Raw genomic sequence first — 55,361 nt, forward strand, 5'->3', positions numbered from 1 at the left:
GGTGACCTCCGTCTCCGTCGGGCCGGACGATCCGCTCGCGGACGTCCGGATCGACGCGCTGCCGGTCCTGGTCGTGGCGCTCAAGCGCGCGGCCGACGCCGAAGACCACCTGCCGCTCCCGGCGGGCGACGTTCGACTCGCGGCCGGCGACGTCGCCTACGTCCTCGGGCGGCCGGCGGCGCTGCGGCGAGTCACCGAGCGGACGCTGGATCGGCGGGCGGACCCGAGTCGAGCGGGAGACCGAGCGCCGGCCGAGGGCGGACCCGAGGGTCCCGAGGGACCGGAGTCGGACCGCGACCCCGAGCCCGAACGGCCACGGGAGCGGTAGCTACTTGCCGCCGGCACCGATAGCGCCACGTATGGCCACGGAGTGGAAACTGTTCGCGGACCTCGCCGAACGCGCTGGCGACAAACACGTGACCGTCGACGCCGCCGCCGGCGACACCGTCGGCGACGCTCTCGAGGAACTCGTCGCGGACCGTCCCGACCTCGAGGGTCGCGTGCTCGAGGGCGACGGCGACCTTCGATCGCAGATCAACGTGTTGCGCAACGGAACGAACGTGCTGGTCGAAGAGGAGGGGCTGGAGACGGAACTCGAGGAAGGCGACGAGTTGGCGCTGTTCCCGCCGGTTAGCGGCGGATAGCGACGGAAATGTGAACGCGCCGCGCGATGGCTGAAGTCGGTCGGCCGGCGCTATCCTATCGGAATTGTTAACTCTTTTCGGCCGAACCGTGACCTCGTGCGGCTCCGATCTACTATCGGGCTCGCGGGACGCGCAGTCGGTGCCGGTGTAATCGGTCTCGGGACGCTCGTCGGGCTCGGACTGGCGCTCGCGGCGATCGGCGGCGTCTGTTTCGCCGCGTTCGGGGTCATCGTGGCCGACCAGGTGATCGATCCCGGTTTCGGGACGCTCGCCGTCGGATTCGCTGCGGGGACGATCCTCTCGTTCGGCGTGTGGATGGCCGGCGTTCGAAAAGCGATCCGCAGCAGCCGACGGGAACTCCTTCGGAACACCGAGCCGATCGACCTGGACGAAAACGGCCGCATCGGGGCCGCGACCCGCAGAACCGCGGCCACGTTCGGTCTGCCGATGCCGAAACTGCGACACCACCCCGCGAGCACGCCGATCGCGTGCACCACGTCGTACGACGGCGAGCCGATCGTCGTCGTCTCCGACGGACTCCTCGAGACGCTCTCCGACGCGGAACTCGAGGCCGTCGTCGCCCACGAGCTCGCTCACCTCTCGAACGGCGACCACCGGTTGATGACGTGGATGCTCGTCCCACTGGTCGCGTCGGAGGAGTTCTACGAGATGATGCACGAGGAAGACGAGTTCGATCCGCGCGTCCTCCCCTGGCTGGCGATCGGCCGGCTGCTGATCGGCAGTTCGGCACTCGGCGTCGGGCTGTTTTCCCGGGGCCGAGAGTTTGCAGCCGACCGCGCTGCCGTCGCCGCCACCGGCGACCCCGCCGCGCTCGCGGCGGCCCTCGAGCGACTCGATTCCTCGGCGGGCGGCCGACCGCCCGAAGACCTCCGGAAACACGCCCGTTCCCTCGACGCGATGTCCGTGCTCCCGACGCTGGACCCGGAGTGTGACGGCGGCGGCGGCCTCTTCGCGACCCATCCCGCCACGGAGCGGCGACTCGAGCGGTTGCGACGGCTGGCGGCGGCGTAGGATCGGTCAGTGTCCCGTCAGATCGATCCCCAGCACGAAGTCCGGCTCCTCGGAAATGTCGACGCCGGCGTAGGGGGCGTCGGTGACGTGTCGGGGTGTTTCGGGAATCAGGACGCGCGTCTCGTCGGCACCGCAGTCGGCGGCGTCTCGAGCGATCGCGGCGAACAGCGACCGCGCGGCGTCGACGTCCGCCCACGCGCCGATGCCGTACTCGGCCCACGTCTCGGTCGTCGCGTCGTCGGCCGCGGCGTCGGCACCGTCGGGATCGTCGACTGCCCTGTCGTACGTTCGCGATCGATAGGCCGTCCCCGCGAGTCCGTCGTCGCGCTCGACGGCGAACACGGCCGTTTCGTCGGCCAGCCGCTCGAAATCGCTTCTCGTGAGTTCCCTGGCTGCCCACGACTCCTCGGGTGCGAGCCCAAGTCCGCTCAGCCGGTCGCGAGCGTCGCTGTGGGTCCAGTACCGCCACGCGGTCGCCGGATCGCTCGAGACCCGAGACGGTCCCTCGGCGTCCGGATCGGGCTCCGGATGGGCGAACCGAAACTCGGTGATCGGTTCGTAGCCGCTGGCTCGTGCGGCGCCGAACGAGGCCGCGTTCCACGAGAAGATCATCACGCGACCGATCGTCGCCCCCTGTTCGCGGGCCCACTCGAACGTGGCCTCGTTCAGCCGATGGCTCACGCCCCGCCGCCGGTAGTCGGCCGCGACGCGCATCCCCTGGAACCAGGCCTCGTCCGGCGAGAGCATGACGCCCTGCACGATCCCCGCGGCCTCGCCGTCGACGTCCGCGAGGAAGGTTTTCTTCCCCTGACCGGGCTCGTCCTCGAGCCAGTCGTGGTAGATCCGGGGGATGTAGTCGCCGCCTCGGTCGGGCCAGATGCCGCCCGTGAACTCGGTGACGGCGTCGTAATCGTCGTGGGTTGCGCGGCGGATCTCGAGGTCGGAATCGGATGACATCGTCTTCGGACGACCTCACATACTCGGCCCGGTGGAAAAGGACTACCCCTTCACGAGCGGACCGAACCGCCGCTCGCGGAGCGACCGCCGTTCACGGCTGGAAGACCGACGGCGGTACCAACGCGGCGATGTGGCGACGCACCGACGGTTACTCGAGGAGTCGGCTCTCGCCCGCCGTGGACCGATCCTCCTCGTCGCTCTCGAGCAGTCGATCGAGGCGGTGGTGGAACTCCTCGTCACCGATCTCGCCCTCCGCGTACCGCCGTTGGAGCGTCTCGACCGGGTCTTCGACGGACACGTCGTCGGTCCGCTCTCCGGTCGGACTGGCCCGGGAGGCGGCGGTTGCCTGTCGAACGACTCCGCGTGTGAGCTGTCCGGCCACGGTGAGCGTCGCGATACCGATCGCGGAGAGGAGGATCCCCGCGGCAGCGTTCCCGGATAGCCCGACGAGTCCAAGCACCAGCGTCGGAACGCCGATCAGCGAGGCGACGATCGCAACGGCGGTCCGCCCGGCGGGATGCTCCGGCGCGTATCGGTGAACCAATTCGTCCATCGGTCGTGTAGTCTCACTGTCAATCAAAAAAAGTCCGGGACGCCGTTCGTCCGTCGCGGGATCTCCCGAGGGCGTGTCCTCTCGACCCGTCGTTCCGACAGCCGAACCGGTCGTCGCTCACTCCCAGGGAACCGACCGCTCCTGAATCTCGCCGGCCAGCGAGGTCTCCATCGCCTCCTCGACGTCGTCCGCGTTCTCGAGCGCCCACATCAACTTGACCGTCGCCGTCCCCGGCAGCGTGTCGCCGCCCTCGATAACGCCGGCCTCGAGCAGGTCGCGACCGGTGTCGTAGACCCGGTCGCAGACCCGTCCCTCGAGACACTGGCTCGTCATGACGACCGTCGTGCCGCCGTCGATCAACTCCTCGAGCCGCGGGATGAGGTCGGTGTGGACGTGGCCGAGACCGGTGCCCTCGATGACGAGCCCTGCAGCGCCTTCGACGACGTCGAGGAACGCGGGGTCCATTCCGGGCGTGAACTTGAGGAGTTCGACGCCGCTCTCGAGGGCGGGTTCGATGGCGAGGTCGACGGCACCGCGCTCCCGATACTCGCGGCGGAACTCGACGGCTTCGGTCTCGTAGTCGACTTCGCCGAGCGGCTTCGCGCCGACGGTCTCGAACGCGTCCCGGCGCGAAGTGTGGTTCTTCCGCACGCGCGTGCCGCGGTGGAGCGCGCAGACGTCGTCCGACTCGGAGGCGTGCATACAGACCAGAACCTCAGCGCAGTCGCTCTTCGCGGCCTCGACGGCAGAGACGGCGTTCATCACGTTGTCCGACGACGGCCGGTCGGCCGAGCGCTGCGAGCCGGTGAAGACGACCGGGACCGGCGTCTCGAGCATGAACGAGAGCGCCGAGGCGGAGTACTGCATCGTGTCGGTGCCGTGCATGACGACGACGCCGTCGGCACCGGCTTCGATCTCCTCCCGGACTGCCTCGGCGAGGTCCTGCCAGATCGGCGGCTCCATGTTCTCCGACAGGATGTTCGCGACGACGCGACCGCGGTAGTTTGCGCGGCCCGCGAGGTCGGGAACGGCGCGCAGGACGTCCTCGGCGTCGAACTGCGCCGTCACCGCGCCGGTGCGGTAGTCGACCGTCGAGGCGATGGTCCCGCCGGTCGAGATCAGCGAAACCGTCGGCAGGTCGTCGTCGAACTCGATCTCCGAGCCCGCGTCGTCGGCCCCCGTCGAATCGGTGCCGTCGATCTCGTAGACGTCCTCGGCGAGGACCGACACGGCGGCTTCCTCGCGGTCGACGCCGACGTTGTAGCCGCCCTCGAGTTTTACCACGAGCTGGTCGTCGGTGCTCGAGGGGAGCAACACGCCTTCGTACGTGCGGTCCGCGCGCTCGACGCGGACGCGGTCGCCTGGGTTCATGCGTGGGCGTTGCGCGGCGGCGGACTTGAAGGCACGCTTTCCGCGATGGGGTCGCGGGGTCCGGCGTCGGAACGCCGCCGAGACGGCTGTCGGTCGATCGGTGCCGGCGAGCGGTCCGATACCGACCTGCTCGAGGGTCGACCCGCCGTCGGGACCAGGCTGCTCGACCCGAGGCCGGAACTCGTCTCGGGAGGGCCGTGGTCGAGCAGGACGACCGTGACCCGCCAGCTCGTCCGGCCTGTGTCGCCTCTATCGGCCGTTTCGCGGCCGCTCGAGGCTGCTCACGGATCGAGGGGTGGGACCGGAAGCGTCAATAAACACAACTCATAAATCGACGACGCGTTACATACGTGATATGCAATCGGAGCCGCAAGCGTTCGATCGGGTTCTCTCGTCGATGTGTACGGACCCTCACCCGGCGGCGCGCGACGCGGCGGAGCGGTTTCTCGCGACGAACCCCGGTGACCCCGGCACGTATCCGACCGTCGCGACGCTCGAGGACGACGCCATCGAGCAGTTGGGCGAGATCGCGGGCCTCGACGATCCGGCGGGGTACATCACCAGCGGCGGCACGGAGGCGAACATCCAGGCCGTCCGGATCGCCCGCGAGCGGGCGGGGACCCGAACGCCGAACGTCGTCATGCCCGAGTCCGGCCACTTCAGTTTCCGGAAGGCCGCCGACCTGCTCGGCGTCGAACTCCGGGTCGTTCCGACCGACGACGACCACCGCACGGCGCTCGAGGCCGTCCGCGCGTCCGTCGACGACGACACCGCCGCGGTGATCGGCGTCGCGGGAACGACCGAATACGGCCGCGTCGACCCGATCCCCGAACTCGGCGAGATCGCTCGATCCGTCGATGCGCTGCTCCACGTCGACGCCGCGTGGGGCGGCTTCGTCCTCCCGTTTACCGACTACGACTGGCAGTTCGCCCACGCGCCCGTCGACACGATGACGATCGACCCCCACAAGATGGGGCAGGCCGCGGTTCCATCCGGCGGGCTCCTCGTCCGGTCGCCCGACCTGCTCGACGCGCTCGCCGTCGATACGCCCTACCTCGAGTCGACCGCCCAGGCGACCCTGACCGGAACCCGATCGGGTGCGGGCGTCGCCAGCGCCGTCGCCGCGATGGACGAACTGTGGCCGGACGGGTACCGCCGGCAGTACGTCCGCTCGCAGAACAACGCCGACTGGCTGGCCGACGCCCTCGAGAAACGCGGGTACGAGGTCGCCGACCCCACGCTGCCGCTGGTCGCGGCCGACGTCCCGCGGTCGACGTTCGACGCGCTGCGGGCGAAGGGGTGGCGGATCTCGCGGACCGGGACCGGCGAGTTGCGGATCGTCTGTATGCCCCACGTCACCCGCGAGATGCTGGCCTCCTTCGTCGGCGATTTAGATCGGCTCGAGGTGCGCGCGAGCGTGCCGGTCGCGAGCGACGATTGAGCGCGTCACTCGAGCGGTTCGAGCGAGGTGTCCGTCACCGCGGACGGAAACGACGGCCGAACGTTCGTCGAAACGTACCGCCGTATCGAAACCGATGCCGAGGACGAGCGCCGCCTCGAACTGACGAAAGCCGACGAGCGTGTCGAGCGCTTCGATCCGGCGCTCCGAGAGCGGTTCGATCAAGCGGTCGAACTCGCCCTGCGAAACGACGGATACGCGGTCTGATCGCCGTTTCGTTCCCCTCGAGAGCGTCGTGGCCGTCGGCGGTGGGTTTCGCGTCGAGAATCGGCGCGAGCGACGACCAACCCGTGGCCGGTCGATCGAACCGCACCGTTTCCGCCGGCGGGTCCGGCGATCGAAACCGGCGGGTTTTACGCCCGTGAGCGCAACGTGACGAGCATGAGCCACGACGACTTCCCGACGGAGAATCCCGCCGTCGTGACCTGCGGGTTGCCGTACGCGAACGGGGACCTGCACATCGGTCACCTGCGGGGATACATCGGTGCAGACGCGTTCAACCGCGCGCTCCAGACGCTGGGCCAGGAGTCGGTCTACGTCTGCGGTTCGGACATGCACGGCACGCCGGTCGCCGTCAACGCCGAGCAGGAGGGTGTCGATCCCGAAGACTTCGCCCTCGAGTGGCACGAACAGTACGAGGAGACGTTCCCGCAGTTCAACGTCGACTTCGACAACTACGGCCACACCCACGACGAGACCAACACCGAACTGACCCAGGAGATCGTCCGGACGCTGGACGACGAGGGGTACATCTACGAGAAGGAGATCCAGGTCGCCTACGATCCCGAGGCCGACCAGTACCTCCCTGACCGCTACGTCGAGGGGACCTGCCCGTACTGCGGCGCGAAGGCCCGCGGCGACGAGTGCGACGAGGGCTGCCAGCGCCACCTCGAGCCGGGCGAGGTCGAGGACCCGACGAGCACGATCACGGGCAACCCCGCCGAGTACCGCGAGCGGACCCACAAGTTCTTCGAGGTCTCCGAGTTCGCCGACTTCCTCACCGACTTTTTGGACGGGCTCGAGGGGACTTCGAACGCGCGCAACCAGCCCCGGCAGTGGATCGAGGACGGCCTGCAGGACTGGTGTATCACGCGGGACATGGACTGGGGGATCGACTACCCCGACGGCGGAGACGCCGACGGTGACGACCTCGTCCTCTACGTCTGGGTCGACGCGCCGATCGAGTACATCGCGAGCTCGAAGCAGTACTCCGAGCGCGTCGGTACCGACGAGTTCGACTGGGAGCAGGTCTGGAAGGGCGACGGCGAAATTATGCACGTCATCGGCCGGGACATCATCCAGCACCACACGATCTTCTGGCCGGCGATGCTCGAGGGCGCGGGCTACAACAAACCGCGCGGGATCGCCGCGACCGGCTTCATCACGATCAACGGCAAGGGGCTCTCGACCAGCCGGAACCGCGCGATCTGGGCGAAGGAGTACCTCGAAGAAGGGTTCCACCCCGACCTGCTGCGATACTACCTGACGACGACCGGCGGCCTGCAACAGGACGTCGACTTCTCCTGGGACGCCTTCCAGGAGAAGGTCAACGGCGAACTCGTCGGCACCGTCGGCAACTTCTGGTACCGCTCGCTGCTGTTCGCCTACCGCAACTACGAGGGGACGCCGGACGCCGACGTCTCCGAAGCGGTCCGCGAGCGCATCGAGGGTGCCATCGGCGACGTCCGCGAGAGCGTCAACGACTACTCCATGCGCGGGGTCGGCCAGGCCGCCACGCAACTGGCCCAGTTCGGCAACGAGTACATCCAGCGCAACGAACCCTGGAAGCTCACCGACGACGACCCCGAGGCGGCCGCACAGGTCATCCGGGACTGCGTCCAGATCGCCAAGGCCGTCGGCGTCCTGCTCGAGCCGATCGCCCCCGACAAGGCCCAGGCGCTGTGGGAGCAACTCGGCGAGGACGGCGCGGTCGCGGACGCACACCTCGAGGACGCGCTCGAGGCTCCGCCCCGGGACTTCGAGGAACCGGGCGAACTCTTCGAGAAGATCGAAGACGAGCGGGTCGACGAACTCACGGCGAAGCTCGAAGACCGCGTCGCGTCGGCCGCGGACGACGGCGATGGAGACACAGCGGAGGCGAACGAAACCGAAACCCACGACACCGACGCGGGCGAATCCGAGGGTATGGTAGACACGGACGACCTCGAGCCGCTGACCGAGGACCGGATCGGCTTCGACGACTTCCAGGACCTGGACATTCGCGTCGGCCGGATCGAGACGGCCGACGGGATCGAGGGCGCGGACGACCTCGCGCGCCTCGAGGTCGACATCGGCTTCGAGACGCGCCAGATCGTCGCGGGGATCAAACAGCTGCACGACCTCGACGAACTGCCGGGGACGAAGTGCGTCCTGCTCGCGAACATGGAGCCTGCGGAGTTGTTCGGCGTCGAATCCAACGGGATGATCCTCGCCGCGGGCGAGGAGGCCGACCTGCTGACGACCCACGGCGACGCGGCCCTCGGCGAGAAGATCAAGTAGGCGTCCCGTAACGAGCCGGGAGCGGGACCAACTTCTTTAACACGAACGTTTGTTTCTATTGGCTGTAAGTGGGCTATCGGGGACTGGAACTGCGTATACCAGTCCAAATATGCATTAAAAATCCTCTCAAATAGATATTTGTAACTCCTCTACGAACCGCCTCGTGTGTTCCCCGATACCACCCCACACCTCGATGATCGGCCTGTTCTGCGCCGGACGCTGGCACCGATCGGCGTCTTCGTCGCGATCGTCGTCGCGGGAATTGCGGGCTTTGCGGCGCTCGGGAACGTCGGCCTCGTGGAGGCGGCGTTCTGGCTGGTCGATCTCACGAGCGTCGATCTCCACTTTCAGGAGCACGCCGGTCCCGAGCGGGCGACCAAGGCCTACGCTATTCTGGTGACGGCCGGGCTCGTTCTGTCGGGACTGTGGATCGGTGAGACGGTCGTCACCGAGGTGTTCGGGGGGCGGATTCCGACGGCGGTCTCACGAGCAACAATGCAACGACAAATCGACACCACTGACGGGCACGTCATCGTTTGCGGCTACGGAATGTTCGGACGAACGGTCGCCAACCGGCTCGCGGAGGCGGGTCGGACGGTCGTCGTCGTCGAAATAAACGGCGATAACGCAACGCGCGCTCGAGAGGACGGGCACCTGCTCGTCGAGGGCGACGCCAGACGGGAGCAGGTGTTGCGGACCGCCGGGGTCGACCGGGCGACGAAACTCGTCGCCGCGATCGACGACTCGAACGTCAACATCCAGATCGCGATCGTCAGCGGGACGGCCGCGTCGACGACCGAAATTCTCGTTCGGGTCGGCGACGAGATGTACGAATCGGTCGCGAAGGAGGCCGGCGCCGACGAGGTCGTCATTCCCGAAGTCGTCAGCGGCGAACGCGTCACCCGGCTGCTCGAGCGGCCGGCGGACTGACTCGACCCGACGACCGCGTGCCGTTCAGATTTCGTCGACGACGTTCGAGAAGTCGTTCGTGTCGACGATCTCCATGGTCTTGCCCTCGAGACCGTGTCGGTGGAGGGTCAGCGCCGACTTGAACGCCGCCTCGTTGTCCGCGGTCTCGAAGATGACGAGGAAGTCGTGCTCGCCGAGGGCGGCGTAGGAGTCGTGGAGATCCGCGCCGTGTTCCTCGAACTCCGTTCGGATGTCGCCCCAGATCGACGCGAGTTCCTGTGCGTTCTGGATGTCCTGATCGGCGAAGTCGACGAGCGTGGCGTAAGTGGGCATGTCGGAGCGGAGGGCCGATCCGCGGAAAACGGTTGGCGTGGCAAGCGACGGGACCGCGGCCGACGAGCCGAAACGCGGGGGAAACACGCCGATCCGTCCCCTCTAGGTATATGTGACTCACCTATTGAGTAGCAATTAATGTCCGAGACACTCGGTCTCAAACTGATCGCGTTCGGCTTTCAGCTCACCGTTATCGGCGGCATCCTCGAGATTCCGATACCGTTCATCGTGGTCGGCGTACTGCTTTCGCTGCTCGGATTCCTCCGTGATCGACTCCGTCAACTGGAGACCACGACGGCATAACTCGATCGGAAACGACCCGGGCGGATTCGACGGATCGTCTCCGGAGCGAGACGCTGCGTCGGTCGATTCGTCCGCAGAAACGGCCCTCGTAGCGCGTGTGGCGCTGGTGTGTTCCGGGTAGCAAGAAGTACTCGGACGCGAGTAAGTGACCATCTTTTAGGCAGTGCTACTGTTAGTTCGTGCCATGAGAAACGCGAAAATCGTCTGTACGCTGGGGCCGGCCTCGAGCGATCGGGAGACGATCCGGGAGCTCGCAGACGCCGGAATGTCCGTCGCGCGGTTGAACGCGAGCCACGGCACCCGCGAGGACCGCGCGGCGCTGATCGACCGGGTCCGAGCGATCGACGAGGAGCGAACGGCACCCGTCGCCGTCATGCTCGACACGAAGGGGCCGGAGATCCGGACCGCGCCGCTGCCCGACGGCGAGACGGTATCCCTCGAGACCGGCTCCGAGGTCCGGTTCGTCGAGGGTGAGGAGGCGACGCCGGAGACGGTCGGGCTCTCGGTATCGATCGACGCCGCCGAGCCGGGCGACCGCATCCTGCTCGACGACGGGCTGATCGAAACGACCGTCCTCGGCCACGAGGACGACGCGGTTCGGGCGCGAGTCGACACCGGCGGCGAACTGAGCGGTCGCAAGGGGGTCAACGTCCCCGGCGTCGAACTCGGGCTCGACGTCGTCACCGAGAAGGACCGCCTCGACCTCGAACTGGCCGCGGAGAAGGGGGTCGATTTCGTCGCGGCGAGTTTCGTCCGGGACGCCGCGGACGTCTACGAAGTGAGCGAGGTGCTCGAGGAAGCGGGCGCGGACATCCCGATCGTCGCGAAGATCGAACGCGCCGGCGCGGTGGAGAACATGGACGAGATCATCGACGCCGCCTACGGCGTGATGGTCGCGCGCGGCGACCTCGGCGTGGAGTGTCCGATGGAGGACGTCCCGATGATTCAAAAGCGGATCATCCGCAACTGTCGCGATGCGGGTCGCCCGGTCATCACGGCGACGGAGATGCTCGACTCGATGGTCCACGCCCGTCGACCGACGCGCGCGGAGGCCTCGGACGTCGCCAACGCGGTCCTCGACGGCACCGACGCGGTCATGCTATCGGCCGAGACCGCCGTCGGCGATCACCCCATCGAGGTCGTCGACGCGATGGACAGCATCGTCCGCGAGGTCGAAGGCTCGGCGGAGCACGCCGAGGTGCTCGAGCAGCGCGTCCCCGCCTCTGGTGAGGCGCGGACGGACGCGCTGGCCCGGTCGGCGCGGTTTCTGGCGCGGGACATCGGTGCGGATGCGGTCGTCGCGGCGACCGAATCCGGGTACACGGCGCTGAAGACGGCGAAGTACCGCCCCGGCGTGCCCGTCGTCGCCTCGACCCCGAGCCGGGCGGTTCGCCGCCAGCTTGCGCTGACGTGGGGTGTGACGCCGCTGTACGCCTCCGTGTCGGACCAGGGCGCGGACGCCGTCGTCGAGAAGGCGGTTCAGGCGGCCCTGAACGCCGGCGTCGCCGAGAGCGGGGACACCGTCGTCGTCCTCTGTGGCATGATGACCGATCTCGAGGGGGCGAACACGACGAATATGCTGAAGGTCCACGTCGCGGCCGACGCGCTGACGACGGGTCAGGTCGTCGTCGAGGGCCGGGCGACCGGTCCCGTCGTCCACGTTCCGGACGGCAACCTCTCGGACGTGCCCGACGGAGCCGTCGTCGCCTTGCCCGCCGACTTCGACGAGGAGTTCGCCGGCGACACGACTCGGATCGGCGGCATCGTCAACGCCGAACGCGGGATGACCGGCTATCCGGCGATGGTCGCGCGCGAACTGGGCGTTCCGATGATCAGCGATGCGGACATCTCGGGCCTCGTCGAGGGGGACATCGTTACCATCGACGCCGAACGCGGCGTCGTCTACGGCGGCGATATCGGGGACCGGACCGACCGGCTCTGACCGGCCGCGAACGCGACGGCGATCGGACCGCGGGTTTTTGACGACGGACGCATTACATGAGCGTATGGCAGACGATCCGTCCGGGAACGACGACGCCACCGACGATCGATGGGGCGACCCGTCGGCGGAACCGGACGTCGGAACGGCGGCCGACTCGAACGAGGGGCCGGACATCGCCGATCGGACCGACCGACCGAGCGGCGACGGGCGTTCGGACGGCGACGAGCACGCTCGCATTCCGCTCGATCTCTCCGGCTCGAGCGACGAATCCGACGAGGACGCGGCCGCGGACGAGTACGGCCCCGAGGCCAGCTCGACGCCGATCGAGCCCGGCGATCCGGACCTCGAGAACGCGCTGTTCGTGATCCTGGGTGCGCTCGCGATGGTGTTCGTGATCGCCAGACTCGTGATGATTCCGCTGGGATGAGCCACCCCGACGACCGACGGTATCGCGAGGAATCGATCGGCTCGATAAAACCACTCCACCACCGCGGTAAACATTTAATCGGGCTGAGACCCAACCATCACATATGGTCGAATCCCTCGTGGGGAACGTGCCGCTTTTGCTGTTAGTCGTGGGACTCGTGTTGATGGTTCTCGAAGCGATCTCACCCGGGGCCCACCTCATCGTCATCGGGATCGCACTGGTCGGTGCGGGTCTCGTCGGCGTCCTGTTTCCGCCCGCGGCGGGCCCCTTCGTGCTGGCTGCGCTGACGTTACTCATCGGACTCGCCGCCGCGTACGTCTACCACGAGTTCGACTTCTACGGCGGGAAAGGGACGGCTCAGACGACAGATTCCGACTCGCTGTCCGGTGCGACGGGCTACGTCACCGAGACCGTCACGACCCGTAGCGGCGAGGTCAAACTCGACGAGGGCGGGTTCGCTCCCTACTACAGCGCGCGGACGACCGACGGAACGATTGAAGAGGGTGAAGAGATCATCGTCATCGACCCCGGCGGCGGGAACGTGCTCACGGTCGAATCCCTCGGTGCGATCGGCGAGGACGAAATCGATCGCGCGCTCGCACGCGACGACGCGGCGTCCGATCGGACCGAGCGGGAAGCCGCCGACGGCACCGGTGACGGGTCGATCACCGGGACCGATCCCGAGACGGAAACCGAGACGTCGGGCTAGACAGTGTCTCCCATAAAAGTGTTGGCGAAATAAGGGAACGCTTTTCTCCCCGCCGCCGTAAGGCCGAAATATGGTGCTCGAACTGTTCCCAATGCAAACCGTCGGTAGTGCCTTGCTGATCGTCGGTGCGCTCGCCCTCGTCGTCGTCATCGCCGCGCTGCTCAGCGCGATCGAGATCGTCGACGCCTACGAGAAACGCGCCCTGACCGTCTTCGGGGAGTACCGCAAACTCCTCGAGCCGGGGATCAACTTCGTCCCGCCGTTCGTTTCGAACACGTACGCGTTCGACATGCGAACCCAGACGCTGGACGTTCCCCGACAGGAAGCGATCACCCGCGACAACTCGCCGGTGACCGCCGACGCCGTCGTCTACATCAAGGTGATGGACGCCAAGAAGGCGTTCCTGCAGGTCGACGACTACAAGCGGGCCGTCTCGAACCTCGCACAGACCACGCTACGTGCCGTCCTGGGTGACATGGAACTCGACGACACGTTGAACAAACGCCAGGAGATCAACGCCCGCATCCGCACCGAACTCGACGAACCCACCGACGAGTGGGGAATTCGCGTCGAGAGCGTCGAGGTCCGCGAGGTCAACCCCTCGAAAGACGTCCAGCGCGCGATGGAGCAACAGACCTCCGCCGAGCGGAAACGCCGCGCCATGATCCTCGAGGCGCAGGGTGAACGCCGCAGCGCCGTCGAGAAGGCGGAAGGTGACAAGCAGAGCGAGATCATCCGCGCACAGGGTGAAAAGCAGAGCCAGATCCTGGAAGCGCAGGGTGACGCGATCTCGACCGTCCTGCGTGCGCGCTCCGCCGAGTCGATGGGCGAACGCGCCGTCATCGACAAGGGGATGGAGACGCTGGCCGACATCGGACAGGGCGAGTCGACGACGTTCGTCCTTCCGCAGGAGCTCTCCTCGCTGGTCGGTCGCTACGGCAAGCACCTCTCGGGCAGCGACGTCAAGGAGAACGGCCACGAACTCGAGAGCCGCGAGTTCGACGACGAGACGCGCGAACTGATCGGCCTCGACGACATCGCCGAGATCATCGGCGAGATCGATCAGGAGGCGGATATGGACGTCGAAGCGATGGAGCAGGAAGCGCAGGCTATCAAGGAAGGGAAGGACCCGGCGAACATCTCCGACCCGGACGAGGTCATCGAAGAGATGGATCAGGACTTCCAGGGCCAGACCGACGGCGGAACGGACGCCCCGGCCGACGAGCCGTCGACCGACGAGCCGTCGACCGACGACTGACGACTGCCGACTGATGGACCGCAGGTAGCCGACGATCCGGTCGGACCGGCTCGACCTCGTTTTTCCGGTCGGCTGCGTCGTCGCCGTCGGTCGAAGGCGCTGGATACGCTGACTCGCCCGGTTTCCCGCCATCTACCGCCACGTATCGGATACCTACCCGGTAATCTTCGATGAACAAAGTGGAGCGAAACCTGTTTTACGGGTCGCACCCTTGGATACGGTAGGTAGAAATGACATCACCCGATGGGGTCGACGACGAAAAGCGAGCGACCCTGCGCCGATTCGCCGCCCTCGGTGCCGCTTCCCCGCTGGTCGGACGCTCGGATTCAGCGGCGGCTGACACGGGTGAAAGCGACGCACGCGACGCGATCGCGGGCTATCTCTCGACGACCCCCGGCGCGCACTTCTCCAAGATCCGCGACGACCTGCAACTCGGGACCGGCGAGACCCAACATCACCTGCGCCGGCTCGAGGAACTCGACGCCATCGAGCGCTATCGTGACGGCGATTACAAGCGGTTCGTCACGGCCGGCCGGTTCGACGAGTTCGAGAAACGAGCCCTCGGATACCTCCGGCGCGAGACGCCACGCGGCATGCTGATCGAACTCCTCCTGAATGCGGACGCCACCGCCGGCGATCTCGCGACCGCGCTCGACGTCTCCCCGCCGACGGTGAGCAAGTACGCCGGCGAACTCGAGGAGGCCGGACTGCTCTCCCGAGACGACGGCTACGCGGTCGAACGCCCGGAGACGGTGCTGGTCCTGGTCGTCCGCCACGCGGACTCGTTCGGCGACCGGGCGCGGACGCTCGCCCGCGACGCGGACCAATTCCTCGAGTACCAGGGCTAACGGCTAACAGCTGCTTACCTGGCGAGCAAAACCGGTAAGAACTGATTACGACGCGGTTACGTGCGCTTCGGTTCTCCCGAATCGGCCGACTCGAGCAGCGACGGCAACTCGGACAGCGACTCGATTTCGGCGGTCGCTCGCGGTCGCGGTTGTGCGGGCGGCGGAGGAAGGCGGTCTCGAGGCCGGCTGCGCGGCCGGCCGTCACGTCCGTGACCGAATCGCCGACGTAGAGTCCACTCGTGACGCCGAGTTCGTCGAGCGCGTCCTCGATGTAGTAGGGGTCGGGCTTGCGCCGCTCGTACCCCTCGAACGTCGGGTCTCGCCCGCGGACGACGTCGAAGTCGAGTTCGTAGTAGTCGGCGACGAACGCGGCAGTCTCGTGGCGGTTGTTCGTGACGAGTCCGATCGTCGTCCGCTCGCCGAGGTCACGAATCGCGTCGATATCGTCGTAGGTCCCGCGCTCGCCCGACCGAAGGCGATCGTGGGTCCTTCTCGAGGCGTCCGTCTCTTTGCGCTCCCAGAACCGCGCGGGATCGATGCCGAGGTCCCGGCAGTGTTCCCTGATCCGTTCGCGGTCGTGCGTCCTGAACTCGCGACGCTGCGACGGCGAGGGGGCCGCTCCCAGGTCGGCGAGGGCGGCGTCGGCGGCGTCGGCGTACACCTGCGGATCGGTCCGGGGACCCTCGAGGACGACTCCGTCCATATCGAACAGCACTGGCGGCGTCATTCGTCGGGAGTAGGGACGGACGGGTAAAGAGGATTCGTCGCGCCCGTCGCTCGTCGGCCGTGCGTGACGATCGGTAAAACGGCGAGACGCAACGGCGCTGTCGACGCGCTGGTACTAGACGTCCACTTTCCAGGTGGTACTCGAGGAGTAACCCCATTTTTCGATGTCGATGTCGTAGTCGCCCTCCTGAAGCGCGGTGATGTTCGAGCCGACCTCTTTGGCCGTCATGCCGAGCTCTTTGCCGATGAGCCGGGATTTGAAGTACGTCTTCGTCGCCGCGTTGTTCCGGAGGTACTCCAGAATCCGCTGTTGTTTGCTCGTGAGGTCGGGGGCCATTGCAGTGCTCATACACGACCGGATGACAGGAACGCCCTTAGGGGGTTTGGTACGCGCGGTTAACCCGCCGCCTTCCGCCGATTTCGTCTGCGGGTAATCGATGAATAATCGGCTGGAAACGTTTCGTTGGTACGTCCGGTTAATACATCCTCCGTTTGGACTGTCGTTTGTTCGTGATGGTTTCCGGCCGACGGGCCAGGCCGCGGACTCGAGCGGAGCCGATCGGGGTCGGTCGATCGGCGCGACTACCAGCTACGCGTCGACGTCGTAATACGCTGTTACGAACGGGCCGAACGAACAGGCAACCGCCTCGCCGAGCGCTCGCGTTCGATCCGTCAACCCGTCCGTGAGCACGCCCGCAGCGCCCTCGGCTTCGGCGATATTCTCGGTCCCCAGCAGGTCGTCCATTACCGGGCCGAGTTCCGCCCCGTCCGCGACGCGCTCGGCGACGCGGTCGGGGAGCCGAATCGTCGGTCCGCTCCCTCGTTCCGTCCGCTCGCCGTCCGTGACCGCGCCCCACATGATCAAGGACAGTCCCGGGGACTGGTCGAGTCGCGCGACGCCGCCCTCGAGGCCGACGCCGTAGTCGGCGTCGGTCGCCGCGAGCGCTCGCTCGGCGCGGTTCTTCGCACCGGTGACGGTCTCCCCGACCGACCGCGGCTGTTCGCTCACGCCGGACTCGACGTCGACGGCGGTCACCGTCGGCTCGTATCGCTCGAGCGTTCGCTCGACGGCGTCGATCTTCACCGGATTCGTGCTGCCGATTGCGAGTTTCATACCGGGCGTTCGAACGGGCCGCAGTTGGAGCCTCCGTTTCGGCCGCGTCCCGGCCGGCGCTCGACGCCTTCTCCTCAGCTTCAATGTTTCTATCTATCATGCTCTTTCTCCCGAATTACCCGTTTTCGCGGGATGTAGGACCGAGATTCCGAAACCCTTATGCCTCGAGTCTCTGAACGTGGGAGGTAACGGATCCGTCCGGGCTTTTGCGATCGGTTCGGCCGGGCAGCAATCGCCATCGTATGACTAACGCACCATCGAACACGAGAGTACGGCGTAGCGAAGAAGAAACGAACGAGCGGGAGACCGAAAGCGAGGAACAGGACCTGCTCTGTCCCGAGTGTACCGGCCAACTCGTCGTCGACGACGAACACGGCGAGACCGTCTGCGAGGACTGCGGGCTCGTCGTCGAGGAGGACTCCGTCGACCGCGGCCCCGAGTGGCGCGCGTTCGACGCCGCCGAGAAGAACGAGAAGTCCCGCGTGGGCGCGCCCACGACGAACACGATGCACGACAAGGGACTCTCGACGAACATCGACTGGCGCAACAAGGACGCCTACGGGAACTCCCTCGGTTCCCGACAGCGCGAGAAGATGCAGCGCCTGCGCAAGTGGAACGAGCGCTTCCGCACCCGCGACTCCAAGGAGCGCAACCTGAAACAGGCGCTGGGCGAGATCGACCGGATGGCCTCCGCGCTGGGTCTGCCGACGAACGTCCGCGAGACGGCCAGCGTCATCTACCGCCGTGCGCTCGACGAGGATCTCCTGCCGGGCCGCTCGATCGAAGGCGTCTCGACGGCCTGCGTCTACGCCGCCGCCCGCCAGGCCGGCGTCCCGCGGAGTCTCGACGAGATCGCCGACGTCTCCCGCGTCGAGAAAAACGAGATCGCCCGCACCTACCGCTACGTGGTCCGCGAACTCGGACTCGAGGTCCAGCCGGCCGACCCCGAGAGCTACGTCCCCCGCTTCGCTTCGGGTCTCGAGCTCTCCGACGAGGCCGAGCACCGCGCGCGCTCGCTCCTCCAGAACGCCAAGGAGAAGGGCGTGCACAGCGGCAAGTCGCCGGTCGGCCTCGCCGCGGCAGCGGTGTACGCCGCCGCCCTGCTGACCAACGAGAAGACCACGCAGGCCGCCGTCTCCGACGTCGCCGACATCTCCGAAGTGACGATCCGGAACCGCTACCACGAGCTCCTCGAGGCCGAGGAGACCATCGGGATGGCGTAACGCCGGAACTCGCCGGAACGATACCGTTTTTGCCGTTCTCGTTCGCATTGACTAGCGATGGGACTACGTTTCGACTCGTTCGTGCTCGCAGCGGCGACCGCCGATCTCTCGGACGAACCCGCGGCCCGCGAACACGCCGACGCGATCGAATTTCGAATGGACCTGGCCGACGAGCCGCTGGCAGCGCTCGAGGCGTACGACGGCGACCTGCCGATTCTCGCGACGAATCGAGCCGACTGGGAGGGCGGTGACGCGGACGACGACGGCCGGCTCGAGGCGTTGTCCGCGGCGACCGCCGTCGAGAGCGTCGACGCGATCGATATCGAACTCGAGTCGATTCTGGACGGTGCGGCCGCGGGGCTGCTCGAGACGGCCCGCGACCGCGGCGTCTCGATCGTCGCGTCGACACACGACTTCGAGGGGACGCCGCCCCGGAAAGAGATGGTGCGGACGCTGACGGAAGCAGGGAAGTACGCGGACGTGGCGAAGCTGGCAGTGACAGCGGAATCGAAGGCGGACACGCTCGCGTTGCTGTCCGCGACGGAGCAGCTGACGGCCCACGGCGATTCCGTCGCGACGATGGCGATGGGCGAAGTCGGGAGTCACACCCGAGCGGTGGCTCCCGTGTACGGGTCGAAAATCGGGTACGCTCCCGTGGATCCCGACGAGGCGACTGCGCCGGGGCAGTACGACCTCGAGACGCTCGCGAAACTCGTGGCCCGTCTCACGTGACCTGAAAACAATCGAAATCGGAATGTTAAGGGCAGGGGTCCCCTACCATCCACATAGACAATGACATGGCTCCGTGCGCTTCTCGCCGCCGGCCTGTCGGTGATCATGCCCGGTGCGGGACACGTTCTCGTCCGTGACTGGCTCCGGGCCGTCCTGTTCGCCGGTCTCTTCCTCTCGGCGAGTGCCCTCTTTCTCCCGTTGGACCAGCTCGCGGCCGCCGGTGCGATAACCAGCTACGACGAGGTCCGCGAGCAGGCGACGATCATGGCGGAGGGAACCGACGCGGTGGCGCAGTTCTTCCTCTCGTTTATCGCCCTGTTCGCCGCGATCGACGCGACGTTCCGCGCGCTCGGCTACCCGTCCGGCGGAACCGACGACGCGGCGGGGGCGACCTGTCCCGAGTGCGGGAAGGAAATCGACGAGGACCTCGCGTTCTGTCACTGGTGTACGACGCGGCTCGAGCCCGAGGGGGCCGACGAAGAACCGATACACTCCTAGACGCGCGACGGGCGACCACCGCTATGGTTCGTTCCCGTTGCCGCTCGGTGCCGTCGAGTGTCGCGGGATCGTCGTCGGAATATAACCACACTAGTAGTGATTCAACGGTGCCCTTATCCCCGTTCGTCGGATACCGAGGCCACCCTCGTCGGTCGCGGATGCGGTCGGCGGAAGTGATTCGAATGCGAACGGACAGAATTCAACGCGACGAACGGATCGTCACGACGGACCTCGACATCGAGCAGTACGTGAGCTACGCGGACGGCGACGGAACGATTATCGCTGACCGACGGAACCCGTCCGCGTGGGTTCGCTCGACGGACGTCCGACCGTGCGTCCGCTAGTCTGCGGAGCCGCCACCCGAATCGAGCGCGGTTTCTCACCCGGAGACGGACCGAACCGGCGTGCCGGCCCACACGAGGCCGGTCGCGTCGCGAGTGCCGACCGCCGAACGGCGACGTCAGCGACAGTCGCGACAGACGAATTCGCCGGGATCCTCGGTCTCGAGTTCCGGCTCCGGGAGGTACCGGCCGCACTCGGTACACCAGGTCCAGTAGATGCGGTGCGGGTCGGCCGCGTCCGCGGCGTCGGCGCCGACCGCTCCCGTCGCCGCGTCGTCGATCCGTTCGATCGTGATGGACCGCTCGTCGACGCCGGTGACCGTCCCGTCGATCGGGGCGTGCTGGGCGACGCTGGTACCGTCGGCCGGCCGGGCGATCATCTCGCCCGACTCGATCTCGTCGCCCGACCGAACGATCGGTTCGCTCGGCGTTACCACCCCCTCGAAGTCGGGGTTCGTGATCAGCGGCACCTCGACGCGGTCCGGTGCGAGCGTCGCCGTCGGCTCCGTCTCGTGGTTCGAGTGCTTCCACGCCGCCGACGAGAGGACGTTGATCCGGCCGCCGCTCCCGAGACGGTTCTCGTCGACGACCGATTCCTCCATCACGAGCAGACAGTTGGTGCGCTTGCGAACGCCGAACGTCTCCGCCGACTGATCGATCTCGAAACACCACCCCGGTCCGCCGTCCAGGAGGATCTCGTTTTCGCCGATACCCTCGGATCGACCCGCCGCCTCGAGGAGTGCCGTCGCGGGCGTCCCGATCGGGACCTCGAGAAACCGGTGGGTCGGGACGCGGCCGTCGACGTGGACGAACTTCTCGGTCGTCGGCTCGTCGTCGACGAGCGCGCGGTAGACGTTGGACAGCGTCTCCGTGTTCTGAACGACCCAGCCGTGATCCATCGGCAACTCCTCGCCCTGCATGACGACGTCCGCGACGATCCGCATGAGAACGGTCTCCATGCCGTACTCGTACTTGTCCGCCGTGTAGGCGACGACGAGTCCCGTCTCGTCGCCGTCGATCGGGAGTTCGGTCGGCTCGTAGACAGTCGCGTCGGTCGCGGTCTCGAAGGTATTCAGCCACTCGTCTCGGTCGGTCCACTTGGCACTGATGACGATCCGGTCGAACGCGCGGTCGAGCAGTCCGTCGAACAGCGCCGCCAACTCGTCGGTCCGCTCTCGGATCAGCCACTTGTCCATGTAGTAGTTCGGCTCGCTCTCCTGTTGGTTCACCAGCAACGAGTCGACCTCCTCGAGGCGTTCCCACTTGGCGTAGGTCGGGAACCCGGCTCCGCCCGCCCCCGCCAGCCCGGCGTTGCGCAGCGTCACCGCGAACTCCGGCGGTTCGACCGCTCGGACTTTCTCTCGAGTTACGCTCATGGTACGATTGGTGCCACGGTAGCAATCACCATAGATTTTGGCCGCTTTCGGGCCAAAATAATGAAAAAGTTGAATTTTAATCCCGATATCGGTGTACGAATACGGGACTGATCACGGAGCAGAGAACCGATTTCCGCCGTTCGACCGACCGGGGAGCTGGCCGTGTGGTATGATCACAATTCCCGCTGTTAGCAGGCGGAGGGGTCGAGGAAATCAGCTATTTCTCGATAATACTCTCCTCGACGGTCTCGCCGAAGTGCCGCGCCGTGTCCTCGTAGTAGAGCAGGATCTCGTCGCCGACCTCAAGGTCCGTCACCGCCTTTCGCCCCTCGGCGGCGGCGACCTTGATCGTCTCGGCGTTCTGGAGCAGGGTCTCGACGCGGTCGCCGCTCTCGGTCTCGAGGGCGATCCGGAACATCGGCCGCTGTTCGATCTTGACCCGACCGACGATGGCCTCGCGCGTGTTGCCGTCGGTATCGACCACCTGGACCTCGTCGCCGCTGCGGAGCTCCGAGAGGTATTTCGTGCCGCCGTCCGGGGTGCGGACGTAGGCGTGGACCGCGCCCGCGTTGACCCGGAAGGGGCGCGAGGCGACGTACGGCGATTCGGCCGTTTCGCCGTGGACGAAGACCAGCCCGCGACTCATCGAACCGACGAGCATTCCCTCGTCGTGCTCGAGCAGGTTGCCGGTGTCGACGCAGACTCGGTCGGCACTGCCGGCCCGTTCGACGTCGAGGATCTCGGCGTACTCGAGTTCGAGGCGCTCACGCGCGGCCTCGTCGCGCACTTCGACGGTCTTTCGGATCTCGTCGGGGTCGTCGGAGTCGAGCAACACGGCATCCGAGCCGATCTCGAGGGTTTCGAAGGCCGTCTTGGCCTCCTCGGCGCTGGTGACGCCCGCGACGAGGTCGGTCTCCTCGCCGATGCGGGCGATCAGGTTCTCGAGGGGGATGATCGTCCAGTCCTCGCCGATGACGATCGTGTAGTCGGCTTCCTCGGCGGCGGTCTCGGCGAAGCGTTCGTACTCCGTGCCCAGGATCCGGACGTACGCGCCGCGGTCGAACTCGCCGTCCCGGCGCAACGTCGAGAGATCCGCCGAACCCGAGAAGTCCTCGGGGAGGTCGATCGTGGCGTCACCCTCCCCGTCTTTCCCGACGACGACCGCGTCCGCCTGCGCGGCCGGATCGTCGTCGCTCTCGTCGGACTCGGCGGCGTCGATGTCGTCGACCAGGGTCACGTCCCCGTCGGTCCGAAACGCCGCGACGTTGATATCGCCGAGTTCGCGGACGCGTTCGACGTCCTCCTCGTCGACCAGTACCCAGTCTACACCCGCCTCGAGCGCGGCGGTGATCCGCGCCCGGCGGTCGTCCCAGTCGCCGACGGTGTCGTCGGCTTTTACCCAGACAGATCGCGTCATGAATCGACCGTCGAAGGGAACCGGCTTGAACGTGGCGAATCGGGCAGGGGCGACGGCCCGGTCGGCACCCACGCGAACCGATCGGGGTCCGCTCGCCGGTTTCCGAACTCGTCGTTACTGTCTCTACTGAATAGATTATGTCAACACCCTCGCCAGTAGCAAAAGGGCCGACAGTCACGAAAGTAACGAAAGTACTGATACCTTCTCAGAAGTTGATAATATAGGGCCGGGCGATCGTTCGCATATGGGTCAGCGCCACCTCGAGACGGACGCCGAACTGTCGATCGACTGCGCCGCCTCCCGGCTCGAGATGGATCCCGCGGCCGACATCGCCCGGGCGGCGTTCGAGCACGCGGGCGAGCTGGCGGCCCTCGAGTACGGCCGGTCGGCGGCCGTGCTGGGAGCCCTCCGGCTCGCCGCTCGCCGCACCGACGTCCGCGCCCTCGACCACGACCGGCTCGCGGACGCGTTCGACGTCGATCCGGAACGGGTCGTCGCCGCCCACGAGTTGCTGGCACGGCACCTGACGCCGCCCGCGGACGCCGACGAGATCCGCTCGCTGCGGCGGACGCTCATCGTGGCCCAGGAGGTCCTGGCCGCGATCGAGCGCGGCCGCGCCGCTGGCCCCGAGCTTCCGGGCTCGCACCTCGCTGACGCCGCGCCCTTCCTGCTCGCTCGCGCGAGCAGCCACCTCGACTCCCGAACCGACCGCGAGTTCCCGGGGCTCGACGCGGCGGCGCTTCGCGCCCACATCGACCGGCTCGAGGCCGACCTCGAGCTGGCTCGGCTGGGAACGAAACTGTACGCCCTGGTCCACGACGGGGACTGATCCGTCTTCGGCCCTCCACCTGCCGCACTCGGCCCTCCACCTGCCGCACTCGGCCCGAACCGCACCGGTCCCGCCCTATCGCATCTCGCTGGTCTCGTCGATGAGCTTGTGTCTGAACGCCCGGTAGGCGTTTTCGCCCCGCTCGGTCAGTTCGACCACGCGACGGCGACCGACCGACTCGATCGTGACATAGCCGTCCTCGGCGAGCGGCTCGAGGACGTGGGTATCGAGCACTCGAAACGCGCCCTTGTCCTCCCCGGTGTGTTCGTCGGGCGAGCGGCGATCGGCCATGAAGGAGAGTTCGCGATCCCTGGCGTACTCGATGAGATCCTTCTTCTTCGGCGGTGCCGTCCGATCGTCGTGGAACCCGTCCCACGCGCCGGGGTCGGAGAGAAACTCCATGATCGCGACCTGCTCGCGCGTCGGCGACTCGATCGGATAGGTCGGGACCTCCTCGATCTCGTCGACGCCGGCTGAAATCGGCTCGGTCGTCCCCTCGTGGGCGTACGTTCTGGGTTCGACGTAGTAGGCGTGAGCGTCCGTCGAGACGTCCATGCACGCGATCGTCGCGCCGATCGCCGGGATCGTGCCGGCCCCGGAGACGTTGACGTACACCTGATCGTCCGCGTGCACGTCGGCGATCGTCGTCACCTCGCCGAGGACGGCGTAGACGTCCGTCAGATCGCACTCCCTGGTCCGAACCTCGGGGACGATCGACTCGAGTTCGTCGCACAACTCGTCGTGGTACGCGGCCCTCGCCGTCGCGTTCCGCTCGGTGCTTCGACCGTCGGGCTCGCCCCGCTCGTCGCCGTCCGGTTCCTCCGGTTCCGCCGACTCCTCGCCGGCGGCGCGCTCGTCCTCGAGGAGATAGACCAGATCGGCCCGCTGGTTCCGTATCGGCTCGAGGATCCGATCGAACTCGTACCCCAGCGGCGTGACGTGAACTCGCTTGACGACCTCCATACACCGAGAGGCGTGTCAGTAAAAATAACTGCTGCGGAATCGCCGGTCCGGCTCGAACCGGATCACCGGCTCGAGGGTCGCGGTGCCCCGGGGGGCCGGCAGTCACGCCGACGCTCGGCGGAGCGGTCTCGGCTCGGCGAAACGTTGACCACGCCGGCTCCGCTAGAAGGGGACAGATGGCCGCCTACGACGCGATCTGTTTCGATCTCGATGCGACCCTCTGCGAGTCGACCCAGGACGCCGGGACGGTGCTCGAGTCGGCGTTCGAGCACGCCGGTTGCGAGCCGTTCTGTACGCCGGCGGATCTGCGTGCCGCCGTGCCCGAGCTGCCGACCGCGGAGACGGACCGCGAGTTCTACGACCACCTCTTTACCGAAGTCGCACGCCGTGCCGGCGCGGACCCCGCGACCGCGCCCCCGCTCGCCGCGGCGTACCTCGAGTCGCGGGATCCGACCGCCGTCGCGTTTCGTCCGGGAGCGAAAGCCGCGCTCGAGCGCGCCCGCGATCTGGCCCGTGTCGGCCTCATCACGAACGGCGGACGGGAGACGCAGACGCGGAAACTCCGGGCGCTGGAGATCGAGGACGCGTTCGACGCCCGGGTCTTCACGGAGCCGAGCGCCGGCATTTTCCCGAAGCCGGACGCGGCACCGTTCGAGCGCGCGCTCGCCGAACTCGAGGCCGCGCCGGACGCGTCGATCCACGTCGGCGACTCGCTCCACGCCGACGTCGCCGGTGCCAACGCGATGGGACTCGATTCGGCCTGGCTCGATCCCGGCCGCGACGACGGGCCCCGCGGGCACGAACCGACCTACGAACTCGCCTCGCTCGAGGCGTTCGAGACGATCGTCTAGCCGTCCCGCTCCTATTGGTCCGGCAAGAGATCCGTGTGGACCACGGCACGATACTGGGTGTCGGTTCCTTCCTCGAGTCGCTTGAGCAGCGCCGCCGCGTTCGGGAAGCTCTCGGGGAGCTCGAACGCGTCGGCCTCGTCGTCGTCGCGTTGCTTGCAGAGTTTGACGAACGCCACCAGCGCGTCGTAGGTCTCCTCGCGGGCGTACACCACGCCGATATCCCGCTCGAGGTCCTCGCGCCAGCGTTCGATGATGGGTTCGGTCGCGCGACGCGGTCGCCGCATCCGCTCGGCCAGTTCCTCAGTGTCGATATCGAGATTCCCGTCTCCCGTTACGCCCTCGAATGCCGCCTGCAGGTCGTCGGACTCCGCCTTAAGCGGCGGGGCGTCCGCTTCCGCCTCGAGCAACGCAGCGACGGCGTCGACTTCCTCGCGGCGGACCGCGACGGGATAGACGAAGTCGTGCGTCTCCTTCGGCAGCGTGTACGACTTCGCCGCGACGCCCTGCTCGCCGGGACCGGACGACCCCAGCATTAGATCGAGTATTCCCATACCCGAAACAGGTATCGTGAGTCGAATAAGCCTTCCGCGCGAGCCTCGACGTCCCGCGTCACCACTTCTCGCCGAGGGCCGCCTTCGCGCCGCCGTAGCCGCTCGCGTCCGTCCACGTCCGTCCGCTCTCGACGTGTTCGACCTCGTAGACGCCGCCGCAGTCCCCACAGCGGTACCGATCGGGCGACTTCACCGGCTTCGACGCGCGGTGGCGGTTCGCCTGCCAGTCGCAGCCGGTCGCCCGACACCGGAGGACGTACCGCGGCTCCGCGAACGCCTCGCAGTGGCGCGGGGCCTCGAGCGCCGCGGCACGCTCGCGAAACCGGTCGCCGTGGCCGGACTCGCCGAACCGCTGGAACTCCCAGGCGTGGACGAGTTCGTGGCGGACGATTCCCGCGAACGCCGGCCAGTCGTACCGCTCGTACGCGCGCCGGGCGAGGACGATCGTCGCCACGTCGCGGTCCGCGTCCCACCGGCAGCAGCCCGCCCGCCGGCGCGCCCGCGACGAGACCGCCCATTCGACGGCCCCGAGGTCGACCGGAAGCCGGTCGTCCGCGACGACCTCGCGGGCGTGAATCCGCGCCCGAGCGACGATCTCGTCCGCGAGCGTGAGTTCGTCTCGGTCGGTCACGGACTCGAGATGGGGGACGGACCCCGAATTTCTTCCGGTCGCTCGACCGGCGGGAACCGCGGTCGGTTTATTAACTCTCGACCGGATTTTTGCTACAGTTAATACAGAAAACCCCGTGTTATAGCAGTCGAATTAATAAGTACGAGCTCTCGAGTTCGACGTACGATGAGTCGTTCCGAGTCAGCGAACGCGCACGACGATCACGGCCACGGTCACGGCCACAGCCACGGTGGGGAGTCGACCAGCAGCCGCAAGCTCGCTGCCGTCTCGCTCATCAATATCGTCGGCTTCCTCGTCGAACTCGGGGGCGGGCTGCTGTTCGGCTCGGTCGCGCTGATCAGCGACGCCGTCCACATGCTGTTCGACGCGCTCGCGTACGTGATGGCCTTCGCTGCCGCCCACGTCGCGGAACGCTACGGCGACGGCGACCGCTGGTCGTACGGCCTCCACCGCCTCGAGCCATTCGCCGCCTTCCTCAACGGGCTGTTGCTCCTGCCGATGGTCGGCTTCATCCTCTGGGAGTCCTATCAGCGGTTTCTGGACCCCGTCGCTATCGGGACCGGTCCGACGATCGCCATCGCGACGGGCGGCTTGCTGGTCAACCTCGGCTCGGTCTTCGTCCTCCACGGCGACGCGATGAGTCTGAACGAGAAGGGCGCGTTCTACCACCTGCTCGGCGACGCCGGCGGTTCGGTCGCCGTCATCGTCTCCGTGATCGCCATCGAACTCACCGGCGTCCGCGCCATCGATCCGCTCGCCGCGGCGCTGATCGCCGCCGTCGTGACCTGGTCGGCGATCGCGGTCCTCCGCGGCAGCGGCGAGATTTTCTTCCTCAAGACGCCGCTCGAGAGCGAGGTCATCCGGTCGCACATCGCCGAGATAGCGGGCGTCGACCGAGTGGACGACTTCCACGCCTGGCAGATCTGCAGCCAGATTACGGTCGCGACGGTCCACGTCGAAACGGGCGTCGAGACGATGGCGGACGCCGAGGCCGTCGTCGGTCGCGTCCACGACGAACTCGCCCACCACGGCGTCGATCACGCCACCGTCGAGCTGTCTCCCCACTACGCCGACCGCGACGTGTACCTCGATACGCATTGCCACTGAGGGCGGAAGCCGACGGCTCTCGGGCGGTCGAACGCTGCGGGAGGGAAACCGAGAATTAGGCCTCGAGCGCCAGCCCCGCTTCGGCCAGCGCCTCGTCGGTCGAGAGATCCTCGTGGACGACGCCGGCGACCGCTCGCGCGATGGCTTCGGGGTTCTCGTGCTGGAAGATCGAACGGCCCATGGAGACGCCCGCACCGCCGGCGTCCATGACGCCGCGGACCATTTCGATCGTCTCGCGGTCGGACCCCTTCGAGCCGCCCGCGATGACGACCGGGAGCCGGGTCGACTCGACGACGTGCTGGAAGCTCTCCGCGTCGCCGCTGTAGCCGGTCTTCACGATGTCGGCACCCAGTTCCTCGGCGAGCCGGACCGCGTGGCCGAGCGACTCGGCGTCCTCGGAATCGACGCCGGGGCCGCGAGCGTAGGCCATCGCGAGCACCGGAATCCCGAACCGCTTGGCCCGTTCGGTGACCTCCGAGAGCTGGCTGATCTGGCCGGGTTCGTGATCCGAGCCGACGTTGATGTGGAAGGAGACGGCGTCGGCACCGACCCGGATGGCCTCCTCGACGCTCCCGGTCATTCGCTTGTCCTGCTCGTCCGGGCCGATCGTGGTCGAGCCGTTGAGGTGGACGATGTAACCCTTCCCGTTCTTGTTCTCGTGGACGCGGGGTGCGACGCCCTTCTGCGTGAGAACCGCGTCCGCACCACCGCTGGTCACGCCGTCGATCGTCGCTTCGATGTCTTTCAGCCCCTGGACGGCACCCATCGTGATGCCGTGGTCCATGGGGACGATTACGTACGATCCGTCTGTCCCGATTCGTTCGAGTCGTGCGTCAATTCCTGTGGTCATTGCGGGAGTGTAGCAAGCTTGCAGTTATGGCTGTTCTGGTTCCGGTGCATCTTCCGGATCGACCGTTACGGTCTCCGCACCGCGGCGTGCGCCCCGTTTGAGCTCGCGGGCTTTGGCCTCGAGTCGGTCGACCGCCGCGTCCGGCGTCTCGCTCGAGGCGATGATGTCGACGAGCGCGCTGCCGACGATGACGCCGTCGGCGCCCGCTTCGACGATTTCGGCCGCGTGGTCGCCCTCGCTGACGCCGAAGCCGACGGCCTTGGGCACGTCGTACGTCGACAGCCGCTCGAGGCTGTCGTGGGTCGCCGTCGAGACGTTCGCTCGCGCACCGGTCGTCCCGAGGCGAGCCTGGACGTACGCGAACCCGGACACCTGCGACATGATGGCGTCCAGCCGCTCGCCCTCGGTCGTCGGCGCGACGATGAAGACGAGATCGAGCCCGTGGGCGTCGCAGGCCTCGCGCAGCGGGGCCGCCTCCTCGGCGGGCAGGTCGGGAACGATGATCCCCGAGAGGCCGGCCTCGGCGGCGCGCTCGACGAACGGCCGTACGTCCGGCTCCGAACCGTACTGCAGGATCATGTTGTAGTACGTCATCACCAGCAGCGGCGCCTCGGTCTCGAGGCCGTCGACCAGCTCGAAGAAGCCCTCGGGGGTCGTCCCGGCCTCGAGCGCGCGGTTGATCGCGGCCTGGATCGTCTGCCCCTCGGCGATCGGCTCCGAGAACGGCAGCCCGAGTTCGATCAGGTCCGAGCCGCCACGGTCGAGGGCCTCGACGTACGCCTTCGTGTCCTCGAGCGACGGATCGCCCGCGGTGATGTAGGTGATCAGCGCCGGGCGGTCCTCGCGGATGGCGGCTTCGACGTCGCTGCCGTGCTCCTCGCTCTCCGCTCGACTCTCGCGGGTCATCCGTCGAACACCTCCACGTCCGGCGCGGCCTCGAGATCGCGTTTTTCGGTCTCCTCGAGCACGGTCTCCAGGTCCTTGTCGCCGCGTCCGGAGACGTTGACGACGACGAGGTCGCCGAGGTCGTCGTCAACGTCTCGCGGGGTTTGTCCGCTCGACGTTTCCGCGACGGGTCCCGCCGCGCGCTCGAGATAGCCCAGCGCGTGACTCGACTCGAGCGCGGGAATGATCCCCTCGAGTCGCGAGAGCCGGTGGAAGCCGTCGAGCGCGGCCTCGTCGTCGACGCTCGCGGGCGTGACCCGCCCCGTCTCGACGAGGTGCGAGAGCTCCGGGCCGACGCCGGCGTAGTCCAGCCCTGCGCTGACGCTGTGTGACTCCATGATCTGGCCGTCCTCGCTCTGGAGGAGCTTCGTCATCGCGCCGTGGAGGACGCCGTCGGTGCCCGTCGAGAGCGTCGCGGAGTTGGGTGCGAGGCCCGCCGTTTCGTCGATCTCGAGGCTCGAGCCGCCGGCCTCGACGGCGTAGAGGTCCACCTCCTCGTCCGGCACGAACGCGTGGAAAGTGCCCATCGTGTTCGAGCCGCCGCCGGCGCAGGCGACCACGCTGTCGGGGAGCCGTCCGGCCGTCGCCTGGATCTGCTCGCGGATTTCGTCGCCGATGACCGACTGGAAGTCCCGGACCATCTTCGGGAACGGGTGCGGGCCGACGACCGAGCCGATCACGTAGTGGGTTCGCTCGACGGTGGTCGCCCAGTCGCGCATCGTCTCGTTGATCGCCTCCTTCAGGGTGCCGCTGCCGGCCTCGACGGGATTCACCTCGGCCCCGTTCATCCGCATGCGGTAGACGTTGGGGCGCTGGCGGTTGACGTCCGTCCGGCCCATGTAGATCTCGCAGGGCATGTCGAGGTGGGCCGCGGCCATCGCCGTCGCGGTGCCGTGTTGCCCGGCACCGGTCTCGGCGATGATCCGCTCTTTGCCCATGTACTTGGCCAGCAGTACCTGTCCGAGTGCATTGTTCAGCTTGTGGGCACCGCCGTGGAGGAGGTCCTCGCGCTTGAGGTAGATCTCGCGGTCGTAGCGCTCGCTCAGCCGGTCCGCGCGCTGGAGCGGCGTCGGCCGCCCGCCGAAGTCTCGCATCCGCTCGTGGAACTCGTCCAGGAATCCGTCCTCGTTCTCGAGGACGTACCGCTCGTAGGCGTCCTCGAGTTCCTGCAGGGCCGGCATCAGCGCCTCGGGGACGTACTGGCCGCCGTAGTCGCCGAACGTGCCCGTCCGTTCGGAGTCGTGCTCGTCGCCGCGTTCGTGTTCCGTGCTCATGTCTTGGAGTCTCCGTCGTACTCGCTCATGTCGTTTCCTCCGTCGTCGATTCGGCCGATTCCGCTCGCGTGAGCCGTCGCGTGTTCTCGGTCACGTCGCTGTCGCCCGCGCCGTGGTCCATGACGGCGCTCCCGACCAGGAGGGCGTCGGCACCCGCCTTGCGCATCCGTCGCACGTCGGCCGGCGACGACACCCCGCTCTCGGCGATCAGCGTCACGTCGGCCGGAGCGTGGGGGGCGACGGACTCGAACGTTTCGAGGTCGACCTCGAGTCGCGCCAGATCGCGGTTGTTCACCCCGATGATCTCCGCGCCCGCCGCGAGCGCGGCCTCGAGTTCCGCGCGGTCGTGCACTTCCACGAGGGGTTGAAAGCCGCGCTCGCGGGCCGCGGCGACGAGCGCCTCGAGGTCGTCGACGAACCTGACGATCACCAGCAACAGGTCCGCCGCGACGACATCCATCCCCGGTTCGTCGAGGACGAAGTCCTTGCGCAGGACCGGCACGTCGACGGCCTCCCGGATGCGGGTCAGCGCGTCCGGCGACCCGCCGAAGTGGGTCGGCTCCGTGAGCACCGAAATCGCCGCCGCGCCGCCGTCGACCATCGCCCGCGCGAGTTCGACCGGATCGTCGTCTCGAGTCCCCTCGGCCGTCGGACTCGTCGGTTTCACCTCCGCGATCACTGGGACTCGTCCCTCGGCCTCCGCGTCGGCCAACGCGTCGGACAGCGAGCGCGCGTCGACGTCGATGACGGCGTCACCGCCCGAGCGCTCCCGGGCCGCCTCGAGGATCGACCGCACCGCGGGCGCGAGCTCCGTATCGGAGTTCATTATTGTACATCGACGTACTCATATGTACATAAGGCTTGCGTCCTGGAGACACACGGACCGACGGCCGTCGAGCGCGCGGACCGGCGGCTATTCAAGCCCGGCCCGCCTACGGCGGCCTATGGTCGACGTTACGGACGCCGGAATTTACGCGCGCGAGTCGAACTACCTCGATCGGTACGTTCAGCTCGGAGCCGCCAGCGGGCGGGTCCTGAGCGTCTCCTTCCCCGAGATTCCCGACGACGACGTCGAGGACGAGCACCCGTTCCTGGATCGAATCTTCGAATACCTCGACGGCCTCGAGCCGGTCACCTTCGAGGACGTCCAGATCGCGATGACCATGCCGACCGACCAGCGGGCGGTCCTCGAGGGCGTTCGGGAGATCCCCTACGGGGATCAGGTCACCGTCGAGACGCTCGCCCGGATGACCTCCGGGCTCGACCACGAGGACGACGACGACATCATCCTCGTCCGGACCGCGCTGGACGAGAACCCCGCCCCGCTGCTGATCCCGGACCACCGCGTGCGCGACGGTCCCAGCGCCGCGCCGCCGGACGTCGAACAGAAGCTGCGGTCGCTCGAGGGGTTGTAACCGCGACGACTGCCGCGGTCCGTTCCCGACCGGCCGATCGCTACTGGTGTGGGTTCGGTAGCCGTCCTGCGAGCGGAACGAAGTGATACATCGATCGCGCCTTCGCGCAGTAACACGATGGACCGGCCGGTACACGTCCGACGATCTCGAGCGGATCTGATCGCCGATCGCTAGAAATCCGACCGATCGACCTTCTCGGGCGCTTCGAAATCCGTCGCCAGCTCGAGCAACTGCACCAGAATCCGACCGGTCGCGCCCCAGACGGTGTAGCCGTTCACGTGGAAGTAGTGGATGACGATCTCGCCGTAGTAGGGGTGCGATCGACGCTCGTACTCGTAGTTGTCGGGGTCGAGCAGCCCCGATAGCGGGAGGACGACGATCTCGGCGACCTCGCTCTCCTCGCGGCGGTACGCCCGATCGGGGACGTGGGCGACGAACGGCGTCACGGCGTACTCGGTCACCGTCCGAATGTCGTCGAGCTGGCCGACGACCTCGGCCTCGCTGCGCTCGAGGCCGATCTCCTCGTTGGCCTCCCGGAGCGCGGTCTCGAGGATGCTCTCGTCTTTGGGTTCGGCCCCGCCGCCGGGGAAACTCATCTGGCCGGGGTGTTCGCCGAGGTGGTCCGCCCGGCGGGTGAACAGCAGGTGATCCTCGCCGTCGCGGTCGACGATCGGTGCGAGGACGGCCGCGTCGTACTCCTGATCGTCGATCTCGGTCGGATCGTAGTTCGCGACCGGCTCGAGGGTCAGTCGTCGCGCCGTCATTCCTCGAGCGCGTCCTCCAGCCGCGTCCGTTCGTCGGTGAGATCCACCGGTGCCCACGCCTCGACGTCGTAGCTGACGTCGATCAGGGTCCGAATCCGCTCGGCGTCGGCGGTCTCGACGGCCTCCCCGGCGGCCTCGATCACGCGTTCGCGGGCGGTCCTCCCCAGCGCCTCGCGATCGAGCCGTCGCCGCTCGACGTCGAGAATGTGGGGAACGTCCTCCGCGTGGTCCGGTACCGCGGGAAAGGCCGTCGGGCCGGCGACCAGCAGCGGGTCGCCGTCCGCGGTCGACGGCGAGTCCTCGTCGCCGGAATCGTACCGAACGAGCGCGAACGACTCGACTGCGTCGTCGATGGCCGCCTCGAGGGCCCCGTCGTCGACTGACTGCCCGTCGGCCCGGTAGGCGGCCTCGGCGAGCGCCCGCTCGAGTTCCGCGCGGGTCAACCCCCCGAAGAGGTCGACCACGCCGGCCAGTTCGTCGGCGGTCGCATCCATACGGAGTCCAACGGCGGGTGATGGGATTAGTCTTTAGTCTTTAGCCTTGGGAGCGCGAGCCGAGTCGCCGGTCCCGCCACGGCCGGGCGGCCGCGAGCACGTCGCTCGGGGCGAACGGGGCATCGATCCACCGCGGCAGTCGCGTATCCGGCCCCGGCGGGGCGATCGATTCGGCGTAGCGGGCCACCTGATCCCGTTCGGCCGCCGGCTCGTACTCGAGCCCGTTGAACGCCGCGTCGGCGTGATACTGGTCGATCAGCTCCGCACCGACGGCCCGGTACCGCTCGGGGAGCGTCGCGTACTCGAGGGCGACGCCGTGTTCCTCGAGGACGCGAAGGAGCGCGGCGGCGACTTCGCGACTCATTCCCTCGAGGCCGGCGTCGCCGGCGACCGCGCGGTGGTCGTGTTCGTGGCGGCCGAGGTCAACCTGTGCGGTCCCCTCGAAGCCGGCGAGCGCGTAGGCGTCGCCGAGCGTTCCGACCTCGAGCCCCCACGCGCGCGGTGCACGAAGCCGCCGCGCGAGACGGGCAGTCGCGGCGAACTCGCCAGCCAGCGCGTACCGGAACGCGCCGAGGTAGTCCACGATCGGCGCGTCGTGGGCGTCCGCGAGCGCCCGGAGCAGCGGTTCGTAGAACAGGCGGAAGAGTCGGCCGTAGAGCCGGCCCCGCTCGACGCGGGCGTAGTACCCCTTCGAAAACTCGAAGTCCATCGTCAGCGGCGCGAGGAGGCGGCGGACGTGTGCGGCCTCGTAACTGCGCGCGTCGGCGTCGTGGACGACGACGGCGTCGGCGACGGCGGCGGCGGGGCCGAGCGCCAGCCAGACGTCTCGGCCCTTGCCGAACTGGCCTCCCAGTCCCGCCTCGGCGAGCAAGGCGTCGACGGCGGGCGCGTTACACCAGAGGACGCGCGTCGGCAGGGCGAAGGTGTCGAGCCAGTCCCGGAACGGACCGATGCGGTCGGGATCGGCGCGGACGGGGACGAAGACCGCGGCCGGCGCTGGCTCGAGACGCTCGAGTTCCTCGAGGACGCGCTCGGCCGCGGGGCTCTCGTACTCGCGGCCGGTCATCGGGACGACGACGGCCGTCTCGGCGACCGCGCGGGCGGCGTCGTGGGCGAGGCCGCCCCTCGTCCTCCCGTCGCCGCCGAACTCGTGGAGCGTCGCGATCCGCTCCTGGACGTACTCCATCGGTGTGGTGTTCGAGCGGACCGGTAAAACGGCCACGGATGCGGCCAGATCTACTGTCGGCGGTTACCGTTCGCGCCCGTCGGAAGGCGGCCCGCAGCGGTGAGGACGACCAGGACGACCAACACCGCGCCGATGCCGGCGGCGAGGAGCCGAAAGGAGTTGTCGAAGGAGATGCCGGCGTCGATCATCGCTCCCAGGATCGCGCTCCCGGTGGCCTGGATCGGCATCATCACGCCGCTGAACAGCGCGTACGCGCTCGCGCGGTTCTCGTCCGGGACGGACGCGAGGATGTACGTGTCGGAGGCGGGGAAGATACTGTGGATGATGTATCCCATGAGCACCGTCACGGCGAGGATCGCCGCCGTTCCCTCGACGATCGTCAGTGCGAGGACGGCACAGAGGAACGCGCCGACGATCGCGAGCAGGAGCGGGAGGAACCGAACCCGGTCGGCGATCCAGCCGGTAACGGCGAACGCGGGGACGCCGGCCAGAAAGAGCAGCGTCAGGACCGCTCGGGAACCCCCCTCGGAGAACCCCTTGACTTCGACGAGGTAGGTCACGTAGAAGTTGAAGACACCGTTCCAGACCAGCGTCGCCGCGCCGACGACGGCGACGCCCGTCGCGACGATCGGCCACTGGCGACGGACGGCACCGAGGAGATCCCGATCCCGTTTCCCGGCGTCCGGCAGGGTCGCCCGTTTCGCGACGACGAAGAGGACGACCGTCGACGCGACCGCCGCGACTGCGATCGCGAGAAAGAGCGCGCGCCAGGCCGCGATCGGCCACGCGACCGCGAAGAACGCCCCGACCAGCAGCGGGGCGACCACCGCGGCCGTCTGGCTCGCGGTTCCGTGGACGCCGATCGCGCGCCCGATCCGCGACGGGTACAGTTCGCTGACGAGCGGGTTCGCCGCCACGAAGTATGCGCTGCTGGCGATCCCCATACAGAGCGCGCCGACGTAGAGCACCTCGAGACTCCGCGCGGTGGCCGCGAACGCCGATCCGGCGGCCAACAGCCCGCCTGACGCGAGGATCAGCCAGTGGCGGGGCAGCCGCGTGAGGAGATAGCCCGTCGGAATCTGGAGCGCCGCGGCTCCGAGCCAGGCCAGCGTCGCCAGCAGGCCGACGGCGGCCGCGCTCGCGCCGAACGTCGTCCGGAACGGCTCCAGCAGCGGTGCGTAGATCACGCGGCCGAGGTTGACCAGAAAGACCATCGCACACAGCGTCCCGAAAACGCCCGTTCGACCGGTGTGCCGTCGTCGCCCGCTCGCCCTCTCGTTCACAGTGTCGCTGTCTCGGCGACCGTTTCAACCCTTCCGAATTCCGTCGAGCGGCTACGTGATAGTCGTACGATATGTACGCCCGACGCGAAATTCGAAAAAGCACCGGTCTTTTTCTTCCCCTCCTTCTTACAGGGTGAACATGAAATCAGTCCGGAAGGCACTCCGCAACGGCGAACTCGAGAAGGACACGTACGACCGACTCGTCTGTGGTGAGTGCGAGAAGCCGCTGAAGACCGAAAACGACCCGGACGAGATCAAGACGGTCCGGATCTGTCCGGACTGCGCGTCCGAGTGGAAGGAGATTCGCTAGACGGATCGTCGGGTTCGCCGGGTGGATCGTCGGTGTCGGTGTCGGTGTCGAGGTCCCGCCTCGAGCCGTCGTGCCAGCCGTTACTTTTTCCCGACGAACGTCGCAGTCCGGAGCGTGAGTTACGACGACCTCCGCGACCGGCTCGACGACCTCGAGAGCGGCGACGACCGACGGATCGTCTCGTTCCCCGACGGGAGCATCGACCGCTGGTACGCGCTCACGGGACGGGGCGGCGACCGCCTCGAGACGGCCGACGGGTTCGCCGCGCAGCTCGCCGACGGCGGGCGGTCGTTCTCGCTCGAGCCGCTCGAGGAGCGCCCGGGCGGACAGGCGGTCAACGCGGCCGTCCAGGTCCACGCCCTCGGCGACGCGGCGACGCTCGTCGGCCACCTCGACCATCCAGTGCTGTCCGAGGTCCCCGTCGAGACGCGTTCGATGGGGGAGCCGAGGACGGTCCGCGTCGTCGCGTTCGCCGCCGACGAACTGCTGTTTGCGGAACCCGGGCCGGCGGACGGCTGGGGGGTCGAGGACCTGCTGGCGGTCGTCGACTGGGAGCGAGTCGTCGGTGCGGACGCGCTCTGCTGTGCGAACTGGGTCTCGTTCCGCGGACTCGAGTCCGTCTTCGAACGGCTGGCGTCGGACCCGCCCGAGAAGCGGCACCCGGTCGTGGTCGATCCCGGTCCGATCGACACCGTCGATCCCGCGGCGCTCGAGGGACTGTTCGATGGGCTGTCGAACGCCGACTCGGCCGCTCCCGCGACCGAGATCGTTCTGAGCGTGAATCCGGCGGAGCTCGACGCGGCGGCCGCGGTCGTCGGGAGCGGGGCCGGGGTCGCTGGCGGAACCGGGAACGGACCCGCCGATCGGGACCGGGACCGGGACCGAGACCGAGTCGCCGCGCTCCGCTCGGCGCTCGACATCACCGGCGTCGTCTGCCACGGCCCGGACGCGGCCGTCGGGGCGACGAGAGACGAAACGCGCTCGCTCGGCATGGTTTCGGTCGGCGAGCCCCAGCGCACGACCGGTGCCGGCGACCGGTTCTCCGGCGGGCTGGCCTGCGGGGTAGTCCGCGACTGGCCGCTCGAGACGGCGCTCGCGCTCGGCAACGCCTGCGCGGCGCGGTTCGTCGGAACCGGCGTGACCGCCGATCCGGCGGCGGTACGGTCGGTGCTCGAGCCGGAGCCCTAGCGTTCGCCCGACATCGCCGAAAAGAGCCGTTCCTCGAACTCCGCCCGGCTGATCCCGTCGGAGGGGCCGATCCCCTTCATGTGATCGACCGAGAGCTGGCCGCCGCCCATCCGCGCGTGGCCGCCCGCGCTGGCCATCGGAATGTCGCTGATGGCGTGGCGGAGCGTCTCACCCATGTGAACCCGGTCGTCGCGGGACCGTCCCGAGAGGTGGAGCGTCCCCTCGTGTTCGCCGTAGACCACGACGGCGGTGACGCCCTCGAGGTGCATGAGTTCGTCCGCAGCCTGGGGAATCGCGTCGACGTTGCCGACCTCGCCGACGTCGCAGACGGCGAACGGGCCTTCGACTCGCTTCTCGGTGATCGCCGTCGCCTTGACCTGCAACACGTCGTCGCTGACCTGCGGGTTGGCGATCCGGTCGAGCAGGTCCTCGTCGATCCCGGAGAAGAGCGCGGCGCAGGCGTCGAACTCGGCCCGCGAACAGCCGTTCGTCAGGTGGTTCGTGTCCGACTGGATGCCGTAGAGCAGCCCCGTCGCGAGCTCCGGCGACACCTGGAAGCCGGCCGAGTCGTCCTCGTCGGCCATCGTCGCGCCGATGTCTTTCAGGTACTCGACGATGATCGTCGACGCCGCACCGTAATCGGTCCGCACGTCGGTGAACTTCGTGCCGGCCCCGTTCCCGGGGTGGTGGTCGACGACGGCGATCGGCTCGACGGTCTGCGCACCGGTAAAGCCCCGCGGGGTGTTGTGATCGACCAGGACGACCGGCCCCTCGCTGAGCTGCGAGCTCGCGTCGATGGACTCGAGGTCCAGATCGAGGACGGTCCGGAACGCGCGGTTCTCCTGATGGCGGATCTCGCCGGAGAACTGCAGCGACGCGTCGGTGCCGACCGACTCCGCGATCGCCGCGATGCCCATCGCACAGGACATGGCGTCGGGGTCCGGATTCGGGTGCATCAACACCGCTACTTCGTCGTGATTGCCGAGCACGCGCTGGAGCCGAGCGCCCGGCGGACGCCGGAACCAGCGGAACACCCACCACCCACCGAGGACGAGCCCGACGATCGCGAGAACGAGAAGGGAGAGGACGAGCGGATCCAGGGCGCGGATCGAGTCGCCGAGCGACTCGGTTACCAACGGGTTCGCCTCGACGACGGCACCGCCGGTCGAGGCGCTCCGATAGCTCATATCGGGGAATCAAATCGAACCACCATCAAATTTCCCCCGATTTCACCCCGATACGAGGGGGAAACAGTCAGTCCCCGGACCCGTTACGGCGGCTTTCGATCGCGTCGCGATACCCCTCCCGGAAGGTGGGGTAGTCGAGTTCGTAGCCGATCGCCCGCAGCTTCTCGTTCGAGCAGCGCTTGCTCGTCAGGATCCGCCGCCGCCCCGCTTCGGAGAGGTCGTCGTCCGCGAGCCGTTCCGCTTTCGTCCGTTTCGGCGGGTGGTCGACGCGACACTCGTCCGCCAGCCAGTCCGCGAACTCCCACTTCGAGGCGGGTTCGTCGTCGACCACCTGCACCACCTCGCCGCGCGCGAGGGCTTCCTCGAGCAGGTAGCGGACCGCACCGGCGGCGTCGTCTCGGTGGACCATGTTCAGGTACCCCGCCGTGACGGGACCGTCGAGGTAGCGCTCGAGTCGGTATCGATCGGGGCCGTACAGGCCGGCGTAGCGCGCGACGGTCCCGTCGAAGCCGTACGTCTCGGGGTGTTCGAGCGCGATTCGCTCGGCCTCGGCGAGCACCTCGGTCTTTTCGGTCGCGGGTTCGAGCGGCGTCGTCTCGTCGACCCAGTCGCCGTCGTGATCGCCGTGGACGCCCGTGGAGGACGTGTATACGAGTCTGTCGGGCGAGTTCTCGCGCTCACCGAACGCATCGATCGCCGTTCGCAACCCTTCGACGTAGACCTCGCGGGCGGCCCCGGCACCCCGCCCGCCGCTGCTCGCGGCGAAGACGATCGCGTCGACGTCCGGAACCGCCGCGAGTGCCTCGCCGTCGGTGACGTCCGCCCGAACCCCTTCGAAACCGGCGTCTTCGATCCGTTCGACGCCCGCAGCCGAGCGTCGGACGCCGATCGGTTCGTGACCGCGAGCCGAGAGCTGTCGGCCCAGTTCGACGCCGACGTAGCCGCAGCCGAGAATTGCGACGTGCATACCCCGACTCGTGGTCGGCTGCACATAATTTCACCGCTCGAGACCACGATCCACGTCGTTCTCGCCGAATTATCGAACGAACCGGGTTCCGACCGGCCGACCGATCGCCGCGGCCGGCAGCGAATCCCCGCGTCGACTCGCGATCGGCGGGCGTCCGGTCAGGGAGCGCCGTCCGCGATCACGTGCTGTACGTGTACGAACTCCTCGAAGGACATCGGCGCTCGCCCCTCGATCTTCTGGTGGACCTCCTTGGCGTCGAGATCGATCTCGAGGTGGCTCTCGACCGCGTCGACGTCGAGTACCGCCGTGGACATCCCCAGCAGCAGGTGCTCGAGGGCCATCGTGACCATCGTCTCCGGATCCGGTTCGCCGTCCGCGAGCGACTGGATCTGTGCCGCTTCCTCGAGCGTGAGCGCCGGCGAGTCCCCCGCCGTCAGGGCCTCGAGCACGTCCCGCTCGAGGCCCGTTTCGGCCGCGACGTCCGCGGACCCGCGTCGTTCGACGATCGCTGCGAGGTCGTCCTCGTACTCGGCCCGGAGCTCGGCGGGCGAGTCGGGGACGGTCATCCGCTGTTCGTAGAACATACCCTGAGAGAGGGGAATGCGGCTGAAAGGTATTGTGACCTGTGCCGGTCCGGGCGGATCGGCCGTCGCGTTCGCCGCGCCATCCGGTCGAGCGGTCCGTCGCGGGGAAACGCGGCGTATCAGTCCACCGGAACGTTAAACAGGGCTCCATTACATGATCGTGGTATGAAGGTAGCCCTGATCGGAGTCGGTCAGGCCGGCGGAAAGATCACTGAACGGCTCGCCCGGTTCGACGCGGACATGGGATTCGGAGCCGTCCAGGGTGCGCTGGCCATCAACTCCGCGGAACCCGACCTCCAGTCCCTCGAGTTCGTCGACACGAAGCTGATCGGTGCCGATCGCGTCAACGGCCACGGCGTCGGCGGCGACAACGAACTCGGGACGGAAGTGATGCAGTCCGACATCCAGCAGGTGCTGGACGGACTCGACGGCCGCGTGACGTCGAAAGCCGAGGCCATTTTCGTCGTCGCCGGCCTCGGCGGCGGGACGGGAAGCGGCGGCGCGCCCGTGCTCGTCCACCACCTCCAGCAGATCTACGACATCCCCGTCTACGCGCTCGGCGTATTGCCGGGCCGCAACGAGGGGTCGCTCTATCAGGCCAACGCCGGTCGCTCCCTGAAGACCCTCCTCCGGGAGGCCGATTCGACGCTGCTGATCGACAACGACGCCTGGCACGAACAGGGCGAGAGTGTCGAGGGGGCGTTCGAGACCATCAACCAGAAGATCGCCAAGCGGGTCGGCCTGCTCTTCGCCTCCGGCGAGGCCGTCGAGGGCGTCGGAGAGAGCGTCGTCGACTCGAGCGAGGTGATCAACACCCTCCGCGCGGGCGGCGTCGCGGCGCTGGGGTACGCCACCGAGATCGCGAGCGAGGACAGCGGCGAGAACATCACCACCGCCATGACCGTGTCGAGACAGGCGCTCCTGACGGGGACGAGCCTGCCGGACGCGACGACGGCCGATTCGGCGCTGCTGGTCATCGCGGGCCGGCCCGACGCGATTCCGCGGAAGGGCGTCGAGAAGGCCCGCCACTGGCTCGAGGACGAGACCGGCAGCATGCAGGTCCGGGGCGGCGACTTCCCGCTCGACAGCGACCGGCTCGGCGCACTGGTACTGCTCGGTGGCGCGGAGCGGTCCGACCGAATTCAGGCGTTCATGGAGCGGGCTCGCGAAGCGAAGGAATCACAGGAGTCCGAATCGACGGACCACGCCGACCAGTTCGCCGACGACCGACTCGAGAACTTGTTCTGAAACGTCGGAAGGGCTTTTTACTTCCGGTTCACTGACGGAGACAATGACCGACGAGTGGACCGGGGGGGTCGTCACGGACCGCGGCGGAGACGCCCCGCCGACCGTCGCGGAGTGGGAGCCTGTTTCGGTCCCCGGCCGACCGGCCGCGTTCGACGACGAGGGACCGATCGCCTACCGAACGACGTTCGCGGATCCTCGAGCGGACGAGACCGAACGCGCGCTGCTCGACCTCCGCGGTGCGTACGACCGCGCGACGGTCTGGATGAACGGCAGCCGGCTGGCGACGCACGAACCGTACTTCGTCCCGGCCCGCCTCGAGTTCGACCCCCGTCCGGAGAACGAACTGATCGTCCTCTGTGAACGACCCGATTCCGTCGCCGGCATCTACGGGACCGACGCGGTCCCCGACGGCGTCGGCACCCCCGGTATCTGGTGGGACGTCGCGGTCGAGTCGCGTCCTCGAACGTTCCTCCGGCGGTTCGAGGTCCGACCCCGGTTGGAAACGGGGACCGAATCGGACGCGACCGGGGACGCCGCCGCCTCGGCGACGAACGCGACGGCCGACGGTGCGGGTGCCGGACTCGACGTGACCCTCGAGGTCGACGCCGGCGCGGCGATCGACGACGCGGTGACGCTGTCGCTTCGACCGGAGGGGTTTCGCGGCGGCGCTGCGATGGAGCGCCTCCCGGTCGAAGCGGCCGCGGGTGAGCGCACGACGCTGTCGAAGACGATCTCGATCGAGGAGCCGTCGCTGTGGTGGCCTCGCGAGTACGGACCGCAGAACCGGTATTCGGTCCGGGCGAAACTGGGCGGCGACACCGTCGAGCGGACCGTCGGCCTTCGCCACGTCGAACGGGATGCGGACGGTCTCTTGCTCAACGGTCGGCGCGTCCGGGCCCGCGGCTTCACGCGATTGCCCGGCGGCGACCCGCGCGAGGACGTCCGCCGCGCCGTCGACGCGAACGCGACGTTGCTCCGTGCACGTGCGCACGTTCCACCGCCGGCGTTCTACGAGGCCTGCGACGAGGCCGGGATCCTCGTCTGGCAGGATCTGCCCGTTAGCGGCCCCGACCTCCCGATCGATCGGGGCCGGGAACTGGCGGCCGCACTCGACGAGACGTACGGCCGCCATCCCAGCCTCGCGATGTACGGCGTACAGGATCAGCCCGCCGACCCGTACGCGGAGCCGCTCGGGGACGGCCTCCTCGCGAAACTCGCCGTTCGATACCGGGCGTGGCGGACCGCAGTCGATCACGGCCCCGCTGCAGCCGTCGCCGACACCGTCGCCGACGAACTGCCGGTCGTCCCCGTGACGGGGCCGCCGGGAACCGATCCCGACGCGGCCCACCTGTTTCCCGGCTGGCAGTACCTCGCGGCCGCGGACATCGACTGGCTCCTCGAGACCTACCCGTCTCTCGGCGAGCTCGTCGGCGGATTCGGGGCCGGTTCGCTCGCGGCCGACAACGTGGAACCGGCGGCGATCCCCGGCCTCGGGTCGGGGATGCTCGAGGGGCGGGCCGCCGGTGCCGAGGAGTCACAGCGCGAGCAGGCGCGGACGCTGAAGACGGTCGCAGAGTCGCTCCGCCGGCGGGAGTGCGGCGTTCTCGCGGCGTCGACGCTCCGGGATACCGCGCCGGACGGCGGCATGGGTGTCCACACCGCCGAGGGCGAGCCCAAGCGGGCCGCCGAGGCGATCGCACAGTCGTACGAACCGGTACAGGCCGTCCTCGACGGGCCGGCCGCTCCCGGGACAGTCGGAATTACGCTCTGTAACGATACCCACGAGGCGCTCGAGCCGATCGTCGGCTGGCGGGTCGGCGACACCACGGAGATGGAACGGGTCAGCGTCGGCCCACTCGAGACGACGGCGGTCGGAACGGTCCGCATTCCGCGGGGCACCGAGCGGGTCGATCTCGAGGTGGCGGTCGACGACACGACGATCCGTAACCGATATCATTTATAAGCCGCTTCCGGACCATGTCACGCCCCAACACGGCCGAACGAGGCCCCTGCTAACGGTTTTCAGGGGTATTGTGACCGGTACATTTAAATTAGAGGCGACAATAGTATTGGATACCAGAACGCCACCGGGGCGCGTATCGCTCGACGATCGATGACAGGAAATCTTATTCACCGAGGTTTCGCAGATCGTGAGCAGCCGCTTCGAACGGCCGAATGGCCACTTTCGAGTCACTCGCCAACCCGTCGGCGACCGACTCGAGCGGCCGGCCGACCGTTTCTCCGGTGCGGGTATGGCACAGAGGTTTGACTAACATGGTAGACGAATCGAAGAACATCGAACTGACAGAGGACGACCTAGAGAACAAATCGAAAGGACAGCTCATCAAGATGGCCGGTCAACTGCGAGACCGGCGAAACGAGCTGAACCAGATGGCTTCTGAGCGCGCTTCCAAGCGCGACGATCTCAACGCGAAGACCCGCGAGAAAGTCGACGAGGCCCAGGAGCACCGCGAGAAACGCGACGAGCTCAACGAGCAGGTCCAGGAACACAAGGAGAGCCGCAACGAGCTCAACGCCGAAGCCAACGAGCTGTTCGACAAGGTCGAGCAGCTCAAGTCGGACATGGAGCTCGACGAAGGCAAGGATCTCGAGGAGCTCGAGGAGGAGATCGAACAGCTCGAGTTCAAACAGCAGACCGAGGTCCTCTCGAGCGAAGAGGAGAAGGAGCTCATCGAGAAGATCGAGAACAAGCGCGAGGAGTACGAGGAGCGCAAGCAGAAGCTCGATCAGAACGAGGATCTCGAGGAACTCGTCGAGGAAGCCGAGGAAGTACGATCGGAAGCCTCCCAGCACCACCAGAAGGTGACCGAGCTGGCGGACAAGGCCCAGGAACACCACAACCAGATGATCGAGGCCTATCGCGAGGCCGACGACATCCGTGACGAGGCCGACGAGATGCACGAGAAGTTCGTCGAGGCCCAGGAGGCCGCCGACCAGCACCACGAGGACTTCGTCCGCGTCCAGAAGCGCCTGCGCGAACTGGACAAGAAAGAAGAGGAAGAGCGCAAGTCCGAGCGCGACAAGAAGAAAGAGGAGGCCAAAGAGGAGGCCGAGGAGATCTATCAGAAGTTCAAGGAAGGCGAAACCCTCGACACCGAGGACCTGATGAAACTCCAGAAGACGGGACTGCTCTAATCCACGTTCGTCTACCGCGATTTTCTCCCCGAGTTTTCGGGTTTCTCGAGCGGGCGTGTAGCGACGGCACCATCTCGGGACGATCGACGCCGTCCTCGAGTGCGCGGTGAGACCGCTGGCGGAGCGAGCCGACGTGGACGAGACGGTGATCGTAACGGGTGCCTACCCCGGAACGGTCGATGAACGCGTCCTCGATATCGCGCTCGGCCGCGTATTCGACCGCCGAAACGGACGGAGACGGGAGCCGACGCTGTGATCGATATCTCGGACTCGAACGGCGCGTATTCGGTGCCTACTGTCGCGTATCCGGGGGTGAAGCGAACCGGCGCTCGACGGGACCCGTTATCCGATCTATAACAATGGAACGGGACCCCCACCCATCGGTCATGCAACGACACAGGGACGACGCGGGCGTGGTCGTGCCCGGCATCGACGCGCCGAGTACCGTCGCCTGTCTCCGCTCGCTCCGACCGCGCGGCGTCCGAACGGTCGTCGGCTCCGAGTCGCGGTCGACCCCGGCGGCGACCTCGGCGTACCGCGACGAGTTCGTCGATCTGCCGGACCCCGAGACGGATCTCGCCGCGTACGGGGACGCCTTGCTCTCGCTTGCCGAGCGACCGGCTGTCGAGACGATCGTCCCCGTCCGCGAGGAGGACGTCTACGTTCTCGCCAGGCGCAAAGGCGCGTTCGCCGACGAGGTCGCGACGCCGTGGCCGGACTTCGAGACCCTCCGCCGCGTTCAGGACCGGGTCGAACTCTTCGATGCCGCCGACGCCGCTGGCGTCGGTGCTCCCGAGACCGAACTCCTGGACCAGTGGGACGACTGGGACCGCGAGACGATCGTGAAACCGCGGTACACCGTCGCCTCGCCCGCGTATCTCGGCGAACGGTTCGACAGCGCGTCGATCGGCTCGACGGAGTATCAGCGACCGGGCACGCGGCCGGATCCGCAGACGGCCACGGAAAGACGCGGCCACGTCCCGCTCGTCCAGGAACGGATCCCCGACTCGCGGGAGTTCGGCTTCTTCGCGCTCTACGACCACGGCGACCCCGTCGCGACCTTTCAGCACTGCCAGCGCCGGGGCTGGAAGTACTGCGGCGGCCCCAGCGCCTACCGGGAGTCGGTCCACATCCCGGAGCTCGAGACCGCCGGCCGTGCCCTGTTGGACGAACTCGAGTGGCACGGGTTGGCGATGGTCGAGTTCCTGTGCGATCCCGCGGACGACGAGTTCAAGCTGATGGAGATCAACCCCCGATTCTGGTCGTCGCTGCCGTTTTCCGTCCGCGCGGGGGCCGACTTCCCGTACTATTACTGGCAACTGGCGATGGACGAGCCGATCACGTCGGAGCCGACCTACGAGGTCGGGATGGGCGGTCACCTGCTCCGCGGCGAACTCAGTTACCTCCACAGCGTCGCGACCGAGGAGTATCCGCTCGTCGAGCGGCCGTCGCTGGGGAGCGCCGCGCGCGAAGTCGCGACGTCGCTCGTTCGCCAGCCGCGGTTCGATTACGCGGTCGCAGACGACCCGGTCCCGTTCGTCCAGGACGGGATGAATCTCGTGCGAGCGTGGCTCGATAGCCGATCGGACGCGGATCCTCCGGCCGAGACCGAACCGGACGTCGAGCCCGGTACCGGGGTCGCCGGCGACGACGGTGAGGCTCCGACCGATACGAGCCAACCCCTGGACGGGGACGTGACGCGGTCGGCACAGACGGACGGCGGTCCGATATCGCGGCGTTCGAGCCGACCGTCCGATCGTGACGGGAGCGACGACGCCGACTCCACGTCCCGGTAGTTCCGACTCGAGCCTGAGACCGGGACGCCGTCTGCCGGCGGAGCGATCCGGTAACCGCCAACGATTAACGGAGTCCGCCCCCAGATATCGGTATGATTCGAGGTGACAGCCATGATCGGTAGCGGGAACGTCGATCGACTCGCGACGGTCGTTCTCGGTGGGATCGCGTCTGCCGTCGTCGCAATCGCCCTGTTCGTCGTCTATCCCGAGACGCTGACTGACCTGCTCGGGGTGTTGATCGCGATCGCGACCGTCCTCGTCGGCCTGCGGTTCGCGGGGAACGTCGCCGACTCGCTGTTTCCGGCGTACGACGTGGCCGAGGTCGCCGTCGAGGGCCCGATCAGTCGGGACGGCGGCGGCGGACCGCTGCCGACGAGCCCGGGTGCGACGCCGGCCGACGACGTGGTCGAACAGATCGACCGCGCGGACGACGACGACAACGTCCGGGCGCTCCTCCTGAAGCTGAACACGCCCGGCGGCGAGGTCGTCCCCAGCGACGACATTCGACTGGCGGCCAAGCGGTTCGACGGACCGACGATCGCCTACGCGACCGACGTTTGCGCCAGCGGCGGCTACTGGATCGCCAGCGGGTGCGACGAGCTCTGGGCCCGCGATGGGTCGATCGTCGGCTCCATCGGCGTCATCGGCTCCCGGGTCAACGCCAGCGACCTCGCCGAGAAGGTCGGCCTCTCCTACGAGCGGTTCGCCGCCGGTGACTACAAGGACGCCGGCACCCCGCTGAAGGAACTCGAGGAGGAGGAACGCGAGTACCTGCAGAGCCTGATCGACGACTACTACGACACCTTCGTCGAGCGGGTCAGCGACGGGCGGGACCTCGAGCCGGAGTTCATCCGGGACACCGAGGCACGGATCTACCTCGGTGAGGAGGCCTACGACATGGAGTTGGTCGATCACCTCGGCACTCGCCGGGAGATCGAAGACGAACTCGCAGACCAGCTCGACACCGACGAGGTGGTCGTCGAGGAGTTCGAGCCCGAACGGCCGCTGATGGCCCGCGTCGGTGCGGGAGCACAAAGCGTCGCGTACGCGCTCGGTGCCGGTATCGCCGGCGTCGCCGACGAGCGCGGGTTCCGACTCCGGACCTGACGACGGACCGGAATCGCGGAGACGAGACCGGTTCGGATCGGTCGTCCGTCTCTCGTCGACCCGTCTCCCGGCACTCAGGGCGGGCTGGCACCCGGTTCCTCGACGGCCAGTGCCCACCCCTCGAGCCACTCGCGCAGGCCGGAATCGGGAACGGACAGCGAGTGGGTGTTCTCGGGGAGGTCCGGGTAGCCGCCGACCGCGTCGGGAGTGGGGATCCAGTAGTCGTACGCCGAGTCGAGTCGGTCGTTGCCGGCTCGATTGGCGATCTCCCGGACGATCCGCTCGTCGTTTGCCGTCCGGTCGGCCGGCCGCGCGCCGGCGTAGCGGAGGTTGTGTTCCTCGACCTCGCTCGCGGACATCGTCTCGAGACCGTCGGGCCACAGCGGGGGCGACGACAGTTCGTTCGAGGTGGCGAAGTCGGTGTCCGAATCGAGGGACGGATCGTACGTGACGTTGTCCTCGAGATACGCGTCGCCGCCCTCGAGGACGTTGTCGTCCGGTGCGATCGTGCCGAGGTAGGCGTTGCCGACGAAGCTGGTCTCCGTCGAGCCGTCCGCGATCCCCCCTTCGTCGAAGAAGTAACAGAGGTTGTTCGCGACGACGCTCCGCGTATCGCCCTTGAGACGGGGCATGCGGCTGCGACACTTCGCCCAGACGTTGCCCGCCAGCGTGACGTTGTCGGCACCGTTGCCGACGAGCGTGCCGTAGTTGTGATCCGAGCCGTCGCCGTAGGGGTCGTACAGCCCCTCGTAGATCAGGTTGTTCGTGTAGGTCGTCCGATTCGTATCGTAGCCGACGGACATGCACTCGTCGGTCCCCCACGAGGCGGTCACGTGATCGACGACGTTGTTCGTCGTGTCGTCCTGGGTGTTGAACGAGTCGTTGCCCTGGATGTTGCCGTCGGAACCGGGACCGATTCGCGAACGGATGTGCTGGACGACACAGTCGTTGGCCCCGACCGCCACCATGCCGTTGATGAACGTAATTCCCGGCGAGGGGGCCGTTTGACCGGCGATCCAACACTTGTCCTCGGTGACTTCCAACCTGTCGCCCCCGAGGTCGATGACGCCGCTGGTCTCGAAGACGATCACGCGCGGCCCGCTCGCCTGGAACGGCCCTTCGACCGCGCGACGGGTCGCTTCCTGAATCCGATAGACGTCGACGGCTTCGTCCTCGAGCCACGGTGCAGGCGTAGTGAACCCGTCGGTGTAGTCGTAGTGTGCGCCGCCGTCGTTGTGAGCTTCCCCGGTCGTGAACGTCCCGATCTCGCCGGCATCGCCGTCGCCGTCGTCGGCCTCGACGACCGCGCGGTACTCGTAGTCGGTCTCGCTCGAGAGCCCGCGGACGTTCCCGCGGAACTCGCCGGGTTCCTCGAGCGTCTCGGTGCTCGAGCGGCTCCACTCCGCGTCGTCCTCGTCATCGTCGGCGACGGGACGGACCTCGAACGCGACGTCGGCCGTCGACGCCTGTCCACCGATCCGCTCGAGATGCCCGTTCAGCGTCGCCGACGTGGCGTCGATCTCCGACACCTCGCCGGTCGTGACGACTGGACCGGTGTCGGACTCGCCGGTTGTGAACGTGGCGACCGCGCCGGTATCGGTATCGCCGTCGCTGGCCTCGACGACGGCGCGGAACTCGTAGTCGGTCTCCCTCGAGAGGTCGGTGATCTCGATATCGACCGAACCGGGGCCGGACAGCGTCCGGCCGTCCGTCGTCGTCCACGACTCGGCACCGACCGCACGGTACCCGAACGTGACCGTCGCCGAGGACGCCCGTCCCACCGAGTCGAGCCGTCCGGTGAGGGTCGCCGTCGTCGCGGACACGTCTGTCGCCGATCCCGTCGCGACCACCGGGTTCGTGTCGACGGGTGCACCGTCGTCCCCGGAGACGCTGCCGGCGACCTCGACGTCTCCGATGTCCCGGCTGTGGGTCGGCGAGACGCCGGTCAGCTCCGAGAATTCGGCGGCACAGAGGGTTCCCGCGTTGTGGCTCGTGACTGCAAGCCCGAGGTAGCCGCTCTCCGCGAGGTCGATCGCGTCGCTCGAGAGATCGGCCACGAGTGTCCAGTCCTCGCCGTTCTCCGATGCGTACGCACGGAGCGTCTCACCGTTCCGGACGAGTCGCTGGTAGTCCGCGTCGATCGTCCCGCCCGACGTTTCGCGTTCGCTTCGGCCGGCGTCGGACGTCAGACTCGTCGACTCGCCGCCGGGTTCGGGACGCCACTGCACGGACGTGTCGTGGCCGGACGTCCGTCGAATCATGACGTTCTTTGCCTCCGGGTCGAGCGTCTCGCGGACCATCAGGCCGGCCTTGGCGTACGGATCGGTGCCCTCGAGGCCGTCGACCGCGACGACGGCGTCGAAGTCGCCGCTGACGTCGGTAAAGTAGTAGTGACCCTCGTCGGACTCGTTCCAGATGTCGGTGCCAGCTCCCTCGACCACGACTCCGTCCGTCTCGTTGACCGCGGTCTCGACCGTATTGATCGATCCCCTGTCGCCGTCGCCATCGCTGGTCTCGAGGACCGCACGGAACTCGTAGGTCGTGTCGCTCGAGAGATCGCCGACCTGATAGCTGAACGTCCCACTCGAGGAGAGCGTCTGCGAGGCGGTCGTGGTCCACGACCGCGCGCCGCTCGGGCGGTACTCGAAGGAGACGACGGCCGAGTCGGCACCGCCCAGTTCGTCGACGGCACCGCCGAGACTGGCCGACGAGGCGGTGACGTTCGATGCCGACCCCGTCGAGACGACCGGGGCGGGATCGTCGCCGCCAGTGTCGCCGTCGGTGGTGGAGACGCTTCCGGACACCGCAACGTCGCCGATGTCGTCGTTGCTGGACGGTGACAGTCCCGACAGGTTCGAGAACGCCGCCGTACAGAGCGTCCCCTCGTTGCGGCTCGTCACCGCGAGCCCGACGTAGGCGCTGCCGGCGAAGTCGACCGTCCCGTTCGACGGCGAGAGCTCCGCGATGAGCGTCCAGTTCTCGCCGTCGTTGGAGCCATACGCCCGAATTGTCTCCCCCTGCCGGACGAGGCGCTGCCACTCGGCCGTCATCGTTCCGCCCGGAACCCTGCGCAGGTCCTCGCCGCCGTCCGAGGTCGTACTCTCGGCCTCGTCCCCGCCGTCCGACCGCCACTGGACCGAGGTGTCGTTCCCGGGCGTCTTCCGGACCATCGCGTGCTCCTCGTCGGCCGCGAGCGACTGTCGGACCATCAGGCCTGCCTTGGCCCACCCGTCCGTGTTCTCGAGTTCGTCGATCTTGACCGTGACGTCGAAGTCGCCGTCGACTTCCTCGTAGAAGTAGTGGAACGCGTCGGTGTCGCCCCAGATATCGTCGCCACCGCCATCGATCGTGATCGTCGTCGTTGCTGCCGCGGTTCCGATCGTCCCTAGCCCGATGCTCCCCGCACCGATCGTCTTTATCACCGTTCTGCGCGGTTGTTTCATAGTCAGTGACTAATTTAATAATTGTACCCTTAGTAAATAAAAATTAGTGGTTAGCGATTTCTCGGCGGATCACGAGCCCGCCGACTCGACGGACCGGCGTGTGAGCGAGGGGACGAGGAGTCACCGTTTTCGAGTAAGTGGTTTTATCGTTACAGGGGACTCAACGCCTATCCGTGACAACGCTGGTCGTCTGCCTCGACCGAACCGACGACGTGGGCCGCAAGACCGGCCTCCGCTCGCCCGTCGTCGGCTGGGAGGCAGTCCGCGCGCTCGTGACCGACGTCGGCCTCGCGGATCCGGAGGACTCCGGTGTCAACACGTTACTCGAGTCGTTGCGGGTCGCCCAAAATCTGCGCGACGAGAACGAGGAGGTCGTCGTCGCGGTCGTCTCGGGGGATCACGAGTCGATGGTGTCGGCGGATCGAGCGGTCGCCGCCCAACTCGACGATCTCATCGCGGACTACGATCCGGATTCGGCGGTCGTCGTGACCGACAGCGCGGAGGACGAGCGGCTGATCCCGATCGTGGAGAGCCGCGTCCGGGTCGACTCGGTCGACCGCGTCGTCGTCCGACAGGCCCGCGACATCGAGTCGACCTACTACCTGCTCAAGCAGTTTCTCGCGGACGAGGAACTCCGTCAGACCGTCCTCGTGCCGATCGGGTTGACCCTGCTCGTCTTCCCGCTGCTCGCGACTACCGTCGGTCCGGCCACGGGCGCGGCCGCGATCACCACCGTTATCGGCCTCTTCCTGCTCTACAAGGGGTTCAACGTCGACGAACTCCTGACCAGGTTCGCCCGCCAGACGCGGGAGTCGCTGTACTCGGGGCAGGTGTCGGTCGTCACCTACGTGGTCGCCGCCGGGCTGACGTTCGTCGGCCTGTTCGTCGGTGCGCTCGGCGTCTCGAACCTCGAGGACACGGCGGGCGTGGTGATCCCGACGACGCGGTTCGCCTTCGACAGCATCCCCTGGCTGGCGATGGCCGCGCTGACGGCCAGCGCCGGCCGACTGCTCGACGAGGCGATCGGCGACGATCCGATCCGAACGTCCTTTCTCAATCTCCCGTTTCTCGTCGTCGCCGTCAGCCTGGTCGTTCGCGGGTTCTCCGCCTACTTCCTCGAGCAACAGCACGTGATCGACCCCTTCGTCGTCCCAGCGTACGAACTCGGCATCCTCTCGAACGAGCGGTTCGTGATGGGGACCGGCGAGCGACTCGCCCTGTTCGTCGTCACCGCGATCGTGGTGAGTCTCGTCGGGGCCCAGTTCGCGTCGTCCGTCAGCGGCTCGAACGAGGGCGTCGATCGCCCCGACGGCGGAACGGACGGCGGTGCCGCGACCGGCGAGTCGGCGTCCGACGCTGCTGTCGATCCCGACCCCGGGGACGGTCCCGACGCGGCCCCCGACGGCGAGGCCGGACCGGTCTCGGAGCGGCCGGATCCCGAACTCACCGACGGCGGGGCCGACGCGAACGCGAACCCGGACTCGTCCCGGACGCGAGACCGCTGACGCGGCTCGGACCCGGTACCCATTTATCCGCCCCTGCCGACTTCCGACCATGAGCGACGCAGACGGGGCCTGGGTGAGCCTCTTTTCCGGCGGCAAGGACTCGGCGTGGGCGCTGTACCGCGCCCTCGAGCGCGATCTACCGGTCGAACGGCTCGTCACCGTCCACCCGGCGGGCGATTCGTACATGTACCACGTCCCCGCGACGGAGCTGGCCGCGCTGGCGGCCGAGAGCATCGGCATCGAGCTGGTCGACGTCGAACCCGACGACTTCGCGGCCGACGCGGCGACCGACTCGAGCGCGCAGGGCGACGACGAACTCGAGCCGCTCGAGGCCGCGCTCGCCACCCTCGACCGTGAGCTTCCGAACGGCGTCGCGGGCGTCACGGCGGGTGCCGTCGAGAGCGAGTACCAGACGAGCCGGATTCGGGGGATGTGCGACCGGCTCGATTGCGAGCTGTTCGCCCCGCTCTGGCAGGAAGATCCCCGCGAACTGGCCGATGCGATGCTCGAGGCCGGGTTCGAAATCGAGATCGTGCAGGTCGCGGCGCACGGATTGGACGAGTCGTGGCTCGGCCGCACCCTCGATCGGGCGGCGATCGCGGAACTCGAGGGGCTCAACGAGGAGTACGGCGTCCACATCCTGGGAGAAGGCGGCGAGTTCGAGACGCTGGTGGTCGACGGGCCGCACATGGACCGACGGATCGATCTGGAGTACGAGCCGGTGTGGGAGGGAACGCGTGGGCGATTGCGGATCTCGGACGCGCAGTTAGCGTCGTACCACCGCGAGCGAACGGCGTAAGCGAGCGGCTTTTTGGCCCAGATTTTTGCGCGAGCGGTGAACGGAGAACCCGGGCGGAAAAAGGAGGTTCCGAGACGCTTGTGGTCGACGGGCCGCACATGGACCGACGGATCGATCTGGAGTACGAGCCGGCCCGAACCGGCCCGAAACCCCGTCTCGAGGAACGGTCTCGGGTCGCATCCGAATCGCCGAGTGATCGGTAGCGGGACTGTGCGGTCACGTTATCGGCCAGAGCTACTTTATGAGGATGCTGAATATACTGACCGGATGCAATCGAGACGTGACGTACTTCGGATGGGGGGCGGCGTTGCGGGTGTGGGAATCGTGGCGGGACTCGCCGGCTGTAGCGAGCTGCCGGTCGTGGGGAGTTACTTCGACGACGGCCTCGACTACGCCGCGTGGACGTACGATCCCGAGGCGGTCGGTTCGAATTCGATATCGACGACGCTCTTGAACGTGGCGGCGATCCTCGACGAGGAGGCGGTGTCCAACAAAAGCGACCTGCGCGACGAGGTTACGGGGACCTACGGCGAGGACCTCTCGGCGGACGACGTCGAGTTCGTCCTCAGTGTCGGGTTCGCCGAGATACTCACGGGTTCGTTCGACGGGAGCGACGTCGTCGACGGCATGGGGGTGTCCGAGGAGGGGAGTTACGGGGACTTCGACCTGTACGCGGACGACGAGGCGGAGAACGCGATGGTCGCGACCGACGGGACGCATCTCATCAGGTCGAGTCCGTACGAGTACGCGGAGGTCGAGGCCACGGAGGAGCTCGAGCTCTTGATCGACACCTACAACGAGGACGCCGACCGGTTCGTCGACGTCAACGACGACTTCGATCTCGTTCGGCAGGAAGTGGACACGACCGTCTACGTCTCCCTCAACGGACAGACCGAGTCGAGCAGCGAAGACGCTGCCGACGATGCGGTCGTCACGACCGGCATTACCGCGGAGATCGACGGCGAGGAGATGCTGGGGACGTACCTCCTGTTGTACAAAACCGCGGACGGAATCGATCTCGACGAGACCGAATCGAACCTCGAGAACTCGCTCTCGGAGTCGGCGACGCTCGACGACGTTTCCCAGGACGACCGCCTCGTTACCGTCGACTTCACGATGCCGACCGACGAGTTCCAGTAGCGTCGAGCGCGCGGACCGACTCGAGGGTCCCGCTCCGATCGACGGGTCGGTGCGCCACTCGAACGGCGTCAGTCTCGACTATCGGTACCGAGCGGCGTGTCGTGAATCTCGCGGATCGCCGCCCGCTCGTCCGCGTCGGTCGCCGTCCACCACGCGAGCCGGTCGAGCTCGAGCGCCGTGTACGACGAGCCGATCGCCAGCCACTCGCCGGACGCGATCGTTCGCAGGGCCGTTCCGGTGTCGAGCGGCGAGGGCTCGAGTTCCGCGTCGACGGCGTCGATCAGCTCCACGACCGCCGGGACCGGTCTGATCGTTTCGATGCCGGCGAGCTGGCGCAGGTACTGGAAACTCGAGGGGCCGACGCCGGCGACCGAGCCGATCGGGTCCGTGTCGTAGCGGTAGTGGTCGGCGGCGCTCGCCCACTCGATCAGGGCGTCCAGATCGTCCGGTTCCGGCCGATCCGCGAGCACGCGGGCGGCCTCGCGGAGGACGTGTCGCTTCCGTCTGGCACCGAAGACGGCCACCAGGTCGTCGTCGTCGCGCTCGAGCGCGGCGAGGTCCGCGAAGGAGTCGACGCGTCCGGTTGCGACGAACGCCTCGCGAAACCGGGAGACCGTCGGTTCGATACCGTCGACGAATCCCTGTCCGGTCGTCGCGGCGGCTGCTTCGGCGAGCAGCAACAGGGGGTCGTCGCCGGTCCAGCGTCGGTGCTCGCGGAAGTCGGCCGCGAGTTCCCCGCAGGGAACGCCGTCGGCGTGCCGGTCGAGGACCGACTGGACCGTCCGAGTCATGGTCTTCGTCCGCACATATCAGACGGGAGGCCTATAGCTGTGTCGCCCCGGGCAAGAGCGGTGAGACCGGTGAGGACAGTGCGCTCCGGTCGCGTCAGCGCGGGCTCACTGCGGCGAGCCGTTCGTAATCGTCGTGTGCGCGCCGATGAGCGCGCCGGCGAGATCCAGGTCCTCGATGTGGGTTCCCTGATCGATGATCGAGCGGCGGATATCGCCGTTCCGGACCGTCGCGCCCGGGAAGATGATCGTGTGCTCGAGCGCAGTCTCCTCGAGCGTCACGCCGTCCATGACGTGGACGTTCTCGCCGATGGTGGCGCCCTCGAGCG

Annotated in this window: 57 protein-coding genes and 2 pseudogenes (2 of these 59 running past the window's edge); 33 read left to right on the forward strand and 26 right to left on the reverse strand. The window is 67.6% G+C overall.

What is annotated here, in order from left to right; translation table 11 throughout:
* The 3 genes from BMX07_RS19235 to BMX07_RS19245 all read left to right on the forward strand — a co-directional run.
* Positions 1 to 328, forward strand: partial view of a TrkA C-terminal domain-containing protein gene (locus tag BMX07_RS19235; RefSeq protein ID WP_090621124.1) — the 3' portion only. It extends 944 nt beyond the left edge of the window; 328 of the gene's 1,272 nt are visible here — the last part of the coding sequence; the start codon falls outside the window, past its left edge; it ends in the stop codon at positions 326 to 328.
* Between the two features lie 31 nt (positions 329 to 359).
* On the forward strand, positions 360 to 644 hold the full coding sequence (locus BMX07_RS19240; RefSeq protein ID WP_090621126.1) for a ubiquitin-like small modifier protein 1: 285 nt from the start codon (positions 360 to 362) through the stop codon (positions 642 to 644).
* 96 nt (positions 645 to 740) lie between these two features.
* Positions 741 to 1,676, forward strand: coding sequence for a M48 family metallopeptidase (locus tag BMX07_RS19245; RefSeq protein ID WP_175480215.1), 936 nt, complete (start codon positions 741 to 743; stop codon positions 1,674 to 1,676).
* Between the two features lie 6 nt (positions 1,677 to 1,682).
* Here the strand turns inward: BMX07_RS19245 and BMX07_RS19250 are convergent, their stop codons facing one another.
* The 3 genes from BMX07_RS19250 to gatD all read right to left on the reverse strand — a co-directional run bounded on the left by BMX07_RS19250 (position 1,683) and on the right by gatD (position 4,557).
* Entirely contained in the window at positions 1,683 to 2,633 is a 951-nt protein-coding gene (locus BMX07_RS19250; RefSeq protein WP_090621128.1) for a GNAT family N-acetyltransferase, read from the reverse strand.
* A gap of 148 nt (positions 2,634 to 2,781) precedes the next feature.
* The gene (locus tag BMX07_RS19255; RefSeq protein WP_090621130.1) at positions 2,782 to 3,186 is read right to left on the reverse strand and encodes an SHOCT domain-containing protein; all 405 of its coding nucleotides are present in this window, start codon (positions 3,184 to 3,186) and stop codon (positions 2,782 to 2,784) included.
* Positions 3,187 to 3,303: 117 nt separating this feature from the next.
* Positions 3,304 to 4,557: a Glu-tRNA(Gln) amidotransferase subunit GatD gene (gene gatD, locus BMX07_RS19260; RefSeq protein WP_090621132.1), complete on the reverse strand. Its 1,254-nt coding sequence runs from the start codon at positions 4,555 to 4,557 to the stop codon at positions 3,304 to 3,306.
* A 346-nt stretch (positions 4,558 to 4,903) separates the two neighbouring features.
* Here gatD and mfnA point away from each other — a divergent pair, with 346 nt between their 5' ends.
* The 4 genes from mfnA (at position 4,904) to BMX07_RS19280 (ending at position 9,445) form a co-directional block, all read left to right on the forward strand.
* Positions 4,904 to 5,998 (forward strand): tyrosine decarboxylase MfnA, encoded by a 1,095-nt coding sequence (gene mfnA / locus BMX07_RS19265; protein ID WP_281246983.1) that lies wholly within the window; start codon positions 4,904 to 4,906, stop codon positions 5,996 to 5,998.
* 27 nt (positions 5,999 to 6,025) lie between these two features.
* Positions 6,026 to 6,223 (forward strand): hypothetical protein, encoded by a 198-nt coding sequence (locus BMX07_RS19270; RefSeq protein WP_090621137.1) that lies wholly within the window; start codon positions 6,026 to 6,028, stop codon positions 6,221 to 6,223.
* 174 nt (positions 6,224 to 6,397) lie between these two features.
* Positions 6,398 to 8,515 (forward strand): methionine--tRNA ligase, encoded by a 2,118-nt coding sequence (metG, locus tag BMX07_RS19275; RefSeq protein ID WP_090621410.1) that lies wholly within the window; start codon positions 6,398 to 6,400, stop codon positions 8,513 to 8,515.
* Between the two features lie 165 nt (positions 8,516 to 8,680).
* Positions 8,681 to 9,445 carry a potassium channel family protein gene (locus BMX07_RS19280; RefSeq protein WP_245742173.1) on the forward strand — a complete coding sequence of 255 codons (765 nt, stop codon included), beginning with the start codon at positions 8,681 to 8,683 and terminating at the stop codon, positions 9,443 to 9,445.
* 24 nt (positions 9,446 to 9,469) lie between these two features.
* Here BMX07_RS19280 and BMX07_RS19285 read toward each other — a convergent pair whose 3' ends face one another.
* Positions 9,470 to 9,757 (reverse strand): GYD domain-containing protein, encoded by a 288-nt coding sequence (locus BMX07_RS19285; RefSeq protein ID WP_090621139.1) that lies wholly within the window; start codon positions 9,755 to 9,757, stop codon positions 9,470 to 9,472.
* Between the two features lie 138 nt (positions 9,758 to 9,895).
* Between BMX07_RS19285 and BMX07_RS24700 the strand changes: the two genes are divergently transcribed.
* From BMX07_RS24700 to BMX07_RS19310, 6 genes are all read left to right on the forward strand, one after another.
* A complete protein-coding gene (locus tag BMX07_RS24700; protein WP_175480216.1) occupies positions 9,896 to 10,060 on the forward strand; it encodes a hypothetical protein in 165 nt (54 codons plus the stop codon).
* A gap of 184 nt (positions 10,061 to 10,244) precedes the next feature.
* A complete protein-coding gene (gene pyk, locus BMX07_RS19290) occupies positions 10,245 to 12,002 on the forward strand; it encodes a pyruvate kinase (RefSeq protein WP_090621141.1) in 1,758 nt (585 codons plus the stop codon).
* A 64-nt stretch (positions 12,003 to 12,066) separates the two neighbouring features.
* Positions 12,067 to 12,429, forward strand: coding sequence for a DUF7312 domain-containing protein (locus BMX07_RS19295; protein ID WP_090621143.1), 363 nt, complete (start codon positions 12,067 to 12,069; stop codon positions 12,427 to 12,429).
* Positions 12,430 to 12,532: 103 nt separating this feature from the next.
* Complete coding sequence (locus BMX07_RS19300; RefSeq protein WP_090621145.1) at positions 12,533 to 13,138, forward strand: NfeD family protein; 606 nt, start codon at positions 12,533 to 12,535, stop codon at positions 13,136 to 13,138.
* A 70-nt stretch (positions 13,139 to 13,208) separates the two neighbouring features.
* Positions 13,209 to 14,396, forward strand: coding sequence for an SPFH domain-containing protein (locus BMX07_RS19305; RefSeq protein ID WP_090621148.1), 1,188 nt, complete (start codon positions 13,209 to 13,211; stop codon positions 14,394 to 14,396).
* 230 nt (positions 14,397 to 14,626) lie between these two features.
* Positions 14,627 to 15,244, forward strand: a complete 618-nt coding sequence (locus BMX07_RS19310) for a winged helix-turn-helix transcriptional regulator (protein WP_090621150.1) — start codon at positions 14,627 to 14,629, stop codon at positions 15,242 to 15,244.
* Between the two features lie 130 nt (positions 15,245 to 15,374).
* Here the strand turns inward: BMX07_RS19310 and BMX07_RS19315 are convergent.
* The 3 genes and pseudogenes from BMX07_RS19315 to yjjX all read right to left on the reverse strand — a co-directional run.
* Positions 15,375 to 15,971: pseudogene (locus BMX07_RS19315) on the reverse strand (HAD family hydrolase); the annotation flags it as partial.
* A 114-nt stretch (positions 15,972 to 16,085) separates the two neighbouring features.
* On the reverse strand, positions 16,086 to 16,307 hold the full coding sequence (locus tag BMX07_RS19320; protein WP_090621152.1) for a DUF7123 family protein: 222 nt from the start codon (positions 16,305 to 16,307) through the stop codon (positions 16,086 to 16,088).
* A 252-nt stretch (positions 16,308 to 16,559) separates the two neighbouring features.
* A complete protein-coding gene (gene yjjX / locus BMX07_RS19325; protein ID WP_090621154.1) occupies positions 16,560 to 17,084 on the reverse strand; it encodes an inosine/xanthosine triphosphatase in 525 nt (174 codons plus the stop codon).
* Positions 17,085 to 17,326: 242 nt separating this feature from the next.
* On the opposite strand from yjjX, the gene BMX07_RS19330 reads away from it, so the two are divergent.
* The 4 genes from BMX07_RS19330 (at position 17,327) to BMX07_RS24705 (ending at position 19,881) form a co-directional block, all read left to right on the forward strand.
* Positions 17,327 to 18,307, forward strand: a complete 981-nt coding sequence (locus tag BMX07_RS19330; RefSeq protein WP_090621156.1) for a transcription initiation factor IIB — start codon at positions 17,327 to 17,329, stop codon at positions 18,305 to 18,307.
* A gap of 57 nt (positions 18,308 to 18,364) precedes the next feature.
* The gene (locus BMX07_RS19335; protein ID WP_090621159.1) at positions 18,365 to 19,039 is read left to right on the forward strand and encodes a type I 3-dehydroquinate dehydratase; all 675 of its coding nucleotides are present in this window, start codon (positions 18,365 to 18,367) and stop codon (positions 19,037 to 19,039) included.
* A gap of 60 nt (positions 19,040 to 19,099) precedes the next feature.
* Positions 19,100 to 19,537, forward strand: coding sequence for a zinc ribbon domain-containing protein (locus tag BMX07_RS19340; RefSeq protein ID WP_090621161.1), 438 nt, complete (start codon positions 19,100 to 19,102; stop codon positions 19,535 to 19,537).
* 182 nt (positions 19,538 to 19,719) lie between these two features.
* Positions 19,720 to 19,881: a DUF7331 family protein gene (locus BMX07_RS24705; protein WP_175480217.1), complete on the forward strand. Its 162-nt coding sequence runs from the start codon at positions 19,720 to 19,722 to the stop codon at positions 19,879 to 19,881.
* A 116-nt stretch (positions 19,882 to 19,997) separates the two neighbouring features.
* Here BMX07_RS24705 and BMX07_RS19350 read toward each other — a convergent pair whose 3' ends face one another.
* Both BMX07_RS19350 and BMX07_RS19355 read right to left on the reverse strand, forming a co-directional pair.
* Entirely contained in the window at positions 19,998 to 21,254 is a 1,257-nt protein-coding gene (locus tag BMX07_RS19350) for an NADH dehydrogenase subunit (protein WP_090621165.1), read from the reverse strand.
* Positions 21,255 to 21,471: 217 nt separating this feature from the next.
* Entirely contained in the window at positions 21,472 to 22,671 is a 1,200-nt protein-coding gene (locus tag BMX07_RS19355) for a 3-dehydroquinate synthase II (RefSeq protein ID WP_090621415.1), read from the reverse strand.
* Between the two features lie 244 nt (positions 22,672 to 22,915).
* Here BMX07_RS19355 and BMX07_RS19360 point away from each other — a divergent pair, with 244 nt between their 5' ends.
* A complete protein-coding gene (locus tag BMX07_RS19360) occupies positions 22,916 to 23,500 on the forward strand; it encodes a hypothetical protein (protein ID WP_090621167.1) in 585 nt (194 codons plus the stop codon).
* A 75-nt stretch (positions 23,501 to 23,575) separates the two neighbouring features.
* On the opposite strand, the gene BMX07_RS19365 is transcribed toward BMX07_RS19360, so the two are convergent.
* Positions 23,576 to 24,463 (reverse strand): HFX_2341 family transcriptional regulator domain-containing protein, encoded by an 888-nt coding sequence (locus tag BMX07_RS19365; protein WP_090621169.1) that lies wholly within the window; start codon positions 24,461 to 24,463, stop codon positions 23,576 to 23,578.
* 176 nt (positions 24,464 to 24,639) lie between these two features.
* Here BMX07_RS19365 and BMX07_RS19370 point away from each other — a divergent pair, with 176 nt between their 5' ends.
* The gene (locus BMX07_RS19370) at positions 24,640 to 25,314 is read left to right on the forward strand and encodes an HAD family hydrolase (RefSeq protein ID WP_090621171.1); all 675 of its coding nucleotides are present in this window, start codon (positions 24,640 to 24,642) and stop codon (positions 25,312 to 25,314) included.
* 11 nt (positions 25,315 to 25,325) lie between these two features.
* On the opposite strand, the gene BMX07_RS19375 is transcribed toward BMX07_RS19370, so the two are convergent.
* A complete protein-coding gene (locus BMX07_RS19375) occupies positions 25,326 to 25,865 on the reverse strand; it encodes a hypothetical protein (RefSeq protein WP_175480218.1) in 540 nt (179 codons plus the stop codon).
* A gap of 58 nt (positions 25,866 to 25,923) precedes the next feature.
* Entirely contained in the window at positions 25,924 to 26,496 is a 573-nt protein-coding gene (locus BMX07_RS19380) for a SprT family zinc-dependent metalloprotease (protein WP_090621175.1), read from the reverse strand.
* Positions 26,497 to 26,661: 165 nt separating this feature from the next.
* Here BMX07_RS19380 and BMX07_RS19385 point away from each other — a divergent pair, with 165 nt between their 5' ends.
* The gene (locus BMX07_RS19385; protein ID WP_090621177.1) at positions 26,662 to 27,603 is read left to right on the forward strand and encodes a cation diffusion facilitator family transporter; all 942 of its coding nucleotides are present in this window, start codon (positions 26,662 to 26,664) and stop codon (positions 27,601 to 27,603) included.
* 55 nt (positions 27,604 to 27,658) lie between these two features.
* On the opposite strand, the gene BMX07_RS19390 is transcribed toward BMX07_RS19385, so the two are convergent.
* From BMX07_RS19390 to trpC, 4 genes are read right to left on the reverse strand one after another with little or no spacing between them, the layout of a single operon-like run.
* Positions 27,659 to 28,453, reverse strand: coding sequence for a 2-amino-3,7-dideoxy-D-threo-hept-6-ulosonate synthase (locus BMX07_RS19390; protein ID WP_090621180.1), 795 nt, complete (start codon positions 28,451 to 28,453; stop codon positions 27,659 to 27,661).
* Positions 28,454 to 28,477: 24 nt separating this feature from the next.
* The gene (gene trpA, locus BMX07_RS19395) at positions 28,478 to 29,359 is read right to left on the reverse strand and encodes a tryptophan synthase subunit alpha (protein ID WP_090621182.1); all 882 of its coding nucleotides are present in this window, start codon (positions 29,357 to 29,359) and stop codon (positions 28,478 to 28,480) included.
* Positions 29,356 to 30,672: a tryptophan synthase subunit beta gene (gene trpB / locus BMX07_RS19400; protein ID WP_090621184.1), complete on the reverse strand. Its 1,317-nt coding sequence runs from the start codon at positions 30,670 to 30,672 to the stop codon at positions 29,356 to 29,358. The genes trpA and trpB overlap by 4 nt, the downstream gene beginning before the upstream one ends.
* A gap of 25 nt (positions 30,673 to 30,697) precedes the next feature.
* Entirely contained in the window at positions 30,698 to 31,498 is an 801-nt protein-coding gene (gene trpC / locus BMX07_RS19405; RefSeq protein WP_090621186.1) for an indole-3-glycerol phosphate synthase, read from the reverse strand.
* A gap of 118 nt (positions 31,499 to 31,616) precedes the next feature.
* Between trpC and BMX07_RS19410 the strand changes: the two genes are divergently transcribed.
* Positions 31,617 to 32,087, forward strand: coding sequence for an MGMT family protein (locus BMX07_RS19410; protein ID WP_090621188.1), 471 nt, complete (start codon positions 31,617 to 31,619; stop codon positions 32,085 to 32,087).
* 170 nt (positions 32,088 to 32,257) lie between these two features.
* Here the strand turns inward: BMX07_RS19410 and BMX07_RS19415 are convergent, their stop codons facing one another.
* The 4 genes from BMX07_RS19415 to BMX07_RS19430 are packed head-to-tail and all read right to left on the reverse strand — an operon-like array spanning position 32,258 to position 35,814.
* Positions 32,258 to 32,851, reverse strand: a complete 594-nt coding sequence (locus BMX07_RS19415; protein ID WP_090621190.1) for an NUDIX hydrolase — start codon at positions 32,849 to 32,851, stop codon at positions 32,258 to 32,260.
* Positions 32,848 to 33,345, reverse strand: a complete 498-nt coding sequence (locus BMX07_RS19420; RefSeq protein WP_090621192.1) for a DUF7109 family protein — start codon at positions 33,343 to 33,345, stop codon at positions 32,848 to 32,850. The genes BMX07_RS19415 and BMX07_RS19420 overlap by 4 nt, the downstream gene beginning before the upstream one ends.
* A gap of 40 nt (positions 33,346 to 33,385) precedes the next feature.
* Positions 33,386 to 34,531: a glycosyltransferase family protein gene (locus BMX07_RS19425; protein ID WP_090621194.1), complete on the reverse strand. Its 1,146-nt coding sequence runs from the start codon at positions 34,529 to 34,531 to the stop codon at positions 33,386 to 33,388.
* Between the two features lie 50 nt (positions 34,532 to 34,581).
* Positions 34,582 to 35,814 carry an MFS transporter gene (locus BMX07_RS19430; protein ID WP_217643712.1) on the reverse strand — a complete coding sequence of 411 codons (1,233 nt, stop codon included), beginning with the start codon at positions 35,812 to 35,814 and terminating at the stop codon, positions 34,582 to 34,584.
* Between the two features lie 139 nt (positions 35,815 to 35,953).
* Between BMX07_RS19430 and BMX07_RS24710 the strand changes: the two genes are divergently transcribed.
* Complete coding sequence (locus tag BMX07_RS24710) at positions 35,954 to 36,124, forward strand: HVO_0758 family zinc finger protein (protein ID WP_175480219.1); 171 nt, start codon at positions 35,954 to 35,956, stop codon at positions 36,122 to 36,124.
* Between the two features lie 114 nt (positions 36,125 to 36,238).
* Positions 36,239 to 37,312 (forward strand): PfkB family carbohydrate kinase, encoded by a 1,074-nt coding sequence (locus BMX07_RS19435; protein WP_090621196.1) that lies wholly within the window; start codon positions 36,239 to 36,241, stop codon positions 37,310 to 37,312.
* Here the strand turns inward: BMX07_RS19435 and BMX07_RS19440 are convergent.
* From BMX07_RS19440 to BMX07_RS19450, 3 genes are all read right to left on the reverse strand, one after another.
* A complete protein-coding gene (locus tag BMX07_RS19440) occupies positions 37,309 to 38,499 on the reverse strand; it encodes a DHH family phosphoesterase (RefSeq protein WP_090621198.1) in 1,191 nt (396 codons plus the stop codon). The two genes, BMX07_RS19435 and BMX07_RS19440, sit on opposite strands and share 4 nt — an antisense overlap.
* A gap of 67 nt (positions 38,500 to 38,566) precedes the next feature.
* Entirely contained in the window at positions 38,567 to 39,466 is a 900-nt protein-coding gene (locus BMX07_RS19445) for an SDR family oxidoreductase (RefSeq protein WP_090621201.1), read from the reverse strand.
* A gap of 158 nt (positions 39,467 to 39,624) precedes the next feature.
* Positions 39,625 to 40,050: a DUF5791 family protein gene (locus tag BMX07_RS19450; RefSeq protein WP_090621203.1), complete on the reverse strand. Its 426-nt coding sequence runs from the start codon at positions 40,048 to 40,050 to the stop codon at positions 39,625 to 39,627.
* Between the two features lie 165 nt (positions 40,051 to 40,215).
* Between BMX07_RS19450 and BMX07_RS19455 the strand changes: the two genes are divergently transcribed.
* From BMX07_RS19455 to sppA, 6 genes are all read left to right on the forward strand, one after another.
* Complete coding sequence (locus BMX07_RS19455) at positions 40,216 to 41,298, forward strand: tubulin/FtsZ family protein (protein ID WP_090621205.1); 1,083 nt, start codon at positions 40,216 to 40,218, stop codon at positions 41,296 to 41,298.
* A gap of 43 nt (positions 41,299 to 41,341) precedes the next feature.
* Positions 41,342 to 43,261, forward strand: a complete 1,920-nt coding sequence (locus tag BMX07_RS19460; protein ID WP_090621207.1) for a glycoside hydrolase family 2 protein — start codon at positions 41,342 to 41,344, stop codon at positions 43,259 to 43,261.
* A gap of 311 nt (positions 43,262 to 43,572) precedes the next feature.
* Positions 43,573 to 44,454, forward strand: coding sequence for a coiled-coil protein (locus BMX07_RS19465; protein WP_090621209.1), 882 nt, complete (start codon positions 43,573 to 43,575; stop codon positions 44,452 to 44,454).
* Between the two features lie 106 nt (positions 44,455 to 44,560).
* A complete protein-coding gene (locus BMX07_RS24715) occupies positions 44,561 to 44,710 on the forward strand; it encodes a hypothetical protein (protein ID WP_175480220.1) in 150 nt (49 codons plus the stop codon).
* Positions 44,711 to 44,840: 130 nt separating this feature from the next.
* A complete protein-coding gene (locus BMX07_RS19470; RefSeq protein ID WP_090621211.1) occupies positions 44,841 to 46,250 on the forward strand; it encodes a carboxylate--amine ligase in 1,410 nt (469 codons plus the stop codon).
* Positions 46,251 to 46,361: 111 nt separating this feature from the next.
* Complete coding sequence (gene sppA / locus BMX07_RS19475) at positions 46,362 to 47,357, forward strand: signal peptide peptidase SppA (RefSeq protein ID WP_090621213.1); 996 nt, start codon at positions 46,362 to 46,364, stop codon at positions 47,355 to 47,357.
* Positions 47,358 to 47,431: 74 nt separating this feature from the next.
* Here sppA and BMX07_RS24920 read toward each other — a convergent pair whose 3' ends face one another.
* Entirely contained in the window at positions 47,432 to 50,800 is a 3,369-nt protein-coding gene (locus tag BMX07_RS24920; protein WP_217643713.1) for a hypothetical protein, read from the reverse strand.
* A gap of 173 nt (positions 50,801 to 50,973) precedes the next feature.
* Here BMX07_RS24920 and BMX07_RS19485 point away from each other — a divergent pair, with 173 nt between their 5' ends.
* The 4 genes and pseudogenes from BMX07_RS19485 to BMX07_RS19495 all read left to right on the forward strand — a co-directional run bounded on the left by BMX07_RS19485 (position 50,974) and on the right by BMX07_RS19495 (position 54,244).
* Positions 50,974 to 52,305, forward strand: a complete 1,332-nt coding sequence (locus BMX07_RS19485; RefSeq protein ID WP_090621215.1) for a DUF373 family protein — start codon at positions 50,974 to 50,976, stop codon at positions 52,303 to 52,305.
* A 49-nt stretch (positions 52,306 to 52,354) separates the two neighbouring features.
* A complete protein-coding gene (locus BMX07_RS19490) occupies positions 52,355 to 53,104 on the forward strand; it encodes a diphthine--ammonia ligase (RefSeq protein WP_090621217.1) in 750 nt (249 codons plus the stop codon).
* A 56-nt stretch (positions 53,105 to 53,160) separates the two neighbouring features.
* Positions 53,161 to 53,307: pseudogene (locus BMX07_RS25725) on the forward strand (diphthine--ammonia ligase); the annotation flags it as partial.
* 64 nt (positions 53,308 to 53,371) lie between these two features.
* The gene (locus BMX07_RS19495) at positions 53,372 to 54,244 is read left to right on the forward strand and encodes a hypothetical protein (protein WP_090621219.1); all 873 of its coding nucleotides are present in this window, start codon (positions 53,372 to 53,374) and stop codon (positions 54,242 to 54,244) included.
* 68 nt (positions 54,245 to 54,312) lie between these two features.
* Here BMX07_RS19495 and BMX07_RS19500 read toward each other — a convergent pair whose 3' ends face one another.
* Complete coding sequence (locus BMX07_RS19500) at positions 54,313 to 55,035, reverse strand: hypothetical protein (protein ID WP_090621221.1); 723 nt, start codon at positions 55,033 to 55,035, stop codon at positions 54,313 to 54,315.
* A gap of 105 nt (positions 55,036 to 55,140) precedes the next feature.
* Positions 55,141 to 55,361: the 3' portion of a nucleotidyltransferase family protein gene (locus BMX07_RS19505; RefSeq protein WP_090621223.1), read on the reverse strand. Its footprint extends 754 nt past the window's final position; 221 of the gene's 975 nt are visible here — the last part of the coding sequence; its start codon lies beyond the right edge, outside the window; it ends in the stop codon at positions 55,141 to 55,143.

Origin of the sequence: Natrinema salaciae, from assembly GCF_900110865.1 — an archaeon.
Lineage (GTDB): Archaea > Halobacteriota > Halobacteria > Halobacteriales > Natrialbaceae > Natrinema > Natrinema salaciae.

Bases quoted from the DNA above. Each gene is read 5' to 3' on its own strand.
- BMX07_RS19375 (WP_175480218.1), bottom strand. From the start codon at position 25,865: ATGGGAATACTCGATCTAATGCTGGGGTCGTCCGGTCCCGGCGAGCAG.
- BMX07_RS24710 (WP_175480219.1), top strand. From the start codon at position 35,954: ATGAAATCAGTCCGGAAGGCACTCCGCAACGGCGAACTCGAGAAGGAC.
- BMX07_RS19240 (WP_090621126.1), top strand. From the start codon at position 360: ATGGCCACGGAGTGGAAACTGTTCGCGGACCTCGCCGAACGCGCTGGC.
- BMX07_RS19355 (WP_090621415.1), bottom strand. From the start codon at position 22,671: ATGACGCGATCTGTCTGGGTAAAAGCCGACGACACCGTCGGCGACTGG.
- BMX07_RS19330 (WP_090621156.1), top strand. From the start codon at position 17,327: ATGACTAACGCACCATCGAACACGAGAGTACGGCGTAGCGAAGAAGAA.
- BMX07_RS19490 (WP_090621217.1), top strand. From the start codon at position 52,355: ATGAGCGACGCAGACGGGGCCTGGGTGAGCCTCTTTTCCGGCGGCAAG.
- BMX07_RS19255 (WP_090621130.1), bottom strand. From the start codon at position 3,186: ATGGACGAATTGGTTCACCGATACGCGCCGGAGCATCCCGCCGGGCGG.
- BMX07_RS19385 (WP_090621177.1), top strand. From the start codon at position 26,662: ATGAGTCGTTCCGAGTCAGCGAACGCGCACGACGATCACGGCCACGGT.
- BMX07_RS19370 (WP_090621171.1), top strand. From the start codon at position 24,640: ATGGCCGCCTACGACGCGATCTGTTTCGATCTCGATGCGACCCTCTGC.
- metG (WP_090621410.1), top strand. From the start codon at position 6,398: ATGAGCCACGACGACTTCCCGACGGAGAATCCCGCCGTCGTGACCTGC.
- BMX07_RS19440 (WP_090621198.1), bottom strand. From the start codon at position 38,499: ATGAGCTATCGGAGCGCCTCGACCGGCGGTGCCGTCGTCGAGGCGAAC.
- BMX07_RS19285 (WP_090621139.1), bottom strand. From the start codon at position 9,757: ATGCCCACTTACGCCACGCTCGTCGACTTCGCCGATCAGGACATCCAG.
- BMX07_RS24920 (WP_217643713.1), bottom strand. From the start codon at position 50,800: ATGAAACAACCGCGCAGAACGGTGATAAAGACGATCGGTGCGGGGAGC.
- BMX07_RS19500 (WP_090621221.1), bottom strand. From the start codon at position 55,035: ATGACTCGGACGGTCCAGTCGGTCCTCGACCGGCACGCCGACGGCGTT.
- BMX07_RS19415 (WP_090621190.1), bottom strand. From the start codon at position 32,851: ATGACGGCGCGACGACTGACCCTCGAGCCGGTCGCGAACTACGATCCG.
- BMX07_RS19360 (WP_090621167.1), top strand. From the start codon at position 22,916: ATGGGTCAGCGCCACCTCGAGACGGACGCCGAACTGTCGATCGACTGC.
- BMX07_RS24700 (WP_175480216.1), top strand. From the start codon at position 9,896: ATGTCCGAGACACTCGGTCTCAAACTGATCGCGTTCGGCTTTCAGCTC.
- yjjX (WP_090621154.1), bottom strand. From the start codon at position 17,084: ATGAAACTCGCAATCGGCAGCACGAATCCGGTGAAGATCGACGCCGTC.
- trpC (WP_090621186.1), bottom strand. From the start codon at position 31,498: ATGAACTCCGATACGGAGCTCGCGCCCGCGGTGCGGTCGATCCTCGAG.
- sppA (WP_090621213.1), top strand. From the start codon at position 46,362: ATGATCGGTAGCGGGAACGTCGATCGACTCGCGACGGTCGTTCTCGGT.
- trpA (WP_090621182.1), bottom strand. From the start codon at position 29,359: ATGACCCGCGAGAGTCGAGCGGAGAGCGAGGAGCACGGCAGCGACGTC.
- BMX07_RS19335 (WP_090621159.1), top strand. From the start codon at position 18,365: ATGGGACTACGTTTCGACTCGTTCGTGCTCGCAGCGGCGACCGCCGAT.
- BMX07_RS19390 (WP_090621180.1), bottom strand. From the start codon at position 28,453: ATGACCACAGGAATTGACGCACGACTCGAACGAATCGGGACAGACGGA.
- BMX07_RS19350 (WP_090621165.1), bottom strand. From the start codon at position 21,254: ATGAGCGTAACTCGAGAGAAAGTCCGAGCGGTCGAACCGCCGGAGTTC.
- BMX07_RS19420 (WP_090621192.1), bottom strand. From the start codon at position 33,345: ATGGATGCGACCGCCGACGAACTGGCCGGCGTGGTCGACCTCTTCGGG.
- BMX07_RS19445 (WP_090621201.1), bottom strand. From the start codon at position 39,466: ATGCACGTCGCAATTCTCGGCTGCGGCTACGTCGGCGTCGAACTGGGC.
- BMX07_RS19455 (WP_090621205.1), top strand. From the start codon at position 40,216: ATGAAGGTAGCCCTGATCGGAGTCGGTCAGGCCGGCGGAAAGATCACT.
- trpB (WP_090621184.1), bottom strand. From the start codon at position 30,672: ATGAGCACGGAACACGAACGCGGCGACGAGCACGACTCCGAACGGACG.
- pyk (WP_090621141.1), top strand. From the start codon at position 10,245: ATGAGAAACGCGAAAATCGTCTGTACGCTGGGGCCGGCCTCGAGCGAT.
- BMX07_RS19295 (WP_090621143.1), top strand. From the start codon at position 12,067: ATGGCAGACGATCCGTCCGGGAACGACGACGCCACCGACGATCGATGG.
- BMX07_RS19365 (WP_090621169.1), bottom strand. From the start codon at position 24,463: ATGGAGGTCGTCAAGCGAGTTCACGTCACGCCGCTGGGGTACGAGTTC.
- gatD (WP_090621132.1), bottom strand. From the start codon at position 4,557: ATGAACCCAGGCGACCGCGTCCGCGTCGAGCGCGCGGACCGCACGTAC.
- BMX07_RS19310 (WP_090621150.1), top strand. From the start codon at position 14,627: ATGACATCACCCGATGGGGTCGACGACGAAAAGCGAGCGACCCTGCGC.
- BMX07_RS19450 (WP_090621203.1), bottom strand. From the start codon at position 40,050: ATGTTCTACGAACAGCGGATGACCGTCCCCGACTCGCCCGCCGAGCTC.
- BMX07_RS19320 (WP_090621152.1), bottom strand. From the start codon at position 16,307: ATGGCCCCCGACCTCACGAGCAAACAACAGCGGATTCTGGAGTACCTC.
- BMX07_RS19410 (WP_090621188.1), top strand. From the start codon at position 31,617: ATGGTCGACGTTACGGACGCCGGAATTTACGCGCGCGAGTCGAACTAC.
- BMX07_RS24705 (WP_175480217.1), top strand. From the start codon at position 19,720: ATGCGAACGGACAGAATTCAACGCGACGAACGGATCGTCACGACGGAC.
- BMX07_RS19425 (WP_090621194.1), bottom strand. From the start codon at position 34,531: ATGGAGTACGTCCAGGAGCGGATCGCGACGCTCCACGAGTTCGGCGGC.
- BMX07_RS19470 (WP_090621211.1), top strand. From the start codon at position 44,841: ATGCAACGACACAGGGACGACGCGGGCGTGGTCGTGCCCGGCATCGAC.
- BMX07_RS19495 (WP_090621219.1), top strand. From the start codon at position 53,372: ATGCAATCGAGACGTGACGTACTTCGGATGGGGGGCGGCGTTGCGGGT.
- BMX07_RS19300 (WP_090621145.1), top strand. From the start codon at position 12,533: ATGGTCGAATCCCTCGTGGGGAACGTGCCGCTTTTGCTGTTAGTCGTG.
- BMX07_RS19460 (WP_090621207.1), top strand. From the start codon at position 41,342: ATGACCGACGAGTGGACCGGGGGGGTCGTCACGGACCGCGGCGGAGAC.
- BMX07_RS19465 (WP_090621209.1), top strand. From the start codon at position 43,573: ATGGTAGACGAATCGAAGAACATCGAACTGACAGAGGACGACCTAGAG.
- BMX07_RS19305 (WP_090621148.1), top strand. From the start codon at position 13,209: ATGGTGCTCGAACTGTTCCCAATGCAAACCGTCGGTAGTGCCTTGCTG.
- BMX07_RS19250 (WP_090621128.1), bottom strand. From the start codon at position 2,633: ATGTCATCCGATTCCGACCTCGAGATCCGCCGCGCAACCCACGACGAT.
- BMX07_RS19340 (WP_090621161.1), top strand. From the start codon at position 19,100: ATGACATGGCTCCGTGCGCTTCTCGCCGCCGGCCTGTCGGTGATCATG.